The 54,288-nt window shown below is 71.1% G+C and carries 54 protein-coding genes (2 of these 54 cut by a window edge); 28 read left to right on the top strand and 26 right to left on the bottom strand.

Annotation, left to right across the window (positions count from 1 at the left end; translation table 11 throughout):
- Positions 1-233, top strand: the 3' portion of a protein-coding gene (locus AC2D9U_RS15800) for a DUF3574 domain-containing protein (RefSeq protein WP_484750676.1). Its footprint begins 187 nt before the window's first position; 233 of the gene's 420 nt are visible here — the last part of the coding sequence; the start codon falls outside the window, past its left edge; the stop codon is at positions 231-233.
- A 10-nt stretch (positions 234-243) separates the two neighbouring features.
- On the opposite strand, the gene AC2D9U_RS15795 is transcribed toward AC2D9U_RS15800, so the two are convergent.
- From AC2D9U_RS15795 to AC2D9U_RS15770, 6 genes are all read right to left on the bottom strand, one after another.
- Positions 244-921, bottom strand: coding sequence for a CatB-related O-acetyltransferase (locus AC2D9U_RS15795; RefSeq protein WP_484750674.1), 678 nt, complete (start codon positions 919-921; stop codon positions 244-246).
- Positions 922-1,066: 145 nt separating this feature from the next.
- On the bottom strand, positions 1,067-2,821 hold the full coding sequence (locus AC2D9U_RS15790) for an ABC transporter ATP-binding protein (protein WP_484750672.1): 1,755 nt from the start codon (positions 2,819-2,821) through the stop codon (positions 1,067-1,069).
- An 85-nt stretch (positions 2,822-2,906) separates the two neighbouring features.
- Positions 2,907-4,151: a CCA tRNA nucleotidyltransferase gene (locus AC2D9U_RS15785; protein ID WP_484750669.1), complete on the bottom strand. Its 1,245-nt coding sequence runs from the start codon at positions 4,149-4,151 to the stop codon at positions 2,907-2,909.
- On the bottom strand, positions 4,148-4,384 hold the full coding sequence (locus AC2D9U_RS15780; protein ID WP_484750667.1) for a hypothetical protein: 237 nt from the start codon (positions 4,382-4,384) through the stop codon (positions 4,148-4,150). Before AC2D9U_RS15780 ends, AC2D9U_RS15785 begins: the two co-directional genes overlap by 4 nt.
- Before the next feature lie 51 nt (positions 4,385-4,435).
- Positions 4,436-7,228: a phosphoenolpyruvate carboxylase gene (locus AC2D9U_RS15775; protein WP_484750665.1), complete on the bottom strand. Its 2,793-nt coding sequence runs from the start codon at positions 7,226-7,228 to the stop codon at positions 4,436-4,438.
- A gap of 95 nt (positions 7,229-7,323) precedes the next feature.
- On the bottom strand, positions 7,324-8,508 hold the full coding sequence (locus tag AC2D9U_RS15770) for a LysR family transcriptional regulator (protein WP_484750662.1): 1,185 nt from the start codon (positions 8,506-8,508) through the stop codon (positions 7,324-7,326).
- A gap of 147 nt (positions 8,509-8,655) precedes the next feature.
- On the opposite strand from AC2D9U_RS15770, the gene AC2D9U_RS15765 reads away from it, so the two are divergent.
- The 3 genes from AC2D9U_RS15765 to AC2D9U_RS15755 are packed head-to-tail and all read left to right on the top strand — an operon-like array spanning position 8,656 to position 11,975.
- Positions 8,656-9,891: an LVIVD repeat-containing protein gene (locus AC2D9U_RS15765; protein ID WP_484750658.1), complete on the top strand. Its 1,236-nt coding sequence runs from the start codon at positions 8,656-8,658 to the stop codon at positions 9,889-9,891.
- On the top strand, positions 9,891-10,952 hold the full coding sequence (locus AC2D9U_RS15760) for a CobW family GTP-binding protein (RefSeq protein WP_484750656.1): 1,062 nt from the start codon (positions 9,891-9,893) through the stop codon (positions 10,950-10,952). The genes AC2D9U_RS15765 and AC2D9U_RS15760 overlap by 1 nt, the downstream gene beginning before the upstream one ends.
- A 30-nt stretch (positions 10,953-10,982) precedes the next feature.
- Positions 10,983-11,975, top strand: a complete 993-nt coding sequence (locus AC2D9U_RS15755) for a Bug family tripartite tricarboxylate transporter substrate binding protein (protein ID WP_484750652.1) — start codon at positions 10,983-10,985, stop codon at positions 11,973-11,975.
- Positions 11,976-12,360: 385 nt separating this feature from the next.
- Here the strand turns inward: AC2D9U_RS15755 and AC2D9U_RS15750 are convergent, their stop codons facing one another.
- Positions 12,361-12,870, bottom strand: coding sequence for a TIGR00645 family protein (locus AC2D9U_RS15750; RefSeq protein ID WP_484750649.1), 510 nt, complete (start codon positions 12,868-12,870; stop codon positions 12,361-12,363).
- 55 nt (positions 12,871-12,925) lie between these two features.
- On the opposite strand from AC2D9U_RS15750, the gene AC2D9U_RS15745 reads away from it, so the two are divergent.
- The 7 genes from AC2D9U_RS15745 (at position 12,926) to AC2D9U_RS15715 (ending at position 18,518) form a co-directional block, all read left to right on the top strand.
- Positions 12,926-13,273 carry a RidA family protein gene (locus AC2D9U_RS15745; protein ID WP_484750645.1) on the top strand — a complete coding sequence of 116 codons (348 nt, stop codon included), beginning with the start codon at positions 12,926-12,928 and terminating at the stop codon, positions 13,271-13,273.
- On the top strand, positions 13,270-14,295 hold the full coding sequence (locus tag AC2D9U_RS15740) for a potassium channel family protein (protein ID WP_484750642.1): 1,026 nt from the start codon (positions 13,270-13,272) through the stop codon (positions 14,293-14,295). Before AC2D9U_RS15745 ends, AC2D9U_RS15740 begins: the two co-directional genes overlap by 4 nt.
- A gap of 52 nt (positions 14,296-14,347) precedes the next feature.
- The gene (gene rfbB / locus AC2D9U_RS15735) at positions 14,348-15,409 is read left to right on the top strand and encodes a dTDP-glucose 4,6-dehydratase (protein WP_484750640.1); all 1,062 of its coding nucleotides are present in this window, start codon (positions 14,348-14,350) and stop codon (positions 15,407-15,409) included.
- Positions 15,410-15,418: 9 nt separating this feature from the next.
- The gene (locus tag AC2D9U_RS15730; protein ID WP_484750638.1) at positions 15,419-16,405 is read left to right on the top strand and encodes an NAD-dependent epimerase/dehydratase family protein; all 987 of its coding nucleotides are present in this window, start codon (positions 15,419-15,421) and stop codon (positions 16,403-16,405) included.
- Between the two features lie 84 nt (positions 16,406-16,489).
- Positions 16,490-17,620, top strand: a complete 1,131-nt coding sequence (locus tag AC2D9U_RS15725) for a DegT/DnrJ/EryC1/StrS family aminotransferase (RefSeq protein WP_484750636.1) — start codon at positions 16,490-16,492, stop codon at positions 17,618-17,620.
- 120 nt (positions 17,621-17,740) lie between these two features.
- Complete coding sequence (locus AC2D9U_RS15720; RefSeq protein ID WP_484750634.1) at positions 17,741-18,172, top strand: DUF3830 family protein; 432 nt, start codon at positions 17,741-17,743, stop codon at positions 18,170-18,172.
- A gap of 1 nt (position 18,173) precedes the next feature.
- The gene (locus AC2D9U_RS15715) at positions 18,174-18,518 is read left to right on the top strand and encodes an FKBP-type peptidyl-prolyl cis-trans isomerase (RefSeq protein ID WP_484750631.1); all 345 of its coding nucleotides are present in this window, start codon (positions 18,174-18,176) and stop codon (positions 18,516-18,518) included.
- Between the two features lie 106 nt (positions 18,519-18,624).
- Here AC2D9U_RS15715 and AC2D9U_RS15710 read toward each other — a convergent pair whose 3' ends face one another.
- The 4 genes from AC2D9U_RS15710 to AC2D9U_RS15695 all read right to left on the bottom strand — a co-directional run bounded on the left by AC2D9U_RS15710 (position 18,625) and on the right by AC2D9U_RS15695 (position 22,684).
- Entirely contained in the window at positions 18,625-20,172 is a 1,548-nt protein-coding gene (locus tag AC2D9U_RS15710) for a M81 family metallopeptidase (RefSeq protein WP_484750629.1), read from the bottom strand.
- 13 nt (positions 20,173-20,185) lie between these two features.
- Complete coding sequence (locus AC2D9U_RS15705; RefSeq protein WP_484750627.1) at positions 20,186-21,163, bottom strand: Bug family tripartite tricarboxylate transporter substrate binding protein; 978 nt, start codon at positions 21,161-21,163, stop codon at positions 20,186-20,188.
- 35 nt (positions 21,164-21,198) lie between these two features.
- Positions 21,199-21,588, bottom strand: a complete 390-nt coding sequence (locus AC2D9U_RS15700) for a cupin domain-containing protein (protein ID WP_484750626.1) — start codon at positions 21,586-21,588, stop codon at positions 21,199-21,201.
- Positions 21,589-21,706: 118 nt separating this feature from the next.
- Positions 21,707-22,684 (bottom strand): Bug family tripartite tricarboxylate transporter substrate binding protein, encoded by a 978-nt coding sequence (locus tag AC2D9U_RS15695; protein ID WP_484750624.1) that lies wholly within the window; start codon positions 22,682-22,684, stop codon positions 21,707-21,709.
- A gap of 115 nt (positions 22,685-22,799) precedes the next feature.
- Between AC2D9U_RS15695 and AC2D9U_RS15690 the strand changes: the two genes are divergently transcribed.
- The 3 genes from AC2D9U_RS15690 to AC2D9U_RS15680 are packed head-to-tail and all read left to right on the top strand — an operon-like array spanning position 22,800 to position 25,763.
- Positions 22,800-23,615, top strand: coding sequence for a GntR family transcriptional regulator (locus AC2D9U_RS15690; protein ID WP_484750622.1), 816 nt, complete (start codon positions 22,800-22,802; stop codon positions 23,613-23,615).
- Between the two features lie 56 nt (positions 23,616-23,671).
- Positions 23,672-24,673 carry an amidohydrolase family protein gene (locus tag AC2D9U_RS15685; RefSeq protein WP_484750620.1) on the top strand — a complete coding sequence of 334 codons (1,002 nt, stop codon included), beginning with the start codon at positions 23,672-23,674 and terminating at the stop codon, positions 24,671-24,673.
- 4 nt (positions 24,674-24,677) lie between these two features.
- Positions 24,678-25,763 (top strand): Ldh family oxidoreductase, encoded by a 1,086-nt coding sequence (locus tag AC2D9U_RS15680; RefSeq protein WP_484750617.1) that lies wholly within the window; start codon positions 24,678-24,680, stop codon positions 25,761-25,763.
- Here the strand turns inward: AC2D9U_RS15680 and AC2D9U_RS15675 are convergent.
- The gene (locus AC2D9U_RS15675; protein ID WP_484750614.1) at positions 25,760-26,851 is read right to left on the bottom strand and encodes a M20/M25/M40 family metallo-hydrolase; all 1,092 of its coding nucleotides are present in this window, start codon (positions 26,849-26,851) and stop codon (positions 25,760-25,762) included. The genes AC2D9U_RS15680 and AC2D9U_RS15675 overlap by 4 nt on opposite strands.
- A 55-nt stretch (positions 26,852-26,906) precedes the next feature.
- Between AC2D9U_RS15675 and AC2D9U_RS15670 the strand changes: the two genes are divergently transcribed.
- The 3 genes from AC2D9U_RS15670 (at position 26,907) to AC2D9U_RS15660 (ending at position 29,644) form a co-directional block, all read left to right on the top strand.
- On the top strand, positions 26,907-28,031 hold the full coding sequence (locus AC2D9U_RS15670) for a pyridoxal-phosphate dependent enzyme (RefSeq protein WP_484750611.1): 1,125 nt from the start codon (positions 26,907-26,909) through the stop codon (positions 28,029-28,031).
- Complete coding sequence (locus AC2D9U_RS15665; protein WP_484750609.1) at positions 28,028-29,140, top strand: alanine racemase; 1,113 nt, start codon at positions 28,028-28,030, stop codon at positions 29,138-29,140. Before AC2D9U_RS15670 ends, AC2D9U_RS15665 begins: the two co-directional genes overlap by 4 nt.
- A 99-nt stretch (positions 29,141-29,239) precedes the next feature.
- Complete coding sequence (locus tag AC2D9U_RS15660; protein ID WP_484750607.1) at positions 29,240-29,644, top strand: hypothetical protein; 405 nt, start codon at positions 29,240-29,242, stop codon at positions 29,642-29,644.
- Between the two features lie 6 nt (positions 29,645-29,650).
- On the opposite strand, the gene AC2D9U_RS15655 is transcribed toward AC2D9U_RS15660, so the two are convergent.
- From AC2D9U_RS15655 to AC2D9U_RS15635, 5 genes are all read right to left on the bottom strand, one after another.
- Positions 29,651-30,298 (bottom strand): trimeric intracellular cation channel family protein, encoded by a 648-nt coding sequence (locus tag AC2D9U_RS15655; protein ID WP_484750605.1) that lies wholly within the window; start codon positions 30,296-30,298, stop codon positions 29,651-29,653.
- Between the two features lie 3 nt (positions 30,299-30,301).
- The gene (locus tag AC2D9U_RS15650; protein ID WP_484750603.1) at positions 30,302-31,525 is read right to left on the bottom strand and encodes an MFS transporter; all 1,224 of its coding nucleotides are present in this window, start codon (positions 31,523-31,525) and stop codon (positions 30,302-30,304) included.
- Positions 31,526-31,578: 53 nt separating this feature from the next.
- Positions 31,579-32,433: a LysR family transcriptional regulator gene (locus AC2D9U_RS15645; protein WP_484750601.1), complete on the bottom strand. Its 855-nt coding sequence runs from the start codon at positions 32,431-32,433 to the stop codon at positions 31,579-31,581.
- A gap of 47 nt (positions 32,434-32,480) precedes the next feature.
- Positions 32,481-33,161 carry a DUF2076 domain-containing protein gene (locus AC2D9U_RS15640; protein WP_484750599.1) on the bottom strand — a complete coding sequence of 227 codons (681 nt, stop codon included), beginning with the start codon at positions 33,159-33,161 and terminating at the stop codon, positions 32,481-32,483.
- A 136-nt stretch (positions 33,162-33,297) separates the two neighbouring features.
- Complete coding sequence (locus AC2D9U_RS15635; protein WP_484750597.1) at positions 33,298-33,726, bottom strand: CoA-binding protein; 429 nt, start codon at positions 33,724-33,726, stop codon at positions 33,298-33,300.
- A 93-nt stretch (positions 33,727-33,819) separates the two neighbouring features.
- Between AC2D9U_RS15635 and AC2D9U_RS15630 the strand changes: the two genes are divergently transcribed.
- Together AC2D9U_RS15630 and AC2D9U_RS15625 are read left to right on the top strand one after the other, a co-directional pair.
- On the top strand, positions 33,820-34,218 hold the full coding sequence (locus AC2D9U_RS15630) for a RidA family protein (protein ID WP_484750595.1): 399 nt from the start codon (positions 33,820-33,822) through the stop codon (positions 34,216-34,218).
- A complete protein-coding gene (locus AC2D9U_RS15625) occupies positions 34,215-35,180 on the top strand; it encodes a Bug family tripartite tricarboxylate transporter substrate binding protein (RefSeq protein WP_484750592.1) in 966 nt (321 codons plus the stop codon). The genes AC2D9U_RS15630 and AC2D9U_RS15625 overlap by 4 nt, the downstream gene beginning before the upstream one ends.
- A gap of 111 nt (positions 35,181-35,291) precedes the next feature.
- On the opposite strand, the gene AC2D9U_RS15620 is transcribed toward AC2D9U_RS15625, so the two are convergent.
- Together AC2D9U_RS15620 and AC2D9U_RS15615 are read right to left on the bottom strand one after the other, a co-directional pair.
- The gene (locus tag AC2D9U_RS15620; protein ID WP_484750590.1) at positions 35,292-38,153 is read right to left on the bottom strand and encodes a glycosyltransferase; all 2,862 of its coding nucleotides are present in this window, start codon (positions 38,151-38,153) and stop codon (positions 35,292-35,294) included.
- A gap of 80 nt (positions 38,154-38,233) precedes the next feature.
- Positions 38,234-39,307 (bottom strand): hypothetical protein, encoded by a 1,074-nt coding sequence (locus AC2D9U_RS15615; RefSeq protein WP_484750587.1) that lies wholly within the window; start codon positions 39,305-39,307, stop codon positions 38,234-38,236.
- Between the two features lie 146 nt (positions 39,308-39,453).
- On the opposite strand from AC2D9U_RS15615, the gene AC2D9U_RS15610 reads away from it, so the two are divergent.
- Complete coding sequence (locus AC2D9U_RS15610) at positions 39,454-40,575, top strand: PA0069 family radical SAM protein (RefSeq protein ID WP_484750585.1); 1,122 nt, start codon at positions 39,454-39,456, stop codon at positions 40,573-40,575.
- 3 nt (positions 40,576-40,578) lie between these two features.
- Here AC2D9U_RS15610 and AC2D9U_RS15605 read toward each other — a convergent pair whose 3' ends face one another.
- Positions 40,579-41,580 (bottom strand): Bug family tripartite tricarboxylate transporter substrate binding protein, encoded by a 1,002-nt coding sequence (locus AC2D9U_RS15605; RefSeq protein WP_484750584.1) that lies wholly within the window; start codon positions 41,578-41,580, stop codon positions 40,579-40,581.
- Between the two features lie 110 nt (positions 41,581-41,690).
- Between AC2D9U_RS15605 and AC2D9U_RS15600 the strand changes: the two genes are divergently transcribed.
- Positions 41,691-42,437, top strand: a complete 747-nt coding sequence (locus AC2D9U_RS15600) for a maleate cis-trans isomerase family protein (RefSeq protein WP_484750582.1) — start codon at positions 41,691-41,693, stop codon at positions 42,435-42,437.
- Positions 42,438-42,595: 158 nt separating this feature from the next.
- On the opposite strand, the gene AC2D9U_RS15595 is transcribed toward AC2D9U_RS15600, so the two are convergent.
- A complete protein-coding gene (locus tag AC2D9U_RS15595) occupies positions 42,596-43,387 on the bottom strand; it encodes a transporter substrate-binding domain-containing protein (protein ID WP_484750580.1) in 792 nt (263 codons plus the stop codon).
- A 70-nt stretch (positions 43,388-43,457) separates the two neighbouring features.
- Between AC2D9U_RS15595 and AC2D9U_RS15590 the strand changes: the two genes are divergently transcribed.
- The 3 genes from AC2D9U_RS15590 to AC2D9U_RS15580 all read left to right on the top strand — a co-directional run bounded on the left by AC2D9U_RS15590 (position 43,458) and on the right by AC2D9U_RS15580 (position 44,931).
- Positions 43,458-44,213 carry an amino acid ABC transporter permease gene (locus AC2D9U_RS15590; RefSeq protein WP_484750578.1) on the top strand — a complete coding sequence of 252 codons (756 nt, stop codon included), beginning with the start codon at positions 43,458-43,460 and terminating at the stop codon, positions 44,211-44,213.
- Between the two features lie 68 nt (positions 44,214-44,281).
- Positions 44,282-44,596 carry a hypothetical protein gene (locus tag AC2D9U_RS15585; protein ID WP_484750576.1) on the top strand — a complete coding sequence of 105 codons (315 nt, stop codon included), beginning with the start codon at positions 44,282-44,284 and terminating at the stop codon, positions 44,594-44,596.
- Positions 44,524-44,931, top strand: a complete 408-nt coding sequence (locus AC2D9U_RS15580) for a hypothetical protein (RefSeq protein WP_484750574.1) — start codon at positions 44,524-44,526, stop codon at positions 44,929-44,931. Before AC2D9U_RS15585 ends, AC2D9U_RS15580 begins: the two co-directional genes overlap by 73 nt.
- On the opposite strand, the gene AC2D9U_RS15575 is transcribed toward AC2D9U_RS15580, so the two are convergent.
- Together AC2D9U_RS15575 and AC2D9U_RS15570 are read right to left on the bottom strand one after the other, a co-directional pair.
- Complete coding sequence (locus AC2D9U_RS15575) at positions 44,932-45,321, bottom strand: hypothetical protein (RefSeq protein ID WP_484750573.1); 390 nt, start codon at positions 45,319-45,321, stop codon at positions 44,932-44,934. It abuts the gene before it with no gap.
- The gene (locus tag AC2D9U_RS15570; protein WP_484750570.1) at positions 45,318-46,352 is read right to left on the bottom strand and encodes an LLM class flavin-dependent oxidoreductase; all 1,035 of its coding nucleotides are present in this window, start codon (positions 46,350-46,352) and stop codon (positions 45,318-45,320) included. Before AC2D9U_RS15570 ends, AC2D9U_RS15575 begins: the two co-directional genes overlap by 4 nt.
- A gap of 57 nt (positions 46,353-46,409) precedes the next feature.
- Here AC2D9U_RS15570 and AC2D9U_RS15565 point away from each other — a divergent pair, with 57 nt between their 5' ends.
- Positions 46,410-46,886, top strand: coding sequence for a nucleoside deaminase (locus AC2D9U_RS15565; RefSeq protein ID WP_484750569.1), 477 nt, complete (start codon positions 46,410-46,412; stop codon positions 46,884-46,886).
- A 77-nt stretch (positions 46,887-46,963) separates the two neighbouring features.
- Here AC2D9U_RS15565 and AC2D9U_RS15560 read toward each other — a convergent pair whose 3' ends face one another.
- A complete protein-coding gene (locus tag AC2D9U_RS15560) occupies positions 46,964-48,205 on the bottom strand; it encodes a calcium-binding protein (protein WP_484750567.1) in 1,242 nt (413 codons plus the stop codon).
- 129 nt (positions 48,206-48,334) lie between these two features.
- On the bottom strand, positions 48,335-49,600 hold the full coding sequence (locus AC2D9U_RS15555) for a DUF445 domain-containing protein (RefSeq protein WP_484750565.1): 1,266 nt from the start codon (positions 49,598-49,600) through the stop codon (positions 48,335-48,337).
- 250 nt (positions 49,601-49,850) lie between these two features.
- Here AC2D9U_RS15555 and AC2D9U_RS15550 point away from each other — a divergent pair, with 250 nt between their 5' ends.
- A complete protein-coding gene (locus AC2D9U_RS15550; RefSeq protein ID WP_484750563.1) occupies positions 49,851-50,618 on the top strand; it encodes a metal ABC transporter ATP-binding protein in 768 nt (255 codons plus the stop codon).
- Positions 50,618-51,484, top strand: a complete 867-nt coding sequence (locus AC2D9U_RS15545) for a metal ABC transporter permease (protein WP_484750561.1) — start codon at positions 50,618-50,620, stop codon at positions 51,482-51,484. The genes AC2D9U_RS15550 and AC2D9U_RS15545 overlap by 1 nt, the downstream gene beginning before the upstream one ends.
- Before the next feature lie 132 nt (positions 51,485-51,616).
- Here AC2D9U_RS15545 and AC2D9U_RS15540 read toward each other — a convergent pair whose 3' ends face one another.
- Complete coding sequence (locus tag AC2D9U_RS15540) at positions 51,617-53,545, bottom strand: polysaccharide biosynthesis protein (RefSeq protein WP_484750558.1); 1,929 nt, start codon at positions 53,543-53,545, stop codon at positions 51,617-51,619.
- Between the two features lie 124 nt (positions 53,546-53,669).
- On the opposite strand from AC2D9U_RS15540, the gene AC2D9U_RS15535 reads away from it, so the two are divergent.
- On the top strand, positions 53,670-54,288 hold the 5' portion of the coding sequence (locus AC2D9U_RS15535; protein WP_484750556.1) for a glutathione S-transferase. It continues 53 nt past the right edge of the window; only the first 619 of its 672 coding nucleotides appear in the window; the start codon lies at positions 53,670-53,672; its stop codon lies beyond the right edge, outside the window.

Genomic DNA, 54,288 nt, shown 5'->3' with positions numbered 1-54,288 from the left:
GCGTCACCCCCGCCTTCCCCGATGGCCTGACCGTGCTCGACGCCGCCGGCCAATGGCGCAACCGCGAGGGGCGGATCGGGCGCGAGCGCAGCAAGCTGCTGCTGGTCGCCCTGCCCGGCGGCACGGCCGAACAGGCCACCGCGCGCCTCGCCCCCGTGATCGCCGCCTATCGCGCCCGCTTCGGGCAGGAGAGCGTGATGATCGCCACGCGCAGCGGCTGCGTCGGCTTCTGAACGGGGCGCCTCACGCGACCCGGGCGAAGGCCTCCAGCGCCGCGACATCGCCCTTCACCAGCAGCGGGATGGCGCGCGCGATCCGCGCCGCCGGCCAATCCCACCAGGCAAGCGCGATCAGCCGCGCGGCCTCTTCCTCCGTGTAGCGCCGACGCACCACGCGCGCCGGATTGCCGGCCACCACGGCATAGGGCGGCACGTCGCGCGACACGACGGCGCGCGTGCCGATCACCGCGCCATCGCCGATGGTGACGCCGGGCAGGATCAGCGCCTCCGCCCCGATCCAGACATCATTGCCCACCACCGTGTCGCGCGCCGGGCGCCAGGGGTAGTCCTGCATCGGCAGGGCATGGGCGAAGGCGCCGCCGAAGACGCCGAAGGGATAGGTGCTCGGCCCCGCCATCGCATGATTCGCATCGGGCATCATGAAGCGCATCGCCGTGGCGAAGGCGCAGAACTTGCCGATCCGCAGCCGCGTGCCCGAACCACGAAAGTCATAGACGATGTTGCGGCGGAAGAAGTCCCGCGCATGCAGCGGGTCGTCGTAATAGGTGAAGTCGCCGATCTCGACATGGTCGAAGCCGGTGATCGACTCGCGCAGCGGCTTGAGGAAGACCACGCGCGGCAGGTTCGCCACCGGCTGGATCGCGTTCGGATCGGGCAGTTTCTCGGAGTCACCTCGGATCATGGCAATCCCTGCGGGTCAGAGCCGGCGGCCGGCACGGCCGGCCGAGGCGCCGAATGGCGCCCGCCGCAAGTGCGGCGCAGCCAAGCGCGCGGCGGCGCGCGCCGGCGACTGAGGGCGGATCGGTCACGATCCGCGGGATCACGCTTCATGCGGCGAAGGCCTGCGTGCGCACGAGCCGCGCATAGAGCCCATCCTGCGTCATCAGCTCGGCATGGGTGCCCTGTTCCACGGCGCGCCCGGCCTCCATGACCACGATCAGGTCGGCGTCGCGCACGGTCGAGAGCCGGTGCGCGATGACCAGCGTGGTGCGCCCCGCGCGCAGCCGGGCGAGGGCCTGCTGCACCAGCGCCTCATTCTCCGCATCCAGCGCGCTGGTGGCTTCATCCAGCAGCAGCACGCGCGGGTTGCGCAGCAGCGCGCGCGCGAGGCTCACGCGCTGGCGCTGCCCGCCCGACAGGCGCGAGCCGGCATTGCCGAGCGGCGTGTCATAGCCCTGGGGCAGTGTCTCGAGGAAATCATGCGCGGCGGCGGCGCGCGCCGCCGCCTGCACCTCGGCGAGCGTCGCACCCGGCTTGCCGCAGGCGATGTTGGCGAAGGCCGTGTCGTCGAACAGCACGGCATCCTGCCCGACATAGGCGATGGCGTCGCGCAGCGAAGCGAGCGTGACGTCGCGCAGATCCGCGCCATCGAGGGTGATGCGCCCCTCCGTCACGTCATAGAGCCGCGGCACCAGCGCGAGGGCAGTGGATTTGCCCGCCCCCGAGGGCCCGACCAGCGCCACGGTGCGCCCCGGCGCGGCGGCGAAGCTCAGCCCCGCCAGCGCGGCGTCGGAGATGCCGTCATAGCGGAAGCCCACGCCCTCGAAGGCGATGCTGCCCTGGCCTTGCGGCAGCGCCACCGCGCCCTCGCGGTCGAGGATGCGGCGCGGCTCATCCACCGCGATGAAGGTGCGTGAGAGGCCCGCGAGACCCTCCTGCAGCGCCGCGTTCAGCGAACCGAGCGAGCGCACGGGCCGCGAGGCGATGAGCAGCGCGGCGACGAAGCCGGTGAAGTCGCCGATCGTGCCCATGCCATTGGCCACGCGCCAGCCGACGAAGCCCAGCACGGCCGCCACGGCGAGCCCGCCCAGCGCCTCCAGCACCGGGTCCAGCCGCGCGCGGGTGCGCGCGATGGCGAGCAGGCTGTCGCGCAGCCGGGCGAAGGCGCCGTCCGCGCGCGCTTCCTCCTGCGCCTCCAGCCGATAGGCGCGCACCACCCGCGCCGCGCCCAGGCTTTCCACCAGCAGGGCCGAGGTCTCGCCCACCCGGTCCTGCATGCCCGAGGAGGCGCGGCGGATGCGCTTGCCGATGGCCAGGATCGGCCAGGCGGCGATCGGGTAGAGCAGCGCGCCGAGCAGCGCCATCTGCCAGTCCATCCAGAGCATCGAGCCGACCAGCCCGATGACGGTCAGCGTATCCGCCACGCCGGAGATGCTCTTGCCCAGCGCCTCGCGGATCATGCCCGCATCGGTGGTGAAGCGCGCCGCCTGCCGCGCCGGCGCCTCGCGCGCCGCCACGGCGAGATCCGCGCGGGTCAGCGCGCGGAACAGCCGGCGCTGGAGGCCCTCGATGGTGCGATAGACCACGTTCTGCGTCGCCACCGCCTGGCCATAGGTGGCGATGGCCTTGGTGCAGGTGACCGCGATGATGATCGGCGGCAGCAGCCAGGCGACGCGCGGATCGCCCTCCGCGAAGCGGTTGAAGGCCTGCTGGATGATGATGGGATACAGCGCCGTGCTGCCCGCGACGCCGAGCGTGCAGATCGCGGCCAGGATGAGCCAGCGCGGATGCTGGCGCAGATGCTCCATCCAGAGACGGCGCACCAGGGGGAGCGAGGCGGTGTTGAGCGCGGGGCGAGCCATGGGAGTGCTGTAGACTGCCCGGCAGGGGCTTGCCAGGGGCTTCGTCCTGGGGTAGTTCTATATTTGTTCCGGTGACCCGTGGCCGTCAGGAGGCCGCGGGATCGCCCGGGGCGGTGGTCCCGTCCGCCGCCCCGGGGCTTTTCCGCAGCCGGCGCGCCAACTCCGACAGGCAGTCCTCCCGCGTCGCGGTGCAATCGCCGGCCAGCCACCACGCCTCCAGCGCGCGCAGCAGGACGCCCAGCGCCGGGCCGGGTGGGGCGCCGAGCGCCAGCGCATCCCGCCCCAGCAGGGGGAAGACCGGCGCATCGCGCAGCGCGGCCAGGCGCAGCGCGGACCGGTCCTGCCCGTCGCGCGCCTCGGCCAGCCACAGCGCCCGATCCGCCGGGCCGAGCTTGCGCGTCGCCGCCTGGAAGCGGGTCAGCCCGGCCTCGTCCGGCGCCGGGTGTTCCTGCAGGAAGCGCAGCCTTGCGGCCTCCTCCCCCGACAGTTTCAGGCGCTGCGCCAGCCGCAGATGCGCCTCACCCCGCGCAGGCAGCAGCGCCGCGATGCGCAGCAAGGGGTCGGCCGGCGCGCGGCGGGAGACGAGCCGGCCGAGCGCGATGAAGTTCTCGGCCTCCGGCAAGGCGGCGCGCAGCAGCCCGGCCTCGCGCATCAGCGCCAGGGCGCCGACCGGGTCGGGCGCTTCCAGCAGGCGCTTCAGCTCCATCCAGATGCGCTCCACCGCGATCCGGGCGCGAAAGCCCGGCACCGCCGCGCGGATGGCGGCCAGCGCGGCCGGGTCGGGGTCGCCCTGGCCGTAGCGCGCCCAGAAGCGGAAGAAGCGCAGCGCGCGCAGGTAATCCTCGCGCAGCCGCGTCGCCGCATCGCCGACGAAGCGCAACCGCCCGGCGACGAGGTCCTCGCGGCCGCCGAAATAATCCCACAGCGCGCCCTCGGCGGTGCAGGACATGGCGTTGATGGTGAAGTCGCGCCGCGCGGCGTCCGCGCGCCAATCGGTGGTCCATTCGACCTCGGCATGGCGGCCATCGGTGGTGAGGTCGCGGCGCAGCGCGGTGACCTCCACCGGCTGGTGGTCAAGCACGGCGGTGAGCGTGCCATGGGCGAGGCCGGTCTCGAAGACGCGCAGCCCGGCCTCGGTCAGCAGCCGGGCGATCTCCTCGGGCGGGAAGGGGGCGGCGATGTCCACGTCGTGCACGGGCCGGCCCGCCAGGGCGTCGCGCACGCAGCCCCCCACGGCGCGCGCGCCCGGCAGGGCCTCCAGCACCGCCTCGGGCGTGCCGGCCTGCAGGAAGGCGGGCGGCGACATCCGGGCTGTGGGCGCGTCGGTCACCGCGTGCGCACCTGGCCATCCGGGCCGAGCACGGCCGGGGCATAGGCGGTGCCGGGCGGCGCGCTGCGCGACAGGCCGAACCACACCGCCGCGCCGAGCATCAGCCCGACGCCGAGCAGCAACGCGACGACAACGCCCGAGGAGGGCTCGCCCCCCGCCGGGCCGACCCGGCGCCAGAGCAGGTAGAGCCCGAAGGGCAGCAGCACGAGGAGAACAGCGACGACAGCGGCCATGCCGCCCATATAGCCCGGCGCGCGGCGCTTACCACCGGCTCGCGGCGCGGTTCAGCCGAAGGCGCCGACCTCATGCACGATCGCCGCCGAGCATTCGCGCAGCAGGTCGAACATCTCCGCCATGGGCCTGAACAGCGTGGCGTGTTCCCGCGCATAGGATGTCCCCTCGCGGGAGGGCGCGGCCTCGAAGAAGTCGAGCCCCGTGGCCGGGTCCGGCCGGGCCGGGAAGATCTCCGCCAGCAGGCTCAGTGCGCGGCCGACATCGAGCTGCAGGATGCCGCGCACCAGCGATTCGCGCGTCGCGTCATGGCGCGGGCTGAATTCGGGCAGGGCGACGGCCAGCAGCCAGATGCGGTGGATCAGCGCAAGCCGCAGCGCGTGCAGCAGCACCAGCCGATCCGGCATGCGCGGCAGGTCGGGCCAGGCGCCGCGGAGTGCCAGGTGGTCCGCCTGCAGGCGCCGGAACATCCGCCGCACCGCGGCCGAGAGGTCGAGCTTCTCGAGCGCGGCGGCGACATCCATCAGCTCCTCCCGCCGCCCGGGCCGGCGCGTGGCCCCCGCACGGTCGAGCCAGGGGCCGGGGTCGAGCGTATCCACCGCCGCCCGCAGCACGCCGATGTCCGAACACGCCGCCGCCCGCGCCGCCATGGCGAGCGCGCGGGCGAAGCGCGGGCTGCGCGCGCGCAGATCGGCGAAGGCATCCGGGTTCGCCGCCGCCGCCGCGCCCAGCCCGTGCAGCGTGTTCGCCAGCCAGCCCAGCTGGTGCAGGATCGCGTTGTTGGGGATGGCGCGCAGCTGCGAGGGGTGGGTGATGCGCACCGGCCCCCCGCTGCCATCCGATTGCCGCGCCGCGGGGCGCGAGCCGGTGCGGTCCAGCAGCCCGGGGCCGAAGGCGCCGAGCAGCGCGGCATAGCCGGGATCCTCGACCAGCGCCTGCATCTCGCGCCGCATGGTGGCGAAGAAATCCGTGCCCCAATCGCTCTCGGCATAGATCGGGTCGGGGGCGGCGGCGGGGTCCGCGAAGGCGTGCTCGGCGATGCGCGCGATGGTCGCCTCGGCGAGCCGGGGCGTGCCGTAGAGCAGATAGCCATCGCCGCCCTGGAAGGACGTCTCCTCCCGCAGCCGCAGCCCCGCGCGCTGCAGCGCCGCGCGCGCCTGGGGCGGGGAGAGGTATTCAAGGCGATCCGACAGGCTGTCGGGATGCCCGCCGCGGCCGATGCTCTCGCCATGCGTGTCGAACAGCACGAGCTCGATGTCGGTCAGCCCGTGCCGGCGCAGCTGCTCCGCCATGCGCAGCTTGAGCCGCTCGGCGAGGTAGGTGGCCGGCATCTGGCCGACATAGCGGCCGGAATCGGAATAGCCGAATTGCAGGCACATCCGGCCATGCAGGCGCAGATAGTCCCGGTAATGCGGGCTGCGCAGCGCCTCTTCCATCACCCGGTCGCCGCGTTCCAGCGCCTCGGCCGTCTCGAAGAGGGGCGAGATCTCGACATGCTTCTCGATGCCCAGGCGCCTTGCCAGCCACAGCGCGCCGAGCAGCGTGTAGCCGCTCTCGGTCTCGGCGATCAGGAAGCGCACGGGGGCGGAGGCATCCACATGCTTGGCGATCTGCGCCACCGTCATCATCAGCCGCGCGGCACTCGCCTGCTCGGCCAGCAGCGCGCCGAAATCCACCGGCTGGGCCGTGACCTCGCCGAGCGCGGCGTTGATCTGGCTGAGCAGGCCGCGCCGGCTCGCCATGTCGTCGGGCGCCGCCATCAGGCCCAGGCGCTGGCGCAGCGCGTTGTGGATCTGGGAGGCGTTGAGCCGCACATGCGTATGCGCGAGGGCGAGCCCATGCGCGGCGAGCCCGGCCCGCGCCACGGCGAGTGCGAGGCGCGTCGCCTCATCCGGCGCGGCGGCCAGCGCCGCGGGGAACATCTCGAGCAGCGGCGCGGGGTCGTGCAGCGCGGCCTCCCCCAGCTCGACCAGGGCGCGGGCGAAACGCTGCACCTGGGCGGGTTCCGGCGCGCGCGGCAGTTCGGCGAGCTGCGCCGCGACCGCCGCTTCGGCCTGGGCGACGCGCGCGGCCAGCGCCGCGGCGGCTTCGCCCAGCGGCGCCAGCTGCGCGGCGAGGCGCTGCAATTGCAGGCGCTTCATCGTCAGGCGCAGGCCGATCGTGTCCCACCAGCCGATATCGGTGCGCCCATCCGTGTCGTAGCCGACCCAGGAGGCGAGGATCAGCGGCCGCGGCAGCAGCGCCTGCCAGCGATCGCCCCAGATGCCCTGCGCGGCGGTCAGCAGCGCGGCGTTCAGCGCGTCCAGCGCGTCCCGCCCCCGCGCGATGGCGAGGTTGGCCTGGCGGAATTCCTCGGCCAGGGAGGGCGCCTCCGGGCGATGCTTCAGACCGGCCGGCAGGGCCTCGCCACAGGCGGCGGCGGCCAGGGCGGCGCCGGTCTCGGGCGGCAGCGAGAAGGTGGGATGCGCGGTGAAGACGGCCGCGAAGCGCGTGCGCTCCACCGCCTCGCGATAGGCGGCGAAGGGGACGGGGCTGTCCTCCGGATCCGGGCGCGCCAGCCGCGCGGCGAGTGCGGCCATCGCCTCGGGCGCGGTGCCGAGCCCGACATAGGCGGCGAGCCGCGCGGCACGCTCGCCAGCGGCGGCATCGGCGATGCGCGCGATCAGCCCGGCGAGGCCCGGCGCATCCAGCCGTCCCTCATCGATGCGACGGCTGATCGACAGCGCGATCAGCAGCACGGGATCGCCGAAGGGATCATGCGCCGCGGCCTCGCGCGCCTCGCGCAGCCGGGCGAGCAGATCCTGCAGGATGTCGGCGGCGGGGTCCGCCATGGCGTGGTCGGGCATGGTGGGCCCATGCTGCACCTGCGAAGCCGCGCGGGGCCAGCGAAGTTTCGCGCCGCGGGGGCGAATCATCCGGCTTCCGGGCCGGAACCGCCCCTTCAGCGGGCAATCGGCGCTTCCATCTGCGCGCAAACCGCGCGCAGCGCCGCCAGCACGCGGGCCTGGGCCGGGGTGGGCAGCCAATCCCGCCGCCGCGTCAGGCCGATCTGGCGCGGCGGCAGGGGCCAGGCGCCGGGCAGCGCCGCGAGGCCCGGATGCGCCGCGATCTGGTGGCGGGAGAGCAGGGCCAGCGCATCCCCGGCCTCGAGCAGCGCGATCGTCATCTCGAGCGAGCTGGTCTCGAGCAGGATGCGCGGGCGGGCCGGCAGGGTGGCGAAAAGCGCCTCCACCACCGCGCGCCGCGGCATGCCCGCGCCTGGCACCACCCAGCGCGTCCCGGCCAGCGCGGCGGCATCGGGGGGCGCTGCCGCCAGCTTATGGGTGCGGCGCAGCGCGATGGCGAAGGGATCGGCGAAGAGCCGTTCCTCGACCAGATCGTCATGCGGCGCGGGGTCACGCAGCGCGCCGAGGATGGCGTCGATCCGCCCGCCGCGCAGCTGCGGCACCAGTTCGGCATAGCTGCCCTCGGTGAGTTGCAGGGTCAGGCCCGGGCGGCTCTCCAGCCGTTCGCCGATGGCGGCGACCAGCGGCGCGCGCGGCACCAGCGGCAGGGTGGCGAGGGTCAGGCGACCGGGCGGGTCCGGGGCGGGCAATTCCGCGATGCCCTGCTCCACCTCCAGCCGCGCCAGCGCCAGGCGCCGGGCGAATTCCACGCCCGCCGCATTGGGCAGCAGCCCGACCGGCCCGCGCCGCAGCAAGGCCACGCCGAGCGCCCGTTCCAGCCCGCGCGCCGCGCGTTGCAGGGCCGGCGCGCCGATGCCTAGCAGCCGCGCCGCGCCGGGCATGCCGCCCGCCTCCACCACCGCGGCCAGGCCCGCGAGGCCCGGATCGGTCAGGCGCCGCAGCGCGGCCTCCGGCGCGCCGAGCCCGCGCAGCGCCTCGCGCAGTTGTTCCAGCGCGCGCCAGGCCCGCAGCGCGAAGCGCGCGCCCGCCGGCGTGGGGAAGCTGCCGCGCGGGCCGCGGCCGAGCAGCGCGCAGCCCAGCCGCGCCTCGAGCCGGGTCAGCGCCAGGCTGATGGCGGGCTGCGACAGGCCGAGCTCGGCCGCCGCCGCGCCGGTGCTGGCGAGGCGCGCGGTGGCTTCGAAGGCGCGCAGCTCGCGCAGCTGGAGGCCGAGATAGGGCATTGCCTGATCTTTATGGGTTCGACGCGGCTTTCAGGGTGCCCCCGACCTGCCCCGGCTGGCAATCTGGCGGCAAGGATGGGGGAAAACGTCGTGCGCGCCGCAAGGCGGCACCTCCGTCCTGCCGTGCCCGAGCAAGGATGGACCCTGATGACCATGACCCGCGCCGATGCGGCGCCCGCCGCGATCTGGAATTTCCGGCTGCTCTCCCATCATGAGCTGAACGGCTTCGGCGGCATGGGCGAGGGGCTGTCGATCCAGATCGCCAAGGATGGGCGGCGCATCCTCTGGGCGGCGCATGAGAGCGCGCCGAAGAACTTCACCGGCATCGACGTCACCGACCCGCGCAACCCCAAGGTGGTGATCCAGACCAACCTGCCGCAGCAGCATATGCGATCGAACTCGCTGGAACTGTCCGGCGACATCATGGCGGTGGCCTACCAGACCAAGAAGTTCGGCCTGCAGCCGGCGGGATTCGAATTGTTCGACGTCTCGGTGCCGGAGAATCCGCGCTCGATCAGCTTCTTCGACTGCTCGGGCCCCCATTCGCGCGGCGTGCACCAGCTGTGGTTCTGCGATGGCGAATACGTGCACCTCGCCGCCGGCGCGCCGGATTTCCAGGGGCGCCACCCGCTGGATGACCAGTTCTACCGCATCATCGATGTGCGCAACCTCTCGAAGCCGACCGAGGTCGGGCGCTGGTGGCTGCCCGGCCAGCGCGAGGGCGACGAGGCGCCGCCGCTTGAGCGCCACATCAACCGCGACAACGGCTTCCGCGCGCACAACACGAATGTCTATCCGCAGCGGCCGGATCGTTGCTACCTCGGCTATATCGATGCCGGCATGTTCATCATGGACATCTCCGACAAGTCGCGCCCGAAGGTGGTCTCGCGCTGGGACAATTCGCCGCCCTATTGCGGCTTCACCCACACCGTCCTGCCGCTGTTCGAACGCAACCTGCTGGTGGTCAGCGACGAATCCGTCGTGGACAACGCCGCCGACTGGCCGAAGCTGGTCTGGATCGTGGACGCGCGGGACGAGCGCAACCCGGTGCCCATCGCCACCTGCCCGATGCCGCCCGTGGCCGATTTCAAGGGCCGCGGCGGGCGCTTCGGCGCGCACAACCTGCATGAGAACGTGCCGGTGCCGACCTCCTGGTTCTCGGACCAGATCATCCTCGGCACCTTCTTCAGCGGCGGGCTGCGCGCCTTCGACATCTCCGACCCCTATGCGCCGAAGGAGGTCGCGCATTTCGTCCCTGCCGCGCCGCGCAACTCCGCCGTCGGCGCCATCCAGCTCAACGACGTCTTCGTCGATGAGCGCGGCATCGTCTATGTCGTCGATCGCAGCATCGGCGGCATCTACATCCTCGAGATGGATTTCTGATGCTCGATGCCTCGCTGCTGACGGGGCGCGTCTTTCCGCCCGGCACGGGGGCGGGGCCCTTCGGCCGGCGGCAGCGCCGGCCGCGCGGGGCGCGCGTGCCGGTGCTGCTCGTCACCGGCTTCCTCGGCGCGGGCAAGACCACGCTGGTCAAGGCGCTGCTGGAGACCGAAGCCGGGCGCGGCACCGCCGTGGTGGTGAACGAGTTCGGCGAGATCGGCATCGACCAGGCACTGCTTGCACCCGCGGCGGAGAGCCGCGTGGCCCTTCTGGGCAATGGCTGCCTGTGCTGTTCCGTGCGCTCCGACCTCGAGAACACCTTCCGCACCCTGTTCAACGACCGCGCGCGGGGCGCCGTGCCGCCCTTCGAGCGCGTGGTGCTGGAACTCTCCGGCGCGGATGACCCGGTGCCGGTGCTGCAGACCTTCCTCGGCGAGCGGCAATTGGGCCGCGAATACCACCTGCAGGCGATCATCGCGGTCGCCGATGCGGCGACGGGCGCGCAGGCGCTGGCCGATGCGCCGGAAGCGCGGCGGCAGATCGCCATCGCCGACCGCATCATCCTCAGCAAGACGGACCTCGCCACGCCGGCGGAGATCGCGGCGCTGACCGAGGCGATCCGCGCGCTCAACCCCGAAGCGCCGATGCTCGCCGCCGAGCACGGGCTGGCGGCGCCGGAATTCCTGCTGGCCGACAGCTCGCTCCCGCCGCCGAGCCGGCTTTCCATCGATGCGCCGGGCGCGCATCGCGGCGACCTCGCCAGCTTCGTGCTGCGCTTCGACGCCCCCCTCGGCTGGCGCGCCCTGACGGCCGCGCTCGACCTGCTCTGCGAGCTGCGCGGGCCGGACCTGCTGCGCGTGAAGGGGCTGGTCGCGGTGCGCGGCTGCGAGGGGCCGGTGGTGATCCACGCCGTGCGCCACCTGCTGCACCGCCCGGTCGAGCTGGAAGCCTGGCCCGAGGGCGAGGATCACGCCGGGCGGCTGGTCTTCATCACGCAGAACGGGCTCGGCAAGGCCGAGGTGGCCGCGCTCTTCGCCGCGGTGCGGGCGCTCGTGCCGAGCTGACGCCACCAAACAAGAAAGGGAGGAACGACCATGACCACACGCCGACAGAGCTTCGCGACCCTGGCCGGGCTGGCCGCCGCCCCCTTCCTGCCGCGCGCGGCAGCGGCGCAGGAGGCCGACTTCCCCTCCCGCAACCTGCGCATGATCGTGCCCTTCGCCCCCGGCGGGGCGTCCGACATCATCGGCCGGCTGATCCTGCCCACCCTGCAGACCGTGCTCGGCCGCGGCATGATCATCGACAACCGACCGGGGGCCACGGGCAATATCGGCATGGAGGCCGGCGCGCGCGCCGCCCCCGATGGCTACACCATGGTGCTCGGCAATGCCGGCAGCACGGTGATCAACCCCTCGGTCTTCCCCGGGCTGAGCTGGGCGCCGCTGCGCGACCTCGGCGCGGTGACGCTGGTGGCCGAGACGCCCAACATCGTCGTGGTCAACAACAACCTGCCGGTGAACTCGATCCGCGAGCTGATCGACTACACCCGTGCGCGGCCCGGCCAGCTCAACTACGGCTCGGCCGGCAGCGCGAGCCAGAACCGCCTCGAGATGGAGATCTTCGCCCGGCAGAACGGCATGCAGGTGGTGAACATCCCCTATCGCGGCGGCGCCGGGCCGGCGGTGACGGACCTGATGGCCGGGCATGTCAGCATGATGTTCGTCACCCTGCCCTCGGTGCTGGCGCAGCTGCGCAACAACCAGATCAAGGCGCTGGCGGTGACCACGGCCGAGCGCTTCCCCGGCCTGCCCCAGGTGCCGACGCTGAAGGAGCAGGGCTTCCCGCAGAATGTGAGTTCGAGCTGGCAGGGCATGTTCGTGCCGATGGCGACCCCGGCGCCGATCGTGGCCCGGCTGCACGCCGCACTCACCACCACGCTGACCAATGAGGAGGTGAAGCGCCGGCTGATCGAGGCGGGCGCGGTGGCCTCGCCGAGCCCGAGCCCGGCCGCCTTCTCGGAATTCGTCACCGCCGAATTCCACCGCTGGGCGGCGGCGATCCGCGAGATCGGGGTCACGCCCGACTGATGCCAGGGGTCGCCTTTTGGCGACTCCCTGGCGTCAGTCGGGCCATTTTTCTTGCCCTCAAGCGGCGGGCGCGGCCTCCGGCCGCTTGCCTCGCGCCACGGGGCGCGGCGCCCATTCGGGCGCTCGGCCAGCTATGCTGGCCGCCTCACTCTACGCCCTCAAGCGGCGGGCGCGGCCTCCGGCCGCTTGCCTCGCGCCACGGGGCGCGGCGCCCATTCGGGCGCTCGGCCAGCTATGCTGGCCGCCTCACTCTACGCCCTCAAGCGGCGGGCGCGGCCTCCGGCCGCTTGCCTCGCGCCACTGGGCGCGGCGCCCATTCGGGCGCTCGGCCAGCTATGCTGGCCGCCTCACTCTACGCCCAAAAGCGCGGGCGGCTGGTCCGCCCCTACCCCTTGCCGGACTTCTTCCCCCCGCCCGTCAGCCAGTCGAGCAGGCCGAGCGCCACCGCGCCGGCCAGGAACATGCTGTGGATGGCAAGCCCCCACATCACATGCCGGTCGTCGTAATTGCTCACCTGCATGAAGATCTGCAGCAGGTGGATGGAGGAGATGGCGATCAGCGCCGTCGCCAGCTTGATCTTGAGATTGCCGGGGTCGATGTTGGCCACCCAGCTCACGGAATTCTTCTCCTCATCCTTGGCCAGCCTTGAGACCAGGCTGTCATAGGAGGAGATGGCGACCATCACGACCAGCGAGGCCACCAGCGCCGCATCCAGCAGGTGCAACAGTGCGAGAAGCTGTTCGTTGTCGTCGCCCGTGGTGACGTTGGAGGCGAATTTCCACAGCTTCTTCAGGAAGCCCACGGCATAGATCGCCAGCGCCACGGCCAGCCCGCCGAAGAAGATCACCAGGATATAGCGGCTGGCCAGGATGGCCTTGTCGATGAATGTCTGCATATCACGCTCCGGGATGGGGCAGATTTGCCCTTTCAAACGGCCGGAGGGAAGCGGGATGATCCGTCGCATCGCGGAAGAAAATCGACTGTCAGGCGCGGTAGTGGCGGGCGGGCTGATCTGGCTCGCCGGCCAGGTGGCGGACGACCCCACGGCCGATACCGAAGGCCAGACCGCCGACATCCTCGCCCAGATCGACGCCCTGCTGGCCGAGGCCGGCACCGACAAGCGCGCCCTGCTGAGCGTGACCATCGTGCTGGCCGACATCAAGGAAGCGCCGGCCATGAACCGCGCCTGGGATGCCTGGCTCGACGCAGGCGCCAAGCCGGCCCGCATGACCATCGAGGCCGCGCTGGTCGATCCGCGCTGGCGGGTGGAGATCACCGGCGTGGCGCTCGCCCCTTGATCGCCCGCCGCCCCTCCCCGCGCCGGCTGCGCGCCTGGGGGCGATCGGTCGCCTTCACCATGGCGCTGTCGCTGCTGGTCGCCTGGGGGGTGGGGGATGAGGGGCAATTGCTGCCGGTCACGGTGATGGCCGTGGCGGGGCTGGGGCTGGGCTGCCTCTACATGCTCTTCCCGCGCGGGCTGAACTTCGCCTTCGGCACGGCCACGGGGCTGGCGCTCTACGCCACGCTCTTCGTCGTGCTCGGGCGCGCGCAATTCCCGGACGTGCCGGAGGACATCCGCCCCCTGGCCTTCCTGCTGCCGGTGCTGGCCTTCCTGGGCATGGTGTGGTGGCAGCGCGCGGCCATGGCCGAGATCGCCAGCCGCAACCCCGCCGACACGCTGGAGGAACTGCCCCATGCGGCGCGCTGGGTGTTCATCGTCTCCCTGATCGGGCTGGTGTGCTTCATGCTGCCGCTCAACCGGCTGCAACCCACGGCGCAGGCGGCGGCGCTGCTGGTGGCGATGGCGATGATCGGGCTGGTGGTGGCCGTCGCGGCGCGCGACGTGGTCCGGCTGCTGGTCGATGTGGCGGTCATCATCGGCGACCTCTCGGCCCGGCTGCGCCATTTGGCCGTGCCTATGGTGGCCTTCCTGCTGATCTATGCGCTGCTGGTCATCGGTTTCGCCTCGGCCTACCGGATCGCCGATGCGCTCTCGGTCACGGCCCTGTTCCAGGGCAGCGAGGGGGCGATCCGGCTGAGCTATTCGGACGCGCTGTATTTCTCCGTCACCACCCTCTCCACCGTCGGCTATGGCGACATCCGCCCGCATGACGATGGCATCCGGGTGCTGGCGAGCATCCAGGTGGTGTCGGGGCAGTTGCTGCTGCTCTTCGGCTTCGCCGAGATCATGCGCAGCCGGCGGATCCGGGGGGGCGGCGAGCCCCATCTCGACCATCCGGGCCCGTCAGGGCATTCTGCGCCCCCCGCTCCCCTGCCCGGGGCGGGGCCGGCAAAGGGCCATGGTGGCGCCGACCATTAGTCGCGCTTCCGCCGCAATCCAGCGTCATTACTGTCCTGAGCAGGAACACAGCATGCGCATTCTTCTGACCGGCGGCCTGGGCTTCATCGGCTCCGCCGTTGTCCGCCGCCTGATCGCCACCACCGAGCATGTGGTGGTGAACATCGACAAGGAAACCTACGCGGCGAGCCACGACGCGCTGGCCGAGGCGCGGGCGCATAACCGCCACGTCCATGTGAAGGCCGACATCTGCGACCACGCGGCGATGACCGCGGCCTTCGCCGAATGGCAGCCCGACGCGGTGATGCACCTGGCCGCCGAGAGCCATGTGGACCGCTCGATCGACGGGCCGGCCGAGTTCATCCGCACCAATGTGGTGGGCACGCAGGTGCTGCTGGAAGCCGCGCGCGCCTATTGGGCGGCCCTGCCGGCGGACCGCAAGGCCGCCTTCCGCTTCCACCATGTCTCGACCGACGAGGTCTTCGGCTCGCTGGAAAGCAGCGCGGACAAGCCCTTCGACGAGCACACGCCCTATGACCCGCGCAGCCCCTATTCGGCCTCCAAGGCGGCGTCGGACCACCTGGTGCGGGCCTGGCACCACACCTACGGCTTCCCCGCCTTCGTCTCCAACACCACCAACAATTACGGCCCCTGGCAGTTCCCCGAGAAGCTGATCCCGCTGGTCTCGCTGAACGCGCTGGAGGGCCGCCCCCTGCCCGTCTATGGCGATGGCGCGAATATCCGCGACTGGATCCATGTCGAGGACCATGCCGAGGCGCTGTGCCTCGCGCTGCTCGGCCGCGGCGTGCCGGGCGGGACCTATTGCATCGGCCCGCGGCAGGAACGCACGAATCTGCAGGTGGTGAAGACCATCTGCGCCGTGCTCGACCGGCTGCGCCCCGACCCGGCCGGCCCGCGTGAGCGGCTGATCACCTTCGTGAAGGACCGCCCGGGCCATGATTTCCGCTACGCGATGGACCCCTCGGGGGCTGAGCGCGTGCTGGGCTGGACGGCGAAATACGATTTCGAGACCGGGCTGGAGCAGACGCTGCGCTGGTATCTCGACCACGAATCCTGGTGGGGCCCGATCCGCGCGAAGCGTTACGCGGGCGAACGCCTCGGCCAGAAAGGTTAGGACCTTCTCATGAGCGAGTGGCGCGGCAAGCGCGTGCTGGTGACGGGTGGCGCGGGGTTTCTCGGCAGCGGTCTCTGCCATGCCCTGGCCGCCGAGGGGGCGCGCGTCATCGCGCTGGATGCGATGATGCCCGATGGCGGCGCCAACCCGCTGAACCTCGAGGGCAGCAACGTGATGCTGGTGCGCGGCGACATCCGCGACGCCGAGCTGCACAGCCTCTGCCAGGGCATCGACGTGCTGTTCAACCTCGCCGCCCAGACCAGCCATATGGGCGGGCAGCGCGACCCGGTGGCCGACATCGCGATCAACGCCGTGGCCCAGGTGCGCCTCATTTCCGTGATGCGGGAAGTGGCCCCCAAGGCCGTGGTGGTGCATGCCTCGACGCGGCAATTCTACGGCCGGCCGCAATACCTGCCGGTCGATGAGAAGCACACGGTGAACCCGCCGGATGCGAATGGCGTCTCGAAATGGGCGGGCGAGCAGTATTGGCTGCTGGAATCGCGCGTGCATCACCGTCCCGTCGTCTCGCTGCGCCTGACGAACTGCTACGGCCCGCGGCTGCGCATCAAGGATGCGCGGCAGACCTTCCTCGGCATCTGGATCCGCCGCGTGCTGGAAGGCGAGGCCTTCGAGGTCTGGGGCGGCGAGCAGCTGCGCGACCTGACCTATCTCGACGACGTGACGGATGCCTTCCTGCGCGCCGCCGCGCAGGCGACGAAGCCCGAGGTCAATGGCCGCGTCTTCAACATCGGCGGCCCGCCCCCGCTCTCGCTGAAGGATCTGGCCGAACGCCTGATCGCGGCGAATGGCGGCAAGGGCGAATATGTGAACAAGGAATTCCCCGCCGATCGCGCGCAGATCGACATCGGCAGCTACGCCGCCGATGACCGCGCCTTCCGCGCCGCCACCGGCTGGTGGCCGCGGGTGGATGTGGATGAGGGGCTGCGCCGCTCGCTCGACTGGTATCGTCCGCGTCTTGCCGAATATGTGGCCTAGCCGATCGATCGCCGGAGGGCGCAGCCCGCGCAGCGGGCGAGCACCCGGAGGCGTGAATCGATCGGGCAATCAAAGGAGTCCAACATGAACGCCACCACGATGATGGTTCCGCAGGCCGATCCGGGCGCCAGCTACCGCGCCCACAAGGCCGAGATCGACGCCGCCGTCGCGCGCGCGCTCTCCTCCGGCTGGTACATCCTGGGCCAGGAGGGCGTCGCCTTCGAGGGTGAGTTCGCCGCCTGGCTCGGCACGAAACGCGCCGTCGGCTGCGCCAACGGCACGGATGCGCTGGCGCTGACGCTCCGCGGCATGGGCATCGGCACAGGGTCCACCGTCGCCACCGTCTCCCACACCGCGGTCGCCACCGTCGCGGCCATCGAGATGGTCGGCGCGACACCGTTGCTGATCGACATCGACCCCGACACCTTCACCATGGATGCCGACGAGCTGGTCGCGGTGCTCGAGGATCCGCCGCCGGGCCTGCCGCCGATCCGCGCCGTCATTCCCGTGCACATCTACGGCCAGGCCAGCGACCTCACGCCCATGCTCGCCGCCTGCCGCGCGCATGGCGTGAAGCTGATCGAGGATGTCTCCCAGGCGCATGGCGCGACGCTGGAGGGCAGGAAGCTCGGCACGATCGGCGATGCCTCCTGCTTCTCGCTCTACCCCACCAAGAATCTCGGCGCGCTGGGCGATGCCGGCATCCTCGCCACCGATGATCCCGAACTGGCGGACCGCATCGCCGCGATCCGGCAATATGGCTGGCGCGAGCGCTACATCAGCGCCGACATCGGTGTGAACAGCCGGCTCGACGAACTCCAGGCGGCGATCCTGCGGGTCAAGCTGCTCTACCTGGACAGCGACAATGCCCGCCGCCAGGCGATCGGCGCGGCCTATGACGCGGCGCTGGCCGGCGGCCCGCTGGCGCCGCCGCCCCGGCGAGCAGGCTCCGAGCACGTCTTTCACCAATACGTTGTCCGCGTGCCGGATCGCGCGGCGATGATGGCGCGGCTGCGGGCCGAAGGGGTGGCCACCGCCATCCACTACCCGCAGCCCGTCCACCTCCAGCCCGCCTATCGCGGCCGCACCGCGCTCGGCCCCGCCGGCTGCGCCGAGACCGCACGCGCGGCGGGCGAGGTGATGAGCCTGCCGATGTTCCCCGAGCTGACCGACGCGCAGCTCAATCATGTCTGCAGCGTGCTGCGGCGGCTGTAGCGGCTTGGCAAGCGGCGCTGCGTGTTCTACGCGCAGCGCCGATTCTTGTTTGATCGCGTGATTCAGACTTTTCGGTGATTCCACCTCAAGTCATCACGCTCTAGCCCGGGAGCAAGCGGCATGGCCGACATCGAGATCGACATCGGGGGCGAGATCTTCCACGCCTTCTTCGAGGACAAGGACGCGCCCAAGACCTGCGCGCGCTTCCGCGAATTGCTGCCCTTCAGCGACCGCATCATCCATGTCCGCTGGTCGGGCGAGGCCTGCTGGATCCCGATGGGCGAGCGTGACCTCTCGCTCGGCTTCGAGAACGCCACCAGCCACCCCGCACCGGGCCACGTCATCGTCTATCCGGGCGGCATGCCGACCAGCCTGAGCGAGACGGAAATCCTGATCGCCTACGGCCCCTGCGGCTTCGCCTCCAAGGCCGGGCCGCTCGCGGGCAATCATTTCCTCACCATCCGCGAGGGGTTGGATCGCCTCGCGACCATCGGCCGCTCCGTCCTGTGGGACGGCAACAAGCCGATCACCTTCCGTGCCGGGAGCAAGTGACATGGGCCTGAAGATGGAAGACCTCGTCGAGGGCACGGGCGAGATGGCGCTCTCCGGCAAGGCGGTGCGCGTGCACTACACGGGCTGGCTGTTCGACGCGTCGGCGCCCGAGACCAAGGGCCGCAAGTTCGACAGCTCGCGCGATCGCGGCGACCCCTTCGGCTTCAAGCTGGGCGGCGGGCAGGTGATCGCGGGCTGGGATCGCGGCGTGGCCGGCATGCGCATCGGCGGCCAGCGCCGCCTGACCATCCCGCCCGAGATGGGCTATGGCGCGCGCGGCGCCGGCGGCGTGATCCCGCCCAACGCGACGCTGGTCTTCGACGTGGAATTGCTGGCCATCGGGTGATTGTGCCCTCAGACGCCGGGCGCGCGCTCCGCGCGCTTGGCTTCGCCGCATGAGCGGCGGGCCGCATTCGCGGCCTCGGTCGCCTTCGGCGCCCGCCTAAGTTGATCTACCCGCCGCGCACCTGCACCTGATCGGCGCGCGGCGGGGTCCACGCCATCTCCGGATCGACCGGATAGATCGGCCGCGGCACCTCGCGCCACGGCACGCGGCTCATCACCACGGTGGTGAGGCCGGGCACATCGACCTCGATGATCCGGTCGGGCGTCCAGATGTCGTCGAAGCCCGCGCGGAAATGCCCGCGCGACTTCACCACCAGCGCGCGCACGGCGCGCAGATCCACGCCCAGACATTCCAGCATCGCGGGCTCGGCCAGCTGCTTGCGCTGCGTCACCACCGCCACGCGCACGCCCCCGATCCGCAGCAGCGCCGTGGGGCCGAGGCTGAGGCTGCGACCGAGATAGATCCCGCGCCGGCCGACGCATTCGCCATCCGCCAGCGCCTCCACCACCGCTTCCGCGACCAGGGGCTTCGAGAACTCATCCGTCTCGTCACGGTTGAAGCGCGCCGTGAATCGCGCCCCCACACCCAGCGCATGCGCCTCCGCGGCCAGGGCGGGATCGTTGTGGATGCCGAAGACCGCGCCCTCGACCCCCGCCTTGAGGAAGGCCTCGAGGATCCAGCTCGTGTTGCCGCGCCCCCCGCCGCCTGGATTGTCCGCGACATCGGCGAAGATCAGCGAGGGTCTGCTCGGGTCCCGCCCGACCGCGAGAGCCATCGCGGTGGCATCCGCGAGGCTGGTCAGATTCGTCACCCACTTCGCCCGCGTGGACCAGACCCAGGCCGCGATCTCCGCCGCGACTTCCTGCGCGCGCGCCGCGCTGGTGCGCGTGGTGACCATCACCGCGAGGCCGTTCTTCGGCGTGTCGCCGCGCGAAAAGCCCGAGACGATGGAGACGTTCAGCACCTCATGATCGAGGTAGCGCTGGCCGAAGGCGATGGCCTCGGCATAGGGGCCGGCGGCCGTGTTCTGGCTCGTCGCCGGCGGGATGAAGGGCAGTTTTGCGTAGGACATGCGCGGCTTCATGCCGCCGAGCATCGCGCGCATCACGCCCGCGCATTCCGCGCCGCGCTCACGCTGGTCGACATGCGGGTTGGTGATGAAACCCGCGAACATGTCCGTATGCCGCACCATCTCCCACGACATGTTGCAATGCAGGTCGAGGGTGGCGAGCACCGGCACATCCGGCCCGACGATGGCGCGCACATGGCGCAGCAGCGTGCCATCCGGGTCGCGATCCACCGTCGCCGTCGCCGCGCCATGCAGCGCGAGGAACACGCCATCCAGCGGCATCGCCGCACGCAGGCCGTCTTCGAGCTTGCCGAGCATCTCGTCGAACACCGCCTGGTCCATCGGGCCCGAGGCCCCGGCGGCAGCGGCGATGGTGAAGACCGGCTCCCAGGGCCGGCCGGCATTCATCGCCTGGATGAAGCCCGTCAGCCCCTGCGAGGCGCGCGGCGCCGGCGTGGCGAGATCCGCCGCCAGCGCCGCCCCTTCCAGCCAGCAGGTGGCCTCGAACTCCGCCTTGGTGGCGACCGGCGCATGGCCGTTGCTCTCCAGCATGAAGCTGCCGAGGGCGATGCGGGGCCGGGGCATGGCGGGGACCTTTTCAGTTCAAGGTGATGTTGAACTCCCGCGTCAGGGCGGTCCAGCGGGCGACGTCGCGCTCGACATATTGCGCGAAGGCGGCGGGGCTCTCGCTGGGTGTCACGCGCACGCCCTGGCGTTCCAGCCCGCCCGCCACCTCGGGGTCGCGCAGGATGCGCGTGACCTCGGCATGCAGGCGCGTGATGATCTCGGCGGGCGTGCCCGTGGGCGCGAACAAGCCGTTCCAGAGCGTCGTGATCAGGTCCGGGAAGCCGGCCTCGAGCGTGGTCGGCGTGTCGGGCAGTTGCGGCAGGCGCTCGCGCGAGACCACGGCCAGGGCGCGCAGCCGCCCGCCCTGCACATGCGGCAGCGCGTTGACCAGGTTGAACTCGGTGATCTGCGCATCGCCGCGCAGCATCACCGGCACCATCTCCCCCGCCCCGCGCAGCGGCAGATGCGTGAGCCTGATGCCCGCGCGCTGGGCGAAGGCCTCGAGATCGATGTGCTGGTAGCTGCCCACGCCGGCCGAGGCGAAGACCAGCGGGTTGGGCTGCGCCTTGGCATAGGCCACGAATTCCGCGAGCGTCGTCACCGGCAGGCTCGCGGGGGCGAGCAGCACCTGCGGCGCCTCGATGAGGTTGGTGATGGGGGTCAGCCCGCGCGCGGGCACCAGCGGGCGGTTGCCGGCCAGCGCCGAATTGATCCCGTGCGTCGAGACGTTGTTGACGATCAGCGTGTGCCCGTCGGGGCGCTCGCGCATCACGTATTCATTCGCGATCCAGCCATTCGCCCCCGCGCGGTTCTCCACCACCACGGGCTGGCCGAGCGTGCGGGAAAGCGGTTCGGCGATCAGCCGCGCGATGAGGTCCGTGGTGCCGCCGGGCACGAGGGGCACGATGATGCGCACCGGCCGGCTCGGCCAGGCCTGCGCGCGGGCGGGGCCGGCCAGGGCGCCCAGCGCGGCCGCGGCCAGCGCCGTGCGGCGGGTGATGGTGGTCATGTTCTTGTCTCCTCCCTGATGCACGCCGTTTCGGTTCAGCCTGTCGGCGGGCGGATGATCTTGTCGGGCGCGTGCTCGGCCGCCACGGGCCGCGTCTCGCCGGTCGCGACCAGCGTGCGCGTGGCGGTGACCGAGGCATAGGTCCAGAAGATGCGCATCTTCTGCGTGGTGGAGGCGTTGCGGAAATAATGCGGCAGTTCCGCCGGGATCCAGGTGGTGTCGCCCGGGCCGAGGCGATGCTCGACACCGCCGAGCACGGCGATGGCGTCACCCTCGAGCACCATCACGCTTTCCTCGCAATTGTGCAGGTGCTCGCCGATGGCGGCACCCGGATCGAAGATGGTGATGCCGTTGAGCAGTTGGGTGGAACCCGTGGCGGGTGTCACCAGCGGGATGGTGCGCGCGCCGCCGCCGCGGTCGGCCATCGGTCGCTCGGCTGGCCTGAGGATGGCTGGTGTCGCCATGATTCGGTCTCCGCCCGCTGTTGGTATGACAACCTAAGACGAATTCACCGCCGCCGTCGAGCGGCTACCTCACGCGCCGCTACTCCATGCGGATCCCGGCCGACTGGATCAGCGCGCCCATCGCCGCATGGTCGCGCGCAAGGCTGGCGGTGAACTCGGCCGCGGTGTTGCCCACCACCTCATAGCCGAGCTGCTCCAGCCGCCCGCGCACCGCGGGCTGGCCCAGCGCCTCGCGCAGGGCCGCGTTCAGCCGCTCGACGATCGGCGCGGGCGTGCCGGCGGGGGCGAGGAAGGCGCCCCAGGTGAAGAAGCTGAAGCCCGGCACGCCGGATTCCGCCACGGTCGGCGTGTTCGGGAAGGCGTCGATGCGCGCGGGCCCGGCGGTGGCGAGCAGGCGGAGCTGCCCGTCGCGCACGAAGCTGTTGGGCGTGGGGATGCCGAAGAAGCCGACCGGCACCTGCCCCGCCACCACCGCCGTCAGCCCCGGCGTCGCACCGCGGTAGGAGATGTGGTTCATGCGGATGCCCGCCGCCTGGAGGAACATCTCCATCGCCACATGCTGCGGGCTGCCCGCCCCACCCGAGGCATAGTCGATGGCGCCGGGCCGGGCGCGCGCGGCGGCGATCAGCCCCTGCACATCCTGCACGGGGAAGCTCGGATGCGCGACCAGCGCCCAGCGGATGCGCACGATCTGCCCGATCGGCGCGAAGTCGCGCAGCGGGTCGTAGCCGGCCTCGCGGTTCATGTTGGGCAGCATGGTCATGACCGCGTCATTGACCGCGAGCAGCGTGTAGCCATCGGCCGGCGCACGCGCGCCGCTGCGCATGCCGATCATGCCCGAGGCCCCCGTCTGGTTCTCGATCACCAGGCGCTGGCCGAGCGTCTCGCCCATCCGTTCGGCGACGATGCGCACCACCACATCCACCGCGCTGCCGGCGGCGAGCGGCATGATCACGCGGATCGGCCGGTCGGGATACGCCGCTTGCGCCCGCGCCCCCTGCAGGGCCGGCAAGGCGAGGGCGGTGGCGAGCAGCGTGCGTCGCGTGGCGTGGCGCATGGCGGAGCTTCTCCCGGGGGCCGCGGATCATCCGCCCGCGTGCCGCTTGATCTATGATGACTGCGGACATATTCCAGGCACACCCCCTGTCAAGCCGCGAGAAAGGGCCTGCCCCATGCCGCGTGAGGCCGAGGCCAGCCACGCGCCGGCCGCCGATGGCCCGCCGCTCCTGCGCGAGCTGCGCGGCAGCGCGGCCATGCCGCTCTGGCTGCAGCTCAAGCACGCGCTGCGGGACCTGATCACCTTCGACCTCGGCCCGGGCGACCGCATCCCGACCGAGGCCGAGCTCTGCGCGCATTACGGGCTCTCACGCATCACCGTGCGCCAGGCGGTGACCTCGCTGGTGGATGAGGGGCTGCTGCATCGCCAGCAGGGCCGCGGCACCTTCGTGCGCCATGCGCGCCGCGACGCGCCGCTCTCCGACCCCGGGCATTTCCTGGCGAGCCCCTTCGACCGCGTCCCGCCGGGCGCGATTAGCCTGCACGCCGCCGAGACCGTGCCCTGCCCGAACTGGGTGGCCTCGCGCCTGGGCGTCCCGGCCGGGGTGCCCGTGCACAAGCTGCGCTGGCTGCTGGAGCGCGATGGCGGGAAGGTGGCGGCGCGCACCAGCTTCGTGCCCGCCGCCCTGGCGCCCGACCTGCTGGAGGCCGACCTCTCCGGCCCGCCGCATCTCGTGCTCGAGCAGGTCTTCGGCCTGGTGGCGCAGGAGGCGCAGGAACGGCTGGAAGTGATCCAGGCCGACACCTTCCGCGCCGGGCTGCTCGGCCTCGCGCCGCACCAGCCGCTGGTGCTGACCGAGCGCGTCTCCTTCGACGCCGCGGGGCAGGCCATCGAATGCGCGCGCACCTACTACCGCGCCGACAGCTTTTCCTTCAGCCGCACGCTGCGGCGGGGCGAGATCCGCGCGGTGCGGCCCCGGGCGGGCACTTGACCCGCGCCACCGCATTCGTCTTATGACGTCATAACAACGCCAGCAGGGGAAACGCCATGGCCGTGATCGACGCCCATTCGCATGTGCTGACCGAGGCCATGATCGCGACCATCGCGCGCGAGGTGCCCTCCTGCGCACCGAAGCTGACGCGCATCGACGACGATGCCGGGCTGCTCGAGATCCTCGACGTGAAGCAGAACCCCTTTCCGCGATCCGCCTGGGATCTCGAGCGGCGCTTCGCCGAGATGGCGGCGCAGCGGCTCGACATGCAGGTGGTGTGCAACATCCCGCACACCTTCCTCTATGAGGCCGATGCCGGGGCGGCCGATGCCGTCAGCGAAATCCAGAACGCCGCCATCGGCGCGCTGGTGCGCCAATACCCCGATCGCTTCATCGGCATGGCCACCGCGCCGATGCAGGATCCGGTGCGCGCCGCGGCCACGCTCGAGCGCGCCATCACCGTGCATGGGCTGCGCGGGCTGCATCTGGGGTCCAACATCGCCGGCGGGAATCTCGACGCGCCGGGGCTGGATGCGGTGTGGGAGGTCGCGCAGCGCCACGGCCTGTTTGTGCTGGTGCATCCGCACAAGGTCGTGGCCGCGCAGCGCATGGGCAGCTACTACCTCACGAACCTGATCGGCAATCCGCTCGAGACCACCATCGCCGCGGCCTCGCTGGTGTTCGGCGGCGTCATCGAGCGCCACCCGGCTATCCGCTTCTGCCTTTCCCATGCCGGCGGCTTCACGCCCTTCCAGGCGGGGCGCTTCCGGCATGGCTGGAAGGTGCGCAAGGAGCCGAAGATTCGCCTCAAGGGCGATCCGGCGGAGAGCCTCGACCGTTTCCTCTATGACAGCATCACCCATGCGCCCGGCCCGCTGCGCTTCCTGCTGCAGGAAGTCGGGCCCGAGCGCATCGTCTTCGGCACCGACTACCCCTTCGACATGGGGACCACCCGCGGTGTCGAGGAGATCGAGGAGGCCATCGCCGATCCCGCGATCCGGGCGATGATCCTGGAAGGCAATGCGCGGCGCTTCTTCGCCGCGCCGGCGAAGGGCTGAGCCGATGGCGCTCGACGAGGACCTCGCCGCGACGCTGCCGCGCTACCAGGCGGCGACGATGATCGGCTTCGTCGCCGATGTGCTGGTCGCGCAGGGCATGCGCCCGGCCGATGCGCGCCGCGCCGGCGAATTGATGGTGGAGGCCGACCTCACCGGCGCGGACAGCCACGGAATCTTCCGCCTGCCGCAATATGTGCGCCGGATGCGCGCGGGCGGGTCGAACCCCCGGCCGGACATCCAGGTGAAGCGCCTGGCGCCCGCGGTGGCGATGATCGAGGGCGACAACGGCATGGGGCATCTCGTGATGTCCAAGGCCGGCGAGACGGCGATCGAGATCGCGCGGGAGAACGGCATCGCCTGGGTCGGCGCGCGGCGCTCCAACCATGCGGGCTCGGGCGCGGTGCATGCCTGCCTGCCGCTCGCGGCCGGGATGGTCGGCATCTACACGGTCGTGGCTTCCGCGAATCACATGGCGCCCTGGGGCGGCACGGATTCGCTGCTCGGCACCAACCCGCTCGCCATCGCCATCCCGATGGGCGAGGCCGATCCGGTGGTGCTCGACATGGCCACCACGGTGGTCTCCTACGGCACGGTGAAGGGCCATGCGCTGCTCGGCACGCCGATGCCCGAGGGCTGGATGGTGAACGCCAAGACCGGCGAGCCGCTGACCGACCCGAAGCAGAGCAAGGATGGCATCCTGCTGCCGATCGGCGGCTACAAGGGCAGCGGACTCGCGCTGATGCTCGGCCTGCTCGCGGGGCCGTTGAACCGCGCGGCCTTCGGGCGCGACGTGGTGGATTTCAACGCCGATGACCGCACGGTGACCGAGACGGGCCATGCGCTGATCGCACTCGACGTGTCGCGCTTCCTCGACCCCAAGGCCTTCCAGGCCGAGGTCGCGCGGCATCTCGATGATCTGCGCCACTCCGCGCGCCTGCCCGGCGTGGACCGCATCCGCCTGCCGGGCGAGATGCGCGCGAGCCGGCGGCGGGAGCGCGCCGCACGCGGCGTGCCGCTCTCCGCCCCGCTGCTCGCGCAGCTCGACAAGCTGGCAGCCGAAAGCGGCGTGACGCCACTCAGCGCCCGCTAAGCGGCGAGCAGCCGCGCGAAGACCGGCACCGCGTCGATCAGATCCTGCGCGCGCACATATTCCCGCGTGGTGTGCGCGCGGGAGATGTCGCCAGGGCCGAGCACCACGCAGGGTGCAAGCGCCTGCAACTCCGAGGCATCGGTGCCATAGGGCGCGGTGCGCGGCGCGTGGTTGGTCAGCCCCACGGCGCGCGCGATCAGCGGGTGATCGGCGGGCAGTTCGGGGGGGAAGCCCTCATGCTGCTCGGCAAGGTCGATGCCCGCATCGGTCGCGGCCTCGCGCACCGCGCGCAGCACGGGCGCGGGATCGACCTTGGCGCTGTAGCGGAACTTGATCTGCGCCGTGGCCTTGGCGACGGTCACGTTCATCGCCGTGCCGTGATTGTCCAGGATCATGTTGAAGTCGGAGAAGGGCGGCTCGTAGTCATGGTCGTGCAGCGCGGGGTTGCTGCGCAGCTCATCATGCACGCGCCGCATCGCGACCAGGAAGGGCAGCAGCTTCCAGTTCGCGTTGATCCCCTTGCCCGTCGAGGAATGCGCCTGCAGCCCGTGCGCCGTCGCGGTGAAGGCGATGTGGCTGCGATGGCCGCGCACCGGGATCAGGCTCGTCGGCTCGGCGACGATGATGCCTTTCAGGTTCAGCGATTTCGCGAGCGCGCTGTGCCTGGCGATGCGCGCCGCGCCGGCCTTGGTGGTTTCCTCATCGGTGGTGATCAGCAGCGTTGCCGGCACATGCGCCGGCAGGTTGCGCGCGGCGAGGATGCAGGCCGCCACCTGCCCCTTCATGTCCACCGAGCCGAGCCCGTGCAGGAAGCCCTGTTCATCCAGGCGCGGCGCCCAGGGATCGCTCTCCCAGCCCGTGGCGGGCACGGTGTCCATGTGGCCCGACAGCGCATAACCGCCCTTCGGCCCCTTATGCGCGACCAGCGCACGCTTCGCGACGCCGTTCACGTCGATGTAGTCCAGGCGCTCGATCTCGAAGCCCTGCAACTCCTGCTCGATGCGCTCGGCGATGGGCAGGTTGGAGAGGCTCGACCGGCTGTCGATCGCGATGAGGTCCGCTGCCAGGCGCAGCACAGGGTCTTTCATGTCCATCCCCCGAGCCTCGCTTGCCCGAAGCCGCCCCGCAAGGGAGGATGCGGCCATGACCACGCAAAGCTACCTCGACCCGCGCAGCGGGCGCACCTGGCCGCTCGCCGAACCCCGCTGGTGCGGCGAGGGCCTCGCCCCCCTGCTGCTCACACCCCGCACCGGCATTTCGCGCGACGAGATCGCGACCGGCACGCGCAGCATCTGGCGCTATGCCGCCGCCTTCCCCTGGATGCCGAAAGCCCCGATCAGCATGGGCGAGGGCTGCGCGCCGCTGGTCGAGCGCGCGCTGCCGGGCGGCACGGCGCTGCTGAAATGCGAATGGTTCATGCCCACGGGCTCGTTCAAGGATCGCGGTGCCTCGGTGATGCTCTCGCTGCTGCGCGACCAGGGCATCACGGCGGTGCTGGAGGATTCCTCGGGCAATGGCGGTGCGGCGGTCAGCGCCTATGCGGCGGCCGGCGGTATGGCGGCGACCATCTTCGTGCCTGCCAGCACCAGCCCGGCCAAGACCGTGCAGTCGCGTGCCGCGGGCGCGGCCATCGAACTCATCCCCGGCAGCCGGCAGGATTGCGCGGATGCCGCGCTCGCGAAATCGGCGGAGCTGTTCTACGCCAGCCACAACTGGCAGCCCTTCTTCCTGGAGGGCACCAAGACCCTCGCCTATGAGCTGTGGGAGGAACTGGGCTTCCGCGCGCCGGACAACGTCATCGTGCCCTGCGGCGCGGGCTCCAACGTGCTGGGCTGCTGGCTCGGTTTTTCGGAACTGCTGCGCGCCGGGCAGATCGCGAAGCTGCCGCGCATCTTCGCCGCCCAGCCGGCGAATTGCGGGCCCATCGCGCGCGCCGCGCTCGGCCTGCCGGCAGAGACGGCGCAGCCCACCATCGCCGAGGGCACGGCCATCGCGCAGCCCATCCGCCTGCCCGAATGCCTCACCGCGCTGCGCGAGTCCGAAGGGGGCGCGGTGCTGCTGAGCGAGGCCGAGATCGCGCAGGCCTCGCTCGCGCTCGCGCGTGGCGGTGTCTATGTCGAACCGACCTGCGCGCAGGCGGCGGCTGCCTTTTCGCGTCTGGTGGATGAGCGCCGCATCGCAACGCGGGAAACCACGGTGGTGGTGCTCACGGGCACGGGCCTCAAGGCCACGCCGCGTTATGCCGAGATGCTGGGAGTCGCCCTGTGAGCCTGTTGGATACGCTCCCCACGCCCTGCCTGGTGCTCGACCTGCCCACGCTCAAGCGCAACATCGCGCGCATGGCCGCCGCCATCGCCCGGCATCCGGGCGTGACGCTGCGCCCGCACATGAAGACGGCGAAGAATGTGCAGGTGGCGGAACTCGCGGCACCGGGCGGCGGGCCGATCACCGTCAGCACGCTCGCCGAGGCGAAGTACTTCGCCGCGCATGGCTACCGGGACCAGATCTACGCGGTGGGCATCGTGCCGGCGAAATTCGCCACCGTCGCGGCGCTGAACATGCAGGGGGCGGCGGTGAAGATCATCACCGACGACCTCGACGTGGCGCGCGCCATCGCGGCCTTCCCCGGCACGCTGCCGACGCTGGTCGAGGTGGATGTGGGCGAGGGCCGCGCCGGCGTCGCGCCCGACGACCCGCGGCTGGTCGAGATCGCCGCCGCGCTCGGGCCGCGCTTCGCCGGGCTGATGTCCCATTCCGGCCATTCCTATGCCGGGCGCAGCATCGCCGCGATGGCGGATCTGGCGGAGCAGGAACGGCTGGCCCTGCTGGATGCGGCGGCACGGCTGCGCGCGGCGGGGATGGAACCCGCGATCCTCTCGGCCGGCGCCTCGCCCACCGCCATGTATGCGAAGAGCCTCGAGGGCATCACCGAGATGCGCGCGGGCGTCTACATGATGGGCGATCTGCTGCAGGCGCAACTCGCCACCCATCCGCTGGAGGACATCGCCGTCACCGTGCTGGCCAGCGTGATCGGTCGCTACCCCGCGCGCGGGGCGGTGCTGATCGATGCGGGCGCGCTCGCCCTCTCCAAGGACCGCAGCACGGAGGCCGCGCCGCGCGACTGGAAGTTCGGCCGCGTGCTGGACCGGGAGGGCAACGCCACGCTGGGTGACGCGATGGTCATGCGCGTGCACCAGGAGCATGGCGAGGTGCGCGCCGCGGAAGGCGGCACCCTGCCGCTCGATCGCCTGCCGGTGGGCGCGCGGATTCGCGTGGCGCCGAACCATGTCTGCCTCACCGCGGCGGCGCATGACCGCTACCATGTGGTCGAGGATGGCCGGCTCGTCGCGATCTGGCCGCGCGTGAATTATTGGTAAGCATCTCTGCCCCAATGTGACAAAGGGTCACAAGACTTCGCCCGCCGCGTGATCGGCGGCAGTCTTGGGACGTTCCCTGTCCGGATGGTGGATGCCTGCGTGCCTGCCCGTCGTGCCTTGCTGGCCCTTCCCTTTCTGGCCCTCGCCCCGCGGGCGCGGGCCGGGGTGCCCGTGCCGCCCTTCCCGGCCTGGATCGGCCGCACGGCGAAGCTGCGCGGCGAGGGCGGCGCGGCGCGGCTGCTGCTGGAAGCGGAGGGGCGCGGGTTGATCAGCGTGAAGCTGCTCGTCTTCTGCCGCCCCCTTCCCGTGCTCTCCTGGCGTATCGAGGGCGAGGGAACGCGGCTGAGCTATACGCGCCAATCCGCCCTCCATCCCGGCCGGATCATCGCCGGCGAGGCGCGCATCGAACCCGGCCTGGGCGCGCTGCGCTGGATCGAGGCCGATGCCCATCTGGCCGAGTTCGAAGGCTTCGAGCCTTCCGCCGCGGCGCAAAGCTGCGGGTAGGCGCCGCTACCGCGTATCCGGGTAGTCCCGCGCCGGCCGCGCCTTGAAGGGCGGCAGCGACCAGCCACGCCAGATCGCCGCGGCGCGGATGCCGAAGCCCACCAGGATTCCCCCCGGCAAGGCGATGTCACGCGGCAGGGGGGCGAGGCGCAGCGCGACATAGGCCGCGGCCCCCGCGGCCGCGGCGGTGATGTAGATCTCGCGCCGCAGGATCAGCGGCAATTCGTTGCAGACCACGTCGCGGATGATGCCGCCCGCGGTGGCCGTCACCGTGCCGAGCAGCACCGCCGCCCAGGGCTCGGCGCCGGCGATCAGCGCGATCTCCGCCCCCAGCACGCCATAGAGCGCAAGGCCCACGGCATCGAGCCAGAGCAGCGTCTTGAAGCGGCTTTCCACCTTGTGCGCGAAGAAGAAGACCAGCAGCGCGCCGAGCGCCGCGATGGCGAGCAATTCGGGGGCGCGCAGCCAGAACAGCGGCGTGCGGCCGAGCAGCAGGTCGCGCACCGTGCCGCCCCCGAACCCCGTGATGCAGCCGATCAGGATGAAGCCGACGGCATCCATCTGCTTGCGGCTCGCCACCAGCGCGCCGGAGGCAGCGAAGACGAAGATCGCCGCGAAGTCGATGACCCGCAGCGCGAGGTCGAGACCCTCCAAGCCCTACTCCGCCGGCACCAGGGCCGCGCGCTGTTGCCGCGCCGCGCTGCTCGCGCCCCCCATGCAGAGCAGCGAGGCCAGCATGAGCAGCGCGGCCAGCGGCAGCACCAGGCTCGCGAGGCCCAGGTCGATCAGCCAGCCGAAGGGCACGGGCGTGATGGCGCCCCCCAGCGGCAGGCCGGAAGAGACGAAGCCGAAGACCTTGCCCATCTGCCCGGGCGGAATCGCGTCCTTCAGCATCACGTCGCGCGGCGTGCGGGAGGCCCCCAGCGCCACCCCCGCCAGCCCGGCGACCAGCGGCAGCAGCGCCGAAGGCATCGGCACCAGCCCCAGGGCGAGGATCAGCGTGGCGGCGATCACGGTCAGCCCGACGATGAACAGCAGGTGGCGCTTGTAGCGATCCGCGAACCAGCCGCCGATCAGCGTGCCGCCCGTGGCGCCCACCATGTAGCCCGTCAGCGCCAGGGACCCGATGGCGACCGGCGTGCCCCAGAGTTCGCCCAGCACGGTGATGGCGAAGGCCTGGATCGCCGTGCCCGCCATGGCGGAGAGCAGGAAGAAGCCGAAGAAGAGCAGGATGGGGCGCGAGAGCAGCAATTCCCGCCCGCTCGGCCCGCCCGCCTCGCGGCCCTTTGGTTTGGCCTGGTCCCGCAGGATCGAGGCCTGCCACAGGATGGAGAGCGCCACCGGCAGGCCGAGCAGGCCCAGAATCGCCAGCGCGAGCCGCCACTCCATCACCAGCAGCATCAGTGCGACCACGGGCGGGCCGGCGGCGAAGCCGAGATTGCCGGTGAAGGTGTGCATCGCGAAGGCGCGGCCGATGCGCGACTTGTCGATGGAGGCACCGAGGATCGCGTAGTCGGCCGGGTGGATCACCGCATTGCCCAGCCCCGAGGTGATGCAGAGCAGCAGGATCGCCCAATAGCCCGGCGCGGCCGCCATCAGCGCGATGGACACCCCCATCAGCGCCACGCCGCCAACCAAATAGGGCTTCGCCCCATGACGGTCCACGAGGAAGCCGACCGGCGTCTGGCCGATGGCCGTCACCGCGCTCATCAGCGCGACCGCGAGGCCGAGCGCGGCGAAGGAGACGTCGAACTCCTCGCGCCAGACCAGGAAGAGCGGCGGCAGGCAGAGCATGTAGAAATGGCTGAGGAAATGCCCCGTGCCGATCAGCATCAGGATGCGGGCATCGCGGCAGAGCGGCTCGGGCGGGGTGTCGGGCATGCCGGCTGGCTCCGGGACAGGAGCGCGCAAGGTGCGCCGCTCCCCTGCCGGAATCAACCGCTGGCCGTCAGGCTGTCCCGGATGAAGCCGACCAGCGGCTCGACCAGCTGGGTGCGCCCCGCCGCGTCGCCGAACACCGCCATCTCCACCACGCCGAGCGGCGGCAGGCCCGAGACCTCCCGCAGCCCGGGCGGGAAGCCGCTCCGGCCCAGCACGGTCAGCGCGAAGCCGGCCTGCGCGGCGGCGGCGAGGCCGAGCAGGCTGTCGCAGGTGAAGACCGGTTCGAAGGCGAGCCCCGCCCGCGCCAGAGCGCGCAGCGCACGCTCGCGGAACATGCAGCCCTCGGGCAGCAGCGCCAGCGGCAGGGGGCGGCCCTCCGGCACTTCCCATTCCGGCGCGGCGGCCCAGACCACGGGCTCGGTCCAGATCGGCACGCCCGCCACCTCGCCATCCCGGCGCTTGCCGAGCACGAGGTCGAGCCCGCCGGCCTGCTGCTTCGCGCGCAAGTCGTGGCTGCGCCCGACCTCCACCTCCAGCCGCACCTCGGGATAGGTGCGGGCGAAGCGGGCGAGGATGGGGGCGAGGGAGCGCGGCACGAAATGGTCCGCCACGCCGAGCCGCAGCCGCCCCGCGACGGGGGGCGCGATCAACCGCTGCACGGCCTCATCATTCAGGGCGAGCAGGCGGCGCGCATAGGCGAGCAGCGTCTCGCCCTCGCGCGTCAATTCGACGCGGCGGCTGGTGCGGCGAAAGACGGGGCGGCGGACGAGGTCCTCCAGCCGCTTGATCTTCAGGCTGATGGCCGATTGGGTCAGGCCCAGCGCCTGGCCCGCAGCGGTGAAGCCGCCCTGCTCCGCCACCTGGACGAAGCAGCGCAGCAGGTCGAGGTCGAGATCGGGGACGCGCATCGCGCCGATGCTATGCGCGGCCCCCGATCCCCTGGCAACGGGAAGGCTTACAGCTCTTCCTCGTAGCCGCCATCCTCATAGGCCGCGGCATCATCGGCGCCATAGGCATGGGCGTCGTCCTGCGGCGCGGCGTAGCTGGTCGGCACCGCGTCCTGGCCGAAGGCGCCGGCATCGCCGGTGGCGGCCTGGGCGGCGCCGCCCGAGAAGGCCGACATCAGGGCGTTGCCGAGCATCAGGCCGCCGGCCACGCCGACCGCCGTCATCATCGCCGTGCCGAGGAAGCCGCGGCCCTGGCCCTGCTGCATCGCCGCCGGGTTGTAGCCGGGCGGATATTGCGGCTGCGGGCGCGGCGGCATGGGGGCGGGACGCTGCTGGCCGCCGCCGAACATGCCGAACAGGCCGCCCTTGGACTGCGCCGCCTGGCCCTGGCGCTGCGCGTTCTCGAGCTCCCATTCCAGCTGCTGGATGCGGTTCTGCATCTCGACCAGCGCGTGCTCCTGCACGAAGGCGGTCTGGGTGATGCGGTAGCGCGCTTCCGGGTAGCGGTTGAACAGCTCCGCGATCAGGCGGTCGGCCTCCGGGTCCACGGGCGGCAGCGGCGGCTGCGCGGGCTGTGCCTGGCCGCCGAAGGCGCCCCAGGGCGAGGCCGGGCGCGCCGGCGCCGCGTTCACCGCGCCGCTCACCCGCTCCACATAGCCGGTGATGATCCGGCGTTCCTCGTCCGTCATTGTTCTGCGATTCCCTTGGTTGACCGGCTTGTGCGGGCCGGGCGGGGGGACGATGCCGGCAGGGACCCCGCGAATCCTTACCGGTAATTTAGGTAAGGGCGATCTGGCCCGGCTGGCGCCGGATTTCAAGCGGCGATCAGATGACGATGCGCGGTGGCAGGTCCAGCCGCCGCCACTCGATCGCCGGGCAGCGATCCTGCACGAAGCCGAGGCCGGCTGCCCGCGCCCGCGCGCCGGCCGCGTCATCGACCACGCCCAGCTGCAGCCACGCGGCCTGCGCGCCGAGGCGGATCGCCTCATCCACCACCGCCCCCGCCTCGGCCGAGCGGCGGAACACATCCACCAGGTCGAGCGGCCCGGCCTCTGCAAGGCTGGCGACGACGGTGCGGCCCAGGATCTCCCGCCCCGCCAGCACCGGGTTCACCGGCGTCACCTCGTAGCCGCGCGCCAGCAGGAAGCCGAGCACGCCATGGCTCGGCCGGTCCGGCCGGTCGGAGGCGCCAACCAGCGCAATACGGCGCGTGGCGAGCAGCAGGTCGCGGATGCGGCGGTCTTCCTCGGTCATGGCCAGAGGATGCGCCGGAAGGCATGGCGGAGGAAAGGCGTTGACAGGCCTGCAATCGGTTGCAACCCTTGGCCCTTCCAGGAGGAAGACAGGATGAGCCTGCAGGTCGAACACCTCGAGGGCACGGATTTCCAGAAATCCCGCGCCTTCTCCCCCGCCGTCATCACCTCGGGCGGGCGCACCGTCTGGCTCTCCGGCCAGACCGCGACCCAGGACCTGGAGGGCCGCGACATCTCCTGGAATTTCGAGGCCCAGGTCCGCACCTGCTACGCGCTGATCGACGCCACGCTGAAGCGCGCGGGGGGCGATTTGTCCTCGCTGGTCTGGACCACGGTCTACATCCTCGACCCGCGCCACGGCGACCAGCTGGTGAAGCTGCGCGCCGAGCATTTCCCGGGCGGGAAATACCCCTGCAGCGCCCTTCTCACGGTCAGCGCCTTCGCGCGGCCGGGCATCCTGGTCGAGATCCAGGGCATCGGAGTCGTGCCATGAACCGCCGCGCCCTGCTGCTGGCCACGCCGGCGCTGCTCCTTGCCACCCAGGCCCGCGCCCAGGGCTTCCCGACGCGCCCGGTGCGCATCCTGGTCACCATCGGCGCGGGCTCGGCCGCCGATATCCTCACCCGCGCCATGGCCGATGAGATGGGCCGGCGGCTCGGCCAATCCGTGGTGGTCGAGAACCGCCCCGGCGCGGGCGGCAACATCGCGGCCGAGGTGGTCAAGCGGGCCGAGCCGGATGGCCATACGCTGCTGATGGCGACCGTCAGCACGCATGGCATCAACCCCGCGCTCTATCGCACCATGCCCTTCGACCCGGTGGCGGATTTCGCCCCGGTGACGCTCGCCGCGACCAGCCCCAACGTGCTGGTGGTGCACCCCGAGAGCCCCTATCGCAGCGTGGCCGACATCGTCGCCGCCGCCCGCGCCCGGCCGGGCGAGCTGACCTATTCCTCCGGCGGCACCGGCACCTCGCAGCATCTGGGGGGCGCGGTGCTGGAACAGATGACCGGCGTACGCCTGACCCACGTGCCCTTCCGCTCCGCGCCCGAGAGCGTGAACGCGGTGCTGGCGCAGCAGACGACGATGACCTTCGCCTCGGTGCCGGTGGCGCTGGGCCAGGTGCAGGGCGGGCGGCTGCGCGCCATCGGCCTGTCCGGCCAGCGCGCCATGCCGAACTGGCCCGAGGTGAAGCCGCTGGCCGAGCTCGGCCTGCCCGGCTTCGACGTGACCGCCTGGTTCGGCCTGGCCGCGCCGGCCCGTACGCCCGAGCCGGTGGTCGCCCGGCTGAACGCCGCGGCGCGGGAAGCGCTGGAGGTGCCAGCGGTGCGCGATCGCCTGGCCGGCCAGGGGATGCAGATCCTCGATGGCGGTCCGGCCGAGTTCGGCGCCTTCATCCGCGCCGAGATCGCCCGCTGGGCGCCGATCGTGCGGGCAAGCGGCGCGACGGCGGAGTAGCGCAATATTCGATCTGATGTCGCGGCGGCGCCGCGACATCAGATCGGATTTCTTGCTCTAGATTCAATGATTTCTAGAGCACGAGCTGCGTTCATGAGAACGCAGCGTGGTCTAGGCCGCTCCCTGGCGGCGGCGCGGCGAAGCCACCGCCTTCTGCGCCGGGACTGGCCCCGTAAGCTGGCGCAGCGATTCAGCAAACACGTCGTCGCTCAGCCGTGCGAGCGCAGACTGGTTCACTTGAGGCTCCGCCATGCGTCCGGATATCAGCGCCGCGATCCGGCCTGCCGCCTCCTCGACTGTCCTGTAGGTGAAGCCGCCGCCCACCTCCGCCAGGATCTCTGCAGGGCCACCGAGGTCGTACACACCGGCGATACACCCGGCCCGCAGGGCCTCGACCACGGCAATGCCGAAATGTTCGGCCCGCTCCGGGTGGATGTCGGCTGCGACGCCGAACCCGGCTGCGTGGATGTAGAAGGTGCTCCGCGCCAGGGCGGCCTCGAGATCCTGACGCGAAGCCTCCCGCAACACTTCCACTTCCCCCATTGCCGCGGCACGCGCCTCGATCTCCGCCAGATAGGCGCGCGCGTCGTCGGAATTATGCACGGCACCGACGAGACGCGCCTTGACCTGCAGTCCGGTACGACGCCGCACGGCCCCCACGATGTCGAGGAAGATGTCCTGGCGCTTGGAATGACCCGCGCGGAAGAAGCGGCCGACGGTCACCAGGGAAAAATCGCGCGGCGGGCGATCGGGCGCGGCATCGCTGCGGACCGGCGGCGCCAGGACCATGACCGGGGGCGCGGCAAGCTGCGGCAGCCTGCCAAGGGCGCGAAGCGTCCAGGCTGCTGTGTATGACGAGTTGACGAGAATGGTGTCGTAGCCGGGCAAGTGGCGCGGCAGGTAGCCCCCGACGTTGCGGTAAGGAAAGGGAAACTGCAGGTGGAACAGGTTGATGCGTGCAAAGGGGGGCAGGACCGGCTCGATCTCGTTTCCCATGCAGAACAGGAGCTCCGGCGCGGGCATCTGTGATGCGGCCTGGAAGTCAGCCGTCGTGAAGTGGAAGTCCTCCAGCCCCAACTCGCGCAGCGCGAAGCGGAGCCTCGCCCGGCTCGGTCGGATGCGTCCAGCGATGACAATGCGATGACTGCGCGCATGCGCCGCGGCGGACGCCAGGAAATAGCGCTCGCCGCCCCCGAGCGCGATGTCGAAGGGCGTGGCGAAGATCGCCAGCGGTGCGTCCGGCGCAAGCGGCGCCGGCAGTTTCTTCGGCACCGCCGCCAGGTCATGGCGCCGCCCGAACCAGCGATCGGTGAATTTGCGGCGCTGCGATGCGATCAGGGGATTGAAGTCTTTGCCCAGGAATTCGCGCGTCGAGGCGTTCTCGATATGGGTCGCGCGCAGGCTCGGATGCACACGCAGCCGCCAGCCAGCCTGGCGTATGCGCATGCAAAGGTCGGTGTCCTCGAAATAGAGGGGTTCGAACAACGGATCGAAGCCCCAGACGCGATCGAGAACCTCCCGCGCGACGACCAGGCAGGCGGCGGAGCAGTAGTCCACCTCCATCGGTCCGGTCATGCGCGCAGCCATGGCAGCCGGCAGATGCTTGGCCCGCTGGATCACCTGCCCGCAATCCGAGACGAGCCCTCCGGCCTCCTGGATGGTGCCATCGGGAAAATACAGGACGGCGCCGAAGACCTGATCCTCGCCCGCCTGCAGGATCGCGGCGCAGGACTCGCCGAAGTCAGGGTGCAGGAAGCAGTCATTGTTGAGGAACAGGATGTGGCCGCCGCGCGCGGCGTCGATGCCCAGATTGTTGCCTTCGCCGAAAAAGCGGTTTTCCTCCGGCTTGACGAAGCGCAGGGCCGGATGCCGGCCGAGAATGCGCCCCATCCACTCGAACTCGAAGGGCGTCGAGCCATTGTCCACGACGATGATCTCGACCGGCTGTCCCCTGAAGGCGGCCAGCGCCGCGAAAGCACTGAAGATGGTCAGCACCGTCTTTCGGTAGTTGAGGATGATGATGGATAGCGCCGGCGACTGCGGAGAGGCAAAGGCAGCGTCTTCCAGGAAGCCGGTGATGGCCGCCCCCACCAGGTGCGGCACGCTGCTCGCCCCTTGCTGGCCAGGTGCCGCGAAGGCGGGGGCGATGGCACCGTGCACAAGGTGGGCATGGGTCGTCAGGCGTGGATCCGGCACGGCCAGCAGCACGGTGCTCAGCGGATCCTCCGCTGCCCCCACACCGGCCATCGCGTTGGTATGGTTGGTATGCGACAGATCGACCCATGGCGCGGTGGCGCGCTTCCACTCGTGCCAGGTGTCGAGGTAATGCTGCAGCGGCGTGCAGGACAGCGCGGCTTCGCCCGAGAGGATGTAGTACTCGCCGCAGAACAGCGGATGGGTCCAAGCACCGGGGCGGTTGCCGAGCACGTAGTCGATCAACTCGTTCCTGAATGCAGGCGTCCCATCATTGGCGAGCCGGTAGAAATCCGGCAGGAAGAGGGGGTGGGGCTGGTCTGCCAGGGCAACATCCGGATCGGCGACGCGCGCGAAGCATTCGCACGGCGTCAGATCCGTTTCCGCTCTGCCTGCCATGAATTCGACATTCACCAGTTTGCTGAACCGCAGCAGCGCCTCGCCTTGCAGAAAGGCCGCGAAGATCTCACGCGGCGGAAGGTCGGGCCGCTGCGCGCAGGCGAAGGCAACATCGAAGAGCGGATGGGGGTTGCGCCGCTCTGCCGCACCGAAAAAGACATAGTGAAGTAAGGGGTCCAGGCCCGACACGGCGATGTCGGGGTGGCAGGCCTCGTAGAGCTCAGGCAGGAACAGCGGGTGATGCAATGGCTCGCCCGCGGCCTCGGCGGCGCGCAGGGCGGCTTCGACATCCGCAATGTCGGGTGACGCTGCCTCCAGACGATCCAGAACCTGATCGGCGAGGATGGACCGAAGGACGGGATCCTGTCTGGAGAGGCGCATAGAAGCTGATCCGGAATATTATTTTCCGAACATACATGCGATTTCGAAAAGATGCGATGCCGGATATGCTCCCCGTGCCGTCAGCTTCCCGGCAGGGCAAGCTTCTCGAGACAGTCGAGCGGTGCGGCTTGCCCTTCGCGGGCAAGGTCGCGCAGCAATTCCATGGCCCCTCGCGCATCAATCGGCATGAAGAGCGTGGGCGGCGCTGCGTCGATCGACCTGGCGCGATAGGCCTCGCCACCATCCGATATCTGGATCGCATAGGTCAGGTCCCGGCCCGGGCACTTCGCCTGGAAGGCGGCCAGGCTGGGCGCATCGAAAATCGTTGTCCGCGCATTCCAGCCTGGCATGCGGCGCGCGACATGACGCAGCGCCACGAGGAAGGACTCATGCACCTCCGCATCGGCAAGGTGGGGGTTCAGCGCGTGCTTGACTTGCAGCAGGCGCCCATCCAGCGACCAGTTCTGCCAAACGGATCGCGCCTGGTCCCGCCAGCCCGGACCAGCCCGCAGACCGAGTAGCCGGAGCGAACGGCGCAGATGCGCATCGGGCGCATGACCTTCATACCAATAGCCACGAATCCGCGCGATGCGCCCCGTGTCCAGCCAGGACCGCGCGAGGGCGGCAAAATCCAGCTGCGGGATCTCCTGTTCCGCCATGGCAAGCGGGTTGCCGCCATAGCGTGTCCGATGATCCTGGACCCATTGCCGGAAGATCGAATCCACAAGCTCCGCAGGCGGCCGTAGGCAGTAGACAATGTCGATGCGACGAAAATGGCGGCGCAGCATGTCCAGTAGTTGGATGAGCGCATCCGGCGCGAAGCGGGGCGCCTTCTCGAGCATCTCCGAGGACAGAATCAGGTCGGCCCCGGGTCGGCTGCCGATTTCGGCCGACAACTCGCCGAGCAGGCGGGCGACCTCGCCGCCGCCACCAGGGCGCTGGTCCTGCAGCATCGCGGCCGCCAGGGCATTATGCGAATCATCGTGGATCCACTTGCAACTCAGCGGGTAGAGAAAGCCCATCTCCGCCAGCAGGGGGCGATTGCGGGCCAACCAGGTCTGAAGCGCAGACGTGCCGGTCTTCTGCGTTCCGATATGGAGAACTGCTTTTTCCGCCAAGGCCGCCACGTCGAGGGTCCCACCTGCTGCGGGCATGGTGCCAGCGGCGGCGGGAAGTGCCAAACCATCTGCGCTCACGATTCCATGCCCAGGACATCCCGATATTCGCATTTTGTTCTTGACGTGCGGGCCGCTTCTGCCCGATTTTGCGCAGGAACAAACCGCGAATATGGGGTCCGAACATGCCGGATGGCGGCGCCTCTCCCTCCTTCTCCCCGCTGCCCTCCCTCGCCCGGAAGGGCCGTGGCGCCGTCACCAACCCCGATATCCGCTTCGAGAGCCGCGCCACCGAGGCCTGGGATGATGGCTGGGGGACGCTGGAGGCGCATTTCGCGGACCTGCCGCCCCTGCCGACCACCCTCACCCGCGAAACCGCGCGCAGCGCGCTGTCCTGGAATGACAGCCCGGATCTGGGCTTCGACCGCTCGCTCAACCCCTATCGCGGCTGCGAGCATGGCTGCGTCTATTGCTATGCGCGGCCCTCCCACGCCTATGTCGGGCTCTCGCCGGGGCTGGATTTCGAAACCAGGCTGCTCTTCAAGCCCGATCTGCCGGAATTGCTGGCGCGCGAACTCGCCAAGCCGGGCTATGAGCCTCGCCCCGTGGCGCTCGGCGCCAATACCGATCCCTACCAGCCCGTGGAGCGCACGCTTGGCATCACGCGCCGGGTGCTGGAGGTACTGGAGCGCTTCGGCCATCCGGTGACCATCGTCACCAAGGGCGCGGGCGTGCTGCGCGACCTCGACATCCTCAGCCGGCTCGCGCAGCGCAACCTGGTGCATGTGTGCCTCTCGGTCACCACGCTGGACCTCAAGCTCGCCCGGGTGATGGAGCCGCGCGCCGCCTCGCCGCTGCGCCGGCTCGGCGTGATCACGGAACTCGCCCGCGCGGGCGTGCCGGTGGGCGTGCTGGCCGCGCCGATGATCCCGGGGCTGAACGACGCGGAGCTCGAGAAGATCCTGGAGGCCGCCGCCCGCGCGGGGGCGACCCGCGCCGGCTATGTGCTGCTGCGCATGCCGCATGAAATCCGCACGATGTTCGAGGCCTGGCTGCGCGAACATCACCCGGACCGCGCCGCGCGCGTGCTCGCCCTGGTGCGGGAGACACGCGGCGGCGCGCTCTATGACAGCCGCTTCGGCCAGCGCCAGACCGGCACCGGCCCCTATGCGGAGCTGCTGGCGCAGCGCTTCAAGCTGGCGCTGCGCCGCTTCGGCCTGGATGGCCGGCGCGATGTCAGCGCCAGCCTCGATTGCAGCCAGTTCAGCCCGCCGAACGCGCCGGCAAGGCAACTCGAACTGCTGTAGGATTCAGTCCGCGGTGGCGCCCACGGCCTGGATCACGACGCGCCAACGGGCACTTTCCTCCGCCATGAACTGCGCGAATTCCACCCGGCCCATGCGCTTGGGCACCGCGCCGCCGGCGATGATGCGCTGTTGCAGGGCGGGCTCATCCATCACCGCCAGCAGCTCGGTCTCAAGCCGCGCCAGGATCGGCTCGGGCACGCCGGCCGGGGTGCACAGGCCGAACCAGCCGGTGGAGACGATGTCGATGCCCTGCTCACGCATCGTCGGCAAATCGGGGAAGGCGGCGACACGCTCGGCCCCGCTGACCGCGATGGGGCGCATCCGCCCGGCCTGGGCGAGCTGCGTCACGGCCGAGATCGACTGGAAGAGCATGTCGATCCGCCCCTCCATCAGGTCCGTGTTCATCTGCCCGCCATTCGTATAGGGCAGGTGCTGCATCGTCAGGCCGGTGATGACCTGGAATTGGCTGCCGGCCAGATGCTGGGAGGATCCCGCGCCGACCGAGCCGAAATTGATCGCCCGGTTCTGCGCCCGCGCCCAGGCGATGAATTCCGGCAGGGTGCGCGCCGGCACGGCAGGCGGGATGACGACGATGTTCGGCACCAGGCCGATGATGCCCACCGCGGCGAAGTCGCGCTCCGGGTCGAAGGGCATGTTGCGGTAGAGCCACTTGTTCGCGGCATTGGCGGCGATCGAGGCGAGGCCCACCGTGTAGCCATCGGGGGCGGCGCGCGCGACCTGCGTCATGCCGATATTCGTCCCCGCGCCGGGGCGGTTGTCCACCACCACCGGCTGGCCGAGCCGCACCGAGAGCCGGTCGCCCACCAGCCGCGAGAAGACATCGCCCGCCCCGCCTGCCGGGCCAGGGTTGATCCAGCGGATCGGCCGGTTCGGCCAGTCACCCGTCGCGGACTGAGCCTGGGTCTGGGCATGGGCGGCCGGCGCGAGGCCCGCGGCACCGAGGCCCAGCAGCGCGGCGCGGCGGCCGATGGTGAAACCCGTCATCGATGATTGTCTCCCGTTGGGTGAGGGCTTGATGCGCCAAGCCCCGATGGCTTTGCAAGAGCGGTGCCGTGACGCAGGCTGTCGCCGCATTGGACATCAGGAGTCGTGCGATGGGTGACGTTCTCGGCTGGCGCTGCAAATTCGGGGTGATGGGCCCTTCCACCAACACGGTGGTGCAGCCTGATTTCGACATGATGCGCCCCGCCGGCGTGACCAACCACTACAGCCGCATCTTCACCCCCAATGCCGACGCCGTCTCCAACGAGACCTTCCGTGCCGGCGCCGAGCTGATCGGGCGCAACACGCTCGACGCCGTAAAGTCGGTGATGACCTGCAAGCCCGACCATCTGGTGATGGGCATGTCGGCGGTGACCTTCTTCGACGGCGCCAAGGGGGCAGACCGCTTCGTGAAGGAGGTCGAGGACCTTTCGGGCCTGAAGATCAGCGTCGGCAGCCATGCCTGCACCGCCGCGCTCAACGCGCATGGCGGGGTGAAGCGCATCGCCGTGCTCTCCCCCTATTGGCCGGCGATGAACATCGAGGTCGCGCGCTATTTCGGCGACATGGGCTTCACCGTGACGCGCGACATCGCGCTGCGGCGCACGAGCTGGATCGCCATCGCCGAGACGACGCCAGCCGAATGCGTCGCCGCGCTGAAGGAACTCGATGGCGACGACGTGGACGCGATCGTGCAGGTCGGCACGAATCTCTCGATGGTGAAGCTGGCCGTGATGGCCGAGATGTGGCTCGGCAAGCCGGTGATCGCGATCAATGTCGCGACCTATTGGCACGCGCTGCGCGCGCGCGGGATCATGGACAAGGTCGAGGGCTGCGGCAGCCTGCTCGAGCGGTTCTGAGATCAACGGCCGCCTTCGGCGACCGTTGATCTCAGCTTTCGTGCCCTCAGTCGGCGGGCGCGCGCTCCGCGCGCTTGCCTTCGCGGCACAAGCCGCGGCGGCCATTCGGCCGCTCGTCCGCCTGCGGCGGCCGCTTCCCGCTCAATCCTGCATACGACTCAGATGCCCCACTTCTTGTTCAGTTCCTCGAAGAAGCCGCTCGCCAGGTGGATGGTGACCCAGGCGTTGAGGAAGTTCAGGAAGGCGAAGTCCTGCTGCGGCGCCATGAAGGCCAGCGGGATCGGGTTGCGCGGCTGCTCGGTGAACAGCGCGACCAGGTCGGGGTATTCGCGCGTCAGCCGCGCCGATTCCAGCGTGCTCGACATGGTCGCGTCCACGCGCCCGCCCAGCAATTCCTGCCAGTCGCGCGCCGGGCTCTCCACGCGGCGCAGCGTGGCCGTGGGCAGGGTCTGCTGCACGAAGGTTTCCATCGTCGTGCCGAGATTGGTGCCGATGGTGACACCGCGCTGGTTCAGCGATTCCCAACTCGTGAAGCGCGCGGCGTTGCGGCGCGTGGTCAGCGGCACGAAGCCGGTGCGGCCCCAGGGGATGGTGAAGCTTGCCGCCAGCGCGCGCGCCGCCGACATCGAGGTGCCGGCGAAGACGGCGTCATACTGGTCGGCCTGCAGCCCGTTCACCAGGGTGCGCCACTCGGCGGCGACGAATTCAGCGCGCACGCCCATATCCTTCGCGAGCTGCTCGCCCGCCTCGATCTGGTGGCCGCGATAGCTGCGCGTCGCCGGGTCACGGAAGCTCAGCGGGTTGAAATCGCCGGTCGTGCCGAGGCGGATGCGCCCCGCGGCCTGGATGGCGGCGAGCTTCCCGCCCGCGGCCGCGCCCTGCGCCATCACCTGGCCCGGCAACAGAAGGGCGCCGGCAGCGGCGAGGCTCGGGAGATAGCGGCGTTGCATGGGTAGTCTCCGGCGTGTGTGTGTGCTGCAACATATAGCCTCACGCCCCCACTCCGAAAGGGAGACCGCTTTGCGCCCGGCACGAAGCCTCGTTCTCCTGCTGCCGCTGCTGCTGGCCGGTTGTGGCGGCAATTGGGGCTGGCATGTCGTCAACCCGGCCGACCCGCGCGGCCAGACCAACCTGCTGTTCATCATGGAGGGGCTGGGGGCGACCATCGGCCTCGCGCTCGCCGCCATGGCGCTCTCGCTGGCGGTGGGCACCGCCATCGCGCTGCTCGGCTTTTCGCGCTTCCGCCTGCTGCGCTGGACGAACCGCGTCTGGGTCGAGGTGTTCCGCGCCGTGCCGATCCTGGTGCTGATCCTCTGGAGCTATTACGGCCTGCCCGTGGTGCTCGGCATCCGGCTCGATGTCTTCACCGCGGCGCTGCTGGCGATCGCGCTGTGCGATTCCGCCTTCGAGGCGGAGATCCTGCGCGGCGGCATCCAGAGCGTGGAGCAGGGCCAGCGCGAGGGCGCCTTCGCGCTGGGGCTGACGCGCTGGCAGGCGATGCGCTTCATCATCCTGCCCCAGGCGATCCGCCGCGTGCTGCCGCCCATCGCCAACCAATTCATCTATGTCGTGAAGATGAGCAGCCTGGCCAGCGTGATCGGCTACCAGGAGATCACGCGGCGGGCGAATGAGCTGGTGGTCACGGTGTTCCGCCCGCTCGAGATCTATACCGTGCTGATCCTGCTCTACCTGGTGCTGATCCTGGCGATCTCCTTCGCCGTGCGCTGGCTGGAGCGCCGCCTGGGCGCGGACCAGTCCCGCCCGCGCGAGGCGTAAGGTTTCGTGACAATCGGGGCGCCGGTTTGGACTTGAAGCGGCGCCCTTCCCGGGCAACATGATATGTCATGGACCCGCATCGACGCCCCCCCATTCTCGACATGACGCCCGAGGGTGAATTCCGAGACGCGGCAGGCGCACCCCGCCCCGCCAGCGGTCTCGACCGCGCCCTGGCACGGGTTGGCGGCGTCGCCATGCTCGTGGCGATCGCGGCCGGGGGCCTGGTGCTCGCGGCGCTGGCCATCCTCTTCGTGGGGCTGATCCTGCCGGTGCTGATCGTCGCCGGCGCCATCGGGGCGGGCTCGCTGTGGTGGCGGATGCGCCGCGCGCGGCGCGAGGGCCGGCCCATGCCCACCCCCACCTTCATCGTAATTCGCCGCTGAAGCCTCCGGCCGGACCGCCCTTCGCGGTCGACCCCGCGCGGCTCTACGAGGTCGGCCCGGCCGGCACCGCCTGGACCGAGGCCGAGGACGCGGCGCAGGCGGCGCGCCGCAAGCGCCGGCTGCGCTGGCTGTTTGCCATCGGCATCGGCGTGAACGCCGCGACCTGGACGCTGGCCGGGATGGCGCTGGCGCTCGGGCGCGGCTGGGGCGCGGCCTTCGGGCTGCTGGCCGTCGCCACCCTGCCGCTGCTGGCCTTGCCGGCCCTGGCCGAGGCGCTGTCGCGCCTGCGCGCCTGGCGGCGGCACCGGCGCCGGCCCGCAACCTTCCCCCGCTGATCAGGGCTGGAACAGCGCCGCCCCCTGGCGTCGGGCGGGGTCGCGCGCCGCGCCGGGCGCGGCCGGTTCGTGCGCCAGCGCCGTGACCGGCACGCCCGCGCGCTGCAGGCCCGCCATCAGCGCCGCGGCCCGCGCGGCCGCGAGGCGTATGGCGGCCTCGGCATCGGGCGCATCGCCGGCCTCGCTGAGCACCCGGATGGGCAGGGGCCGGCCCGCCGCGGCCGAGCGCGCGCGCCAGGCCTCGGCGAAGCCCGCCAGCACGGGCTGGCAGGCGGGCGGCAGATCGGTGCTGCCGGGGGCGAAGTCGCAGGTGGCGACGCGCGGCGGCAGCGGGCTGGTGGCAGAAGCCGGCCCGGCCAGGATCAGGCCGAGCGCCGCCCGGCGCCTCACGCCGCGGCGGCCAGATGCGCGCGGTTGGCCTCGGCGATCAGCCGGTAGCTGCGCTGCCGGGCGGCGGCGTCGTGGCAGGGGGTGAGGATCGCGACCTCCGACACCCCATGGTCGGCGGCGAGCGTGGCGAGCTTCGCGGCCACCTGCTCCGGCGCGCCGACCAGCGTGCGGGCGCGCTGGCGCTCAAGCCGCGCGCGCTGCTCGGGCGTGTAGGGGTAGGCCTGCGCCTCCTCCGGGCTGGGCAGGGCCGGGTAGATGCCCTGGTCACGCGAGAGCTTCCACAATTCGCGCGAGCTGTAGAGCCGCAGCGCCTCGGCCTCGGTCTCGGCGGTGATGGCGAAGACCGCCAGCGCCCCCTGCGGCGCGGCGAGGCGCCCGGGCGTGGCCGGATGCGGGCGGAAGCCCTCCCGGTAGAGCTGCATCGCCTCCGCGCTGCCGCGGCCATCGGTGATGAAATGCGCGAAGCAGTAGGGCAGGCCGAAATAGGCGGCGAGCTGCGCGCCGAAATCCGAACTGCCGAGGATCCAGACCTGCGGGCGCGTCGGCACCGCCGGGTTGGCGGCGACGGCGCGGAAGGGGTGGCCCTCCGGCAGCCCGTCGCCGAGCCAGCCCATCAAATCCTGCACCTGGTTGGGGAAGCGCTCTGCCGCCTGGGCGGCGTCGGGGTTCAGCGCATAGGCGGTGCGGCCATCGCTGCCCGGGGCGCGGCCGACGCCGAGGTCGATGCGGCCCGGCGCGATCGCTTCCAGCACCCGGAACTGCTCGGCCACCTTCAGCGCCGAGTAGTGCGGCAGCATCACCCCCGCGGTGCCGATGCGGATGCGCTGGGTGGTGGCGGCGATGGCGGCGACCAGGATCTCCGGCGCGCTGCCGGCATGGGAGGCGCTGTTGTGATGCTCGGCCAGCCAGTAGCGGTGGTAGCCCCATTGCTCGGCCAGCGGCGCCAGGGCGAGCGTCTCGCGGATCGCGTCATCGGCGCCGCGGCCCGAGGCGATGGTGGATTGATCCAGGATGGACAGCGTGAGCGGCATGCGAAACCCTCCAAGGGGTAAAATGGGCCCTCAAGGGCTGGGCGTCGAGGCAGCAGGATGGCGATGACGGAAGAGGATTTCATGCGGGCCGCCATCGCGGCCTCCCGCCAGGGCATGGCAGGGGGCGCGGGCGGGCCCTTCGGCGCGGTGGTGGTGATGGACGGGCGGGTGATCGCCGAGGGCTGGAACCAGGTGACCTCCACCAACGATCCCACCGCCCATGCCGAGGTCGTGGCGATCCGCCGCGCCTGCACCGCGCTGGGCCGCTTCGACCTGCGCGGGGCCACGGTCTACACCAGCTGCGAGCCCTGCCCGATGTGCCTGGCCGCGCTCTACTGGTCGCGCTGCGATGCCGTGGTCTATGGCAATGACCGCTTCCAGGCGGCCGCCATCGGCTTCGATGACGAGTTGCTCTATGTCGAGATCCCCAAGCCCATAGAGGCCCGCGCCCTGCCGATGCGCCGCCTGCTGGCGGCCGAGGCGCTGGAGGTCTTTGCCGAATGGGCGGCGAAGCCGGACAAGGTGGCCTACTGACAGGGTGCCGGAAAGCAGCAAGGCCGCCCCTTGCGGCGCGGCCTTGCCAGAAGCCCGTTCAGGCGCGCGGCGGCGCCTCAGACGTAGTCGTAATGCAGCACCGCCGGCGTCCAGACATGGACGTGGATGTTCTCGATGTTGGTGAAGGTCACATCCGCCGTGGCGAAGGTGTGGGTGCCCTGCTTCTCGGTGTCCGACAGGGCAACCCAGGCCAGCACCTCGGCGAGCAAGGCGGGCCAGAGGCCGGCATTGATCTCGATCGTCAGGCGGTCGAAGCCGTTGCCGCCATCGACCGTGTCGTGGCCCTCGAAGGCGTAGTGGATGAAGGTATCGTTGCCGTCATCGCCGAAGAGCGAATCGGCACCCGCGCCACCGAGCAGCGTGTCATTGCCGAAGCCGCCGAACATCGTGTCCGCGCCGGCCTGGCCGTTCAGCCAGTCATTGCCGCCCTGGCCCTCGACCCGGTCGCGGCCATTGCCGGCACGGACCTGGTCATCGCCTTCGCCGGCCCAGACCGTGTCATGGCCGCTGCCGGAGCTGATCGTGTCGTTGCCGCCATCGCCGCTGATCGTGTCGGCGCCGGTGCCGGCGCTGATGCGGTCATGGCCATTGCCGCCCTGGACGTAGTTGTGCCCGTTGCCGGCCTGGATGTGGTCATTGCCCTCATCGCCGGTGATGGTGTCCGCCCCGCCGCCCGCGACCAGCAGGTCGTGGCCGTTGCCGCCCTGGACCTCGTTGTGCCCACCGCCGGCATTGATGCTGTCATTGCCGTCCTCGCCGAAGAGGCGGTCATTGCCGTTGCCGGCGCGCACGAAGTCGTCGCCGAAGCCGGCCAGCACCTGATTGTGGCCGTGGCCGGCGAAGATGGTGTCGTTGCCGGCCTCGCCCCAGATCGAATCATTGCCGCCGCCGGCCACGATGAAGTCGTGGCCCGACCCGCCCATCACCTGATTGTGGCCGTCCCCGGCATAGAGGAAATCGTCGCCATCGCCGCCGAAGAGGGAATCATTGCCGGCACCCGCCCGCAGCAGGTCATTGCCCGCGCCGCCGACCAGGATGTTGTTGCCCGACAGATCGACCAGGTAGTCATGGCCATCGCCGCCATCGAGCCAGTCATTGCCGAGGCCGCCATTGATGCTGTCATTGCCGCCATGGCCGAAGAGCGTGTCGTTGCCCGCGCCGCCATTGATGAAGTCGAAGCCGCCTCCACCCTGGATCTGGTCGTCCCCGCCGAGACCGAAGATGTCGCTGCCCGGTGCGAAGGGATCGAGCACAATGGTATCGGTCAGGATCGTTCCGAAGATCAACGGACGCGGCATGTGGCTTCTCCCTGCGTCGAACTACGCCGGCGGCACGCTACAATACCCACCGGGGGTTGTGCCAGTGACTTGTTAACCTCTGGCAAGCCGCCCGATCAACAAAGCGTGTGCGCCCGGCCGCCGGGGCGCTCAGACCGCGACGCGGCCGAAGATCGCGCTGAGCACGGCAAACAGCGCCCCGCCCACCAGGAAACCCACGATCGTGCCGTTGATGCGCACATATTGCAGGTCGCGGCCCACCCGCAGCTCGATCTTCTCGGTCACCGTCGCCGTGTCCCAATTCGCCACCACGCCGGCGATGAAGCCCGAGAGCTGGGCGCGCGCATTGGGCAGCAGCGCGATCAGGATCCGCTCCGCCGCGCGGTTCAGCCGCGCCACGGCGGCCGGATCCTCGGCCAGCAGCGTGCCGGCATTGGCCAGCGCGCCCTGGATCGCCGCCACGGTGCGGCCTTCCGGATTCGCCGCATCGGCCTCGAGTGCGGCGCGCAGCCGCAGCCAGACATCGCCGAGCCAGGCAGCCACGGCCGGATGCGCCAGCGCCTGGCGCAGCGCCCGGCCCACGGCGGCGGCACGCTCGGGGTCGGTCTCCAGGCGGTGCACCTCGGCGCGCACCCAATCCTCGAAGGCCACCCGGATGTCGGAATCGCCCGGCTCGACCTTCTCCAGCTCGGCATTGAGCGCCGAAAGCACGCGCCTTGCGATGGTCGCCCCGGCCAGCCAGCCCACCAGCGCGCCGCCCTCGGCGCGCACCCGCGCGGCGATCGCGGCCTGGAGCTGGTCCTCCTTCGCCGCCAGCAGGGCCTTCACCTGGCTCACCGCCAGGCCGAAGACCTCCTGGTGGCGCCCGCCCTCGATCAGCGCGGTCAGCATCCGCGCCAGCACCTTCGCCGCCCCCGGCCCGCCGGCGAGGCGCGGCAGCAGCCGGGCCATCAGCTTGCGCGCGCGCCCATCCTCGAGGCTGTTGAGGATCTTCGGCATCGCCCCGGCCAGGGCATTGGCGGCCGGCTGCACCGACTCCGGGTCCGACAGCCAGGCGCGCAGGATCCCCGCGAGGTCGAGCCGGGCCAGCACGCGGGCCACTTCGGCCTCGGTGAAGACGTGGTTGGCGACGAATCGCCCCAGCCCCGCGCCCAGGCGCTCCTTCTGCATCGGGATGATGGCGGTGTGCGGGATGGGCAGGCCGAGCGGGCGGCGGAACAGGGCGGTGACGGCGAACCAATCCGCCACGCCGCCGACGAGGCCCGCCTTGGCCGAGGCCTGCAGCAGGTCCGTCCAGTAGCCGGGCGGCAGGCTGTAGCTGCCCACCACCACGCCGCCCATCGCCACCAGCAACCCGGTGGCGAGGCCGCGCTGGCGCGCGAGCGCACGGCGGAGGTCGTCCTCGGTCGGGCCCAACGGGGAAGGCGTGGGGGGAGAAGGCGTGGGGGGGGTGTCGGGTCTGCCCTGCATGGAGCGAGGAGGTAGGGCGCCACGCCCCCTTTGCCCAGCCGGGCAGAGCCTGATAGAGAGCGCTACGTTATAAGGTAACCATGCCCCAGTTCCTTTCCCTTGCCCTGTCACCCTCCGCCGGTGCCGGCCCGCGCCTGATCCTGGCCGCCGGCCTGCTGGCCGGGCTGTGGCTGGCCGTGGCCTGGGCGCTCCGCCCATGAGCGCCGCGCCCCGCGGCCCGGCGGTGGAGTTGCGCGACGTGACGGCGACGCATCGCCGCCACCCGGCCGTGCACCACGTCTCCGCCGCCTTCGCCCCGGGCAGCCTGACCGCGCTGGTCGGGCCGAATGGCGCGGGCAAGACCACGCTGCTGCGCACCATCGCGGGGCTGCATCCGGTCGATCACGGCAAGGTCAGCATCTCGGCCGGGCGCGTGGCGCTGCTGCCGCAGCAATCGGGCATGGACCGCAGCTTCCCCATCCTGTGCGGGGAGGTCGTGCTGCAGGGCGCCTGGGCGCGGCGCGGCGTGCTGGCCGGCGTCACCGCCGCCGATCGCGATCGCGCGCAGCACGCGCTGGAGGCCGTCGGGCTCGGCGGCTTCTGGCGCCGGCCGGTCGGCGAGATGTCGGCCGGGCAGTTCCAGCGCCTGCTCTTCGCGCGGCTGCTGCTGCAGGATGCCGACCTCATCCTGCTGGACGAGCCCTTCAACGCGGTGGATGCCCGCACCGCCGCCGACCTGCTGCGCGTGCTGCGCGGCTGGCATGGCGAGGGCCGCACCATCCTGGCCGTGCTGCACGACCTCGACCTGGTGCGCGACGAATTCCCCGACACCCTGCTGCTGGCGCGCGAGGCCGTGGCCATGGGCCCGACCGCGCAGGTGCTGACCGCCGCCAACCGCCTGCGCGCCCGGCAGATGGCCGAGGCCTGGGACGACGCCGCGGCCCCCTGCCTGCCATCCCCCAGCCCACAAAATCGGGCGGCGTGATGCTGGAGGGCCTCTACGGCCCCTTCGTCGAGTTCGGCTTCATGCGCCGCGCGCTGGTGGGCTGCCTCGCGCTCGCCATCGCCGCGCCGCCGCTCGGCGTCTTCCTCATGCTCCGCCGCACCAGCCTGACGGCCGAGGTACTGGCGCATGGCGTCACACCGGGCATCGCCGCCGGCTTCCTCATCGCGGGGCTCTCGGTGCCGGCCATGTCGCTGGGCGGGCTGGTCGCGGGCCTCGGCGTGGCGCTCGGCGCGGGCGCGCTCTCCCGCGCCACGGGCGGGCGGGAGGATGCGGCGCTGACCGCGCTCTACCTCATCGCCCTGGCGCTGGGGGTGACGCTGGTCTCGCTGCGCGGCGACACGGCGGACCTCACCCACCTGCTGTTCGGCCAGGTGCTGGGCGTGGATGACGATGCGCTGCTGCTGATGGCCGGCGTGGCCAGCCTCACCTTGCCGACCCTGGCGCTCGCCTGGCGGCCGCTGGCGCTGGAATGCTTCGACCCCGATTTCGCCCGCGCCGAGGGCGTGCGCGGCGGCCGTTGGCACATGCTGTTCCTGGGCCTCGTGGTGCTGAACGTGCTGGCGGCCTTCCAGGCCATGGGCACGCTGATGGCGGTGGGGCTGATGATGCTGCCCGCCGTGGCCGCGCGGCATTGGGCGCGCGAGTTGGGGCGGATGGCGGTGGCCTCGGTGGTGGTGGCGGTGATCGCCGCCTATCTGGGGCTGTTGGCGAGCTACCATCTCGACCTGCCCTCGGGCCCGGCCATCGTGCTGACGGCGGGGCTGCTCTGGGCGGTTTCGATCGTCTTCGGCCCGGTCGATGGCCTGCTGGCGCGCTACCGCCGCCGGCCGCATCTGGCCGGCTGAAGCCGGCCATCTTGTGCCCTCAAGCGCCGGGCGCGGCCATCCGGCCGCTTGGCTCGCCGCATAAGCGGCGGGCGCCATTCGGCGCCTCGGACCGCTCTGCGGTCCGCATTTCACCGAACAAGACGGATGGCCCTACCCGCCATGCGTGGCGTGGGCGAATTCCGGCACCAGCGCGCCGAGCCGTGCCAGCGCCCCGTCGCGATCCCCCCGCTCGGCCATGGCGGCGATCTCGGCGATGGCGGCGCGCATCTGCGCGGCATCGGTGGTGCGCGGCACGGCGACGAGCAGGCCGGGGAAGTTGGTCGGCTGCGGCGGCTCCTGGCCGTGGAACAGCTCCTCGAACAGCTTCTCGCCCGGGCGCAGGCCGGTGAAGCGGATCTCCACATCCTCATCCGGCTTGAGGCCAGCGAGGCGGATCATGCGCCGCGCGAGGTCCACGATCTTCACCGGCGCGCCCATGTCGAGCACGAAGATCCCGCCCTCCCGCAATTCGGGCGGCTGGTCCTCGCGATCCGTGGCACCCACCACGCTCGCCTGCAGCACGAGCCCCACCGCCTCGCGCACCGTCATGAAGTAGCGGCTCATGTCCGGGTGGGTGACGGTCAGCGGCCCGCCGCGCTCGAGCTGGCGGCGGAACAGCGGCACCACCGAGCCGGTCGAGCCCAGCACGTTGCCGAAGCGCACGGTGACGAGGCGCATCCCCGACCCTGCGCGCGCATCGCGATCCAGCGCCTGGCAATACATCTCGGCGAGGCGCTTGGAGGCGCCCATGATGGAGCTCGGATTCACCGCCTTGTCGGTGGAGATCAACACCATCAGCGCCACACCGGCCTCGCGCGCCGCATCGGCGACGATGCTGGTGCCGAGCGCATTGGTCAGCAGGCCTTCCAGCGGGTTGTTCTCCACCATCGGCACATGCTTCAGCGCGGCGGCGTGGAAGACGAGCTCGGGGCGGATCTCCGCCATCAGCCGCGTCATGCGCGCGGCGTCGCGCACATCGGCCAGGATGGCGCGGCGCGGCACTTCCGGGTGGCGCTCGCGCAGTTCGAGGTCGATCTCGTAGAGCACGTATTCGCCGTGATCGAGCAGCGCGAGGCTGGCCGGGCCGAGGGCCGCCACCTGCCGCGCCAGCTCGCCGCCGATGGTCCCGCCCGCGCCGGTCACCAGCACGCGCCGTCCCTGCACCAGCCTTGCCATGCCCTCGCGGTCGAGCGGCACCTGGGGACGGTCGAGCAGGTCCTCGATCTCGATGCCGCGCAGGGTCACGCGCGTCTCGGCGCCTGCGCGCTCGCCGGGGCGGCGGCTCGCCTGGTCGAGGCTGGTGGGGCGCGGCGCGCGCTTCACCGGCAGGCCGTGGCGGTCCGCCGCGTCGAGCAGCGATTGCAGCGCCGCGCCCTGCAATTCATTGCCGGCGAGGATGAGCTGGCTCGGCAGCCGGCCTTCCTCGCGCAGGGATTCCAGCACGGCGGCGGCGTCCTCGACCGTGCCGAGGATCGGCAGGCCGTGCAGCCGCCGGCCCATCTGGCGCGAGCGCAGGGCCAGGATGCCGGCGACGCGATAGGCCGGGCTGCGCTCCTGCTGCAGGGCGCGCAGGAAGAGATCCGCCGCATCGCCGGCGCCCACCAGCAGCACGGGCGCGGCCGGGGTTTCGGTGGCCGGGCCGGCGCGGCCGCTATGGCGCAGCCGGGCCGCGATGCGCGTGCCCGCCAGCATCGCCGCCAGCACCAGCACATGGATGATGGGGAAGCCCGGATTGGGCGAGCGCCAGGCCTGGGCCAGGTGCAGCGCCAGGGTGAAGAGCAGCGCGGCAATGACGGCGGCGACACCCGTGGCCAGGATGTCCGGCAGCGAGGCGAAGCGCCAATATTGCCGCGGCAGGCCGAAGGGCAGCCCGCCCAGCGCCAGCGTGCCGGCCGCCAGCGGCAGGGCCAGCGCCCACCACAGGATGGGCGGCCAGGCCCCGGGGGCGGCCAGCCAGACGGCCGCCGGCAGGGCGAGCATCGCCACGAGCGAATCGAGCCCGAGATTCAGCAGGATGCGGTCACGCGCCGAGGCAGCCATGCGCCACCCTTAGACCGCGCTTGCGCGCCGCGAAAGCGCACCCCCTGCCAGCCGCGAAGGCGGCCCCCCCGCGACGCCGGGCGCGATCGGTGGCAGAACGGGGTTTCGGTAGGGAGATCGGGATATGGCCGAAGGCAGGCTGGTGATCGGCACGAAGCGCTACTCCTCCTGGAGCCTGCGCGGCTGGCTCATGGTGCGGCTGGCGAATCTGGACGTGACGGTGGAGGTGCTGCGCCTCGCCGGCGCCGGGGCGGGCGGCACCGCCGAGATCAAGGCGGTCTCGCCCAACGGGCTGGTGCCCTATCTGGAGCATCGCGGCGCGCGGGTGTGGGAGAGCATCGCCATCGCCGAATACTGCGCCGAATTCCATGCCGATCTCTGGCCGCGCAAGCGCACCGCGCGCGCCCATGCGCGCTCCATCGCGGCCGAGATGCATAGCGGCTTCCGCGCGCTGCGGGGCGCGATGCCGATGAATCTCGGCCGCACCTTCCCGGGCATGGGCCGCACGCCGGAATGCCTGGCCGACATTTCCCGAGTTGAGGCGATCTGGGCCGAGGCGCTGGGCCCCTATGGCGGGCCCTTCCTGATGGGCGCCGAGTTCGGGCTGGCGGATGCGATGTATGCGCCGGTGGTCACGCGCTTCCTGACCTGGCAGCCGGAGATCTCCGCCACCTCGCGCGCCTATTGCGACGCCGTGCGGGCGCATCCGCTGGTCGATGAGTGGTATCGCGACGCGGCGGCCG

It is taken from the genome of Roseomonas sp. TF40 (assembly GCF_057219975.1).
The sequence above is the reverse complement of the archived record's forward strand: the minus strand, read 5'-3'. Positions and strand labels throughout refer to the sequence as shown.

What these genes read in the sequence shown, in the direction of transcription:
- AC2D9U_RS15795 (WP_484750674.1), bottom strand. Translation starts at nt 921, where the DNA reads ATGATCCGAGGTGACTCCGAGAAACTGCCCGATCCGAACGCGATCCAG.
- AC2D9U_RS15790 (WP_484750672.1), bottom strand. Translation starts at nt 2,821, where the DNA reads ATGGCTCGCCCCGCGCTCAACACCGCCTCGCTCCCCCTGGTGCGCCGT.
- AC2D9U_RS15780 (WP_484750667.1), bottom strand. Translation starts at nt 4,384, where the DNA reads ATGGCCGCTGTCGTCGCTGTTCTCCTCGTGCTGCTGCCCTTCGGGCTC.
- AC2D9U_RS15775 (WP_484750665.1), bottom strand. Translation starts at nt 7,228, where the DNA reads ATGCCCGACCACGCCATGGCGGACCCCGCCGCCGACATCCTGCAGGAT.
- AC2D9U_RS15770 (WP_484750662.1), bottom strand. Translation starts at nt 8,508, where the DNA reads ATGCCCTATCTCGGCCTCCAGCTGCGCGAGCTGCGCGCCTTCGAAGCC.
- AC2D9U_RS15765 (WP_484750658.1), top strand. Translation starts at nt 8,656, where the DNA reads ATGACCATGACCCGCGCCGATGCGGCGCCCGCCGCGATCTGGAATTTC.
- AC2D9U_RS15760 (WP_484750656.1), top strand. Translation starts at nt 9,891, where the DNA reads ATGCTCGATGCCTCGCTGCTGACGGGGCGCGTCTTTCCGCCCGGCACG.
- AC2D9U_RS15755 (WP_484750652.1), top strand. Translation starts at nt 10,983, where the DNA reads ATGACCACACGCCGACAGAGCTTCGCGACCCTGGCCGGGCTGGCCGCC.
- AC2D9U_RS15750 (WP_484750649.1), bottom strand. Translation starts at nt 12,870, where the DNA reads ATGCAGACATTCATCGACAAGGCCATCCTGGCCAGCCGCTATATCCTG.
- AC2D9U_RS15745 (WP_484750645.1), top strand. Translation starts at nt 12,926, where the DNA reads ATGATCCGTCGCATCGCGGAAGAAAATCGACTGTCAGGCGCGGTAGTG.
- rfbB (WP_484750640.1), top strand. Translation starts at nt 14,348, where the DNA reads ATGCGCATTCTTCTGACCGGCGGCCTGGGCTTCATCGGCTCCGCCGTT.
- AC2D9U_RS15730 (WP_484750638.1), top strand. Translation starts at nt 15,419, where the DNA reads ATGAGCGAGTGGCGCGGCAAGCGCGTGCTGGTGACGGGTGGCGCGGGG.
- AC2D9U_RS15725 (WP_484750636.1), top strand. Translation starts at nt 16,490, where the DNA reads ATGAACGCCACCACGATGATGGTTCCGCAGGCCGATCCGGGCGCCAGC.
- AC2D9U_RS15720 (WP_484750634.1), top strand. Translation starts at nt 17,741, where the DNA reads ATGGCCGACATCGAGATCGACATCGGGGGCGAGATCTTCCACGCCTTC.
- AC2D9U_RS15715 (WP_484750631.1), top strand. Translation starts at nt 18,174, where the DNA reads ATGGGCCTGAAGATGGAAGACCTCGTCGAGGGCACGGGCGAGATGGCG.
- AC2D9U_RS15710 (WP_484750629.1), bottom strand. Translation starts at nt 20,172, where the DNA reads ATGCCCCGGCCCCGCATCGCCCTCGGCAGCTTCATGCTGGAGAGCAAC.
- AC2D9U_RS15705 (WP_484750627.1), bottom strand. Translation starts at nt 21,163, where the DNA reads ATGACCACCATCACCCGCCGCACGGCGCTGGCCGCGGCCGCGCTGGGC.
- AC2D9U_RS15700 (WP_484750626.1), bottom strand. Translation starts at nt 21,588, where the DNA reads ATGGCCGACCGCGGCGGCGGCGCGCGCACCATCCCGCTGGTGACACCC.
- AC2D9U_RS15695 (WP_484750624.1), bottom strand. Translation starts at nt 22,684, where the DNA reads ATGCGCCACGCCACGCGACGCACGCTGCTCGCCACCGCCCTCGCCTTG.
- AC2D9U_RS15690 (WP_484750622.1), top strand. Translation starts at nt 22,800, where the DNA reads ATGCCGCGTGAGGCCGAGGCCAGCCACGCGCCGGCCGCCGATGGCCCG.
- AC2D9U_RS15685 (WP_484750620.1), top strand. Translation starts at nt 23,672, where the DNA reads ATGGCCGTGATCGACGCCCATTCGCATGTGCTGACCGAGGCCATGATC.
- AC2D9U_RS15680 (WP_484750617.1), top strand. Translation starts at nt 24,678, where the DNA reads ATGGCGCTCGACGAGGACCTCGCCGCGACGCTGCCGCGCTACCAGGCG.
- AC2D9U_RS15675 (WP_484750614.1), bottom strand. Translation starts at nt 26,851, where the DNA reads ATGAAAGACCCTGTGCTGCGCCTGGCAGCGGACCTCATCGCGATCGAC.
- AC2D9U_RS15670 (WP_484750611.1), top strand. Translation starts at nt 26,907, where the DNA reads ATGACCACGCAAAGCTACCTCGACCCGCGCAGCGGGCGCACCTGGCCG.
- AC2D9U_RS15650 (WP_484750603.1), bottom strand. Translation starts at nt 31,525, where the DNA reads ATGCCCGACACCCCGCCCGAGCCGCTCTGCCGCGATGCCCGCATCCTG.
- AC2D9U_RS15645 (WP_484750601.1), bottom strand. Translation starts at nt 32,433, where the DNA reads ATGCGCGTCCCCGATCTCGACCTCGACCTGCTGCGCTGCTTCGTCCAG.
- AC2D9U_RS15640 (WP_484750599.1), bottom strand. Translation starts at nt 33,161, where the DNA reads ATGACGGACGAGGAACGCCGGATCATCACCGGCTATGTGGAGCGGGTG.
- AC2D9U_RS15635 (WP_484750597.1), bottom strand. Translation starts at nt 33,726, where the DNA reads ATGACCGAGGAAGACCGCCGCATCCGCGACCTGCTGCTCGCCACGCGC.
- AC2D9U_RS15630 (WP_484750595.1), top strand. Translation starts at nt 33,820, where the DNA reads ATGAGCCTGCAGGTCGAACACCTCGAGGGCACGGATTTCCAGAAATCC.
- AC2D9U_RS15625 (WP_484750592.1), top strand. Translation starts at nt 34,215, where the DNA reads ATGAACCGCCGCGCCCTGCTGCTGGCCACGCCGGCGCTGCTCCTTGCC.
- AC2D9U_RS15620 (WP_484750590.1), bottom strand. Translation starts at nt 38,153, where the DNA reads ATGCGCCTCTCCAGACAGGATCCCGTCCTTCGGTCCATCCTCGCCGAT.
- AC2D9U_RS15615 (WP_484750587.1), bottom strand. Translation starts at nt 39,307, where the DNA reads ATGCCCGCAGCAGGTGGGACCCTCGACGTGGCGGCCTTGGCGGAAAAA.
- AC2D9U_RS15610 (WP_484750585.1), top strand. Translation starts at nt 39,454, where the DNA reads ATGCCGGATGGCGGCGCCTCTCCCTCCTTCTCCCCGCTGCCCTCCCTC.
- AC2D9U_RS15605 (WP_484750584.1), bottom strand. Translation starts at nt 41,580, where the DNA reads ATGACGGGTTTCACCATCGGCCGCCGCGCCGCGCTGCTGGGCCTCGGT.
- AC2D9U_RS15600 (WP_484750582.1), top strand. Translation starts at nt 41,691, where the DNA reads ATGGGTGACGTTCTCGGCTGGCGCTGCAAATTCGGGGTGATGGGCCCT.
- AC2D9U_RS15595 (WP_484750580.1), bottom strand. Translation starts at nt 43,387, where the DNA reads ATGCAACGCCGCTATCTCCCGAGCCTCGCCGCTGCCGGCGCCCTTCTG.
- AC2D9U_RS15585 (WP_484750576.1), top strand. Translation starts at nt 44,282, where the DNA reads ATGGACCCGCATCGACGCCCCCCCATTCTCGACATGACGCCCGAGGGT.
- AC2D9U_RS15570 (WP_484750570.1), bottom strand. Translation starts at nt 46,352, where the DNA reads ATGCCGCTCACGCTGTCCATCCTGGATCAATCCACCATCGCCTCGGGC.
- AC2D9U_RS15565 (WP_484750569.1), top strand. Translation starts at nt 46,410, where the DNA reads ATGGCGATGACGGAAGAGGATTTCATGCGGGCCGCCATCGCGGCCTCC.
- AC2D9U_RS15560 (WP_484750567.1), bottom strand. Translation starts at nt 48,205, where the DNA reads ATGCCGCGTCCGTTGATCTTCGGAACGATCCTGACCGATACCATTGTG.
- AC2D9U_RS15550 (WP_484750563.1), top strand. Translation starts at nt 49,851, where the DNA reads ATGAGCGCCGCGCCCCGCGGCCCGGCGGTGGAGTTGCGCGACGTGACG.
- AC2D9U_RS15545 (WP_484750561.1), top strand. Translation starts at nt 50,618, where the DNA reads ATGCTGGAGGGCCTCTACGGCCCCTTCGTCGAGTTCGGCTTCATGCGC.
- AC2D9U_RS15540 (WP_484750558.1), bottom strand. Translation starts at nt 53,545, where the DNA reads ATGGCTGCCTCGGCGCGTGACCGCATCCTGCTGAATCTCGGGCTCGAT.